Below are 44,858 nucleotides of genomic sequence, written 5' to 3' on the forward strand. Positions count from 1 at the left end.
GTAACCGCCCGATTGCTACCGCCTGCCAGCCATCGTCGTGATGGCCTAAGACACGTGTTTAACGACGTCGTTAGCGACGTGTCTTAGGTGGAGATTGCGATGCGCGTTGAGATTCTTGGGCAGGAACGGCGGCGTCGATGGCGCGATGATGAGAAGCTCGCGATTGTGATGTCGGTTGAGGTTGCCGGAACCACCATCACCGAAGTTGCTCATCAGCACGATATTACGCGACAGCAGATTTACGCTTGGCGTAGCGAGTTGAAAAAGAAGGGGCTGCTCTCGACGTCTGCGAATGCATTGTTCGTTCCCGTCGACATGAATGCCGTGCAGGCCGATGTCCCCGAAGACAAGAAGAACTGCTGCGGGACGATCGAACTGCGATTGAGCTGCGGCCGCACCCTTCGCTTTGGGAGCGCGGTGGACACTGGCGCCCTGACGAAGCTTATCCGGGCGGTGGAAGCAGCATGATCGGGCCTGGGACCGGCGTTCGGGTCTATCTTGCGTGCGGGATCACGGACATGCGCAAAGGAATAGAAGGCCTGGCTGCGCTTGCGCAGGATATCCTGCGCCAGAAGCCGACGAGCGGTGCGGTCTTTGCCTTTCGCGGCAAACGTGGCGATCGTTTGAAGCTGCTGTATTTTGATGGCCAGGGCTTCTGCCTGTATTACAAGATCTTGCAGAAAGGGCGGTTCCCATGGCCTTCTGCGGCCGACGGGGCAGCCCGGCTTACGTCTGCCCAACTGGCGATGTTGTGGGAAGGGATCGATTGGCGTCGTCCTGATTGGGGGGCACCACCGGCCCGTGTCGGGTGATTTTATCCCACTGAAACCACTGGTTTTTATGGCAATTTCTCCTAGCGTGTGGTAGTCAGGATCATGTCTCGCGCGACGACAAATCTTCCGGACGATCCAGCCTTTCTCAAGGCAATGATTGCCGCTTTGCTGGCGGAAAATGCGAAGATGTCGGCCACATTGCAAGCGCATGACCAGTTAATCCAAACACTGCGGCTGCGCATCGCCAAGCTGAAGAAACAGGTCTTCGGCAAGTCGTCTGAGAAGATTGAGCGTGAAATCGAGCAGTTGGAACTGGCGCTTGAGGATCTGTTGATCGCCGCCGCTGAGGCCATTACTGCCCCAATCGATGAAGTTGATGAGGCGGCGTCGACAGTGCCCCTGGCGGATCCGTCCGAAAAGACCATGCGCCGACGCCCCCGCGTGTCGGACACGGCGGTCCGCGAGCGCCGAGAACTCGATCCCGGCTCCTGCTGCCCGGATTGCGGAGGAGAGTTGCGTCTTGTCGGCGAGGACACCAGCGAAATCCTCGATATGATCGCCGCGCAGATGAAAGTCATCGAGGTTGCTCGGTTGAAGAAGTCCTGCCGCTGCTGCGAGAAGATGGTGCAGGTGGCAGCACCCAGCCGTCCGATCCCGGGCAGCATGGCCGGCGCTAGGCTCTTGGCGTACATTCTGGTCTCGAAGTTCGACGACCATTTGCCGCTATACCGTCTGAACGAGATTTTTGCCCGCATGGGTGCCGACATTCCCGACAGCACGATGGTCGATTGGTGTGGTCGTGCGATGCAGGTGCTTCAGCCTCTCATCGAGCGGATCGAAACGGCGATCATGGCAAGTGATCTCCTTCATGCTGACGACACGCCAATCCGGGTGCTGGATCGCTCGCTGCGAGACAAGGGATTGGGCAAAGGCGTGAAGAAGGGCAGGCTCTGGACGTATGTTCGCGATCAACGTCCCTGGTCTGGCGCTTCCCCGCCCGGTGCAGTCTACTATTTTGCTCCTGACTGGAAAGAAGAGCACGTTCATCTTCACCTCAGGCAATCAAGCGGCATCCTTCAGGCTGACGGCTACAAAGGATACGGCAAGCTGTACTCACCTGGAGAGAATGGAACGTCTCGCTTTAAAGAGGCGGCCTGCTGGGCCCATTGGCGACGAGACTTCCACGACATCTGGACATCAAACAAGTCAGAGATCGCACGGGAGGCTCTCGATCGTATTGGTGCTCTTTATGACATAGAGCGTGGCATCAACGGCCAGCCTCCTGATATCCGTCTTGCCGCGCGTCAGGTCCAGAGCAAGCCCAAGGTCGATGCATTCCGCCACTGGGCTGAAGCTCAACTAACCCGCATTCCAGGCAAAGGCGATCTGGCGACAGCTTTCCGATACGGTTTGAGCCGCTGGGCTTCGCTCTGCCTGTTCCTCGAAGACGGTCGCGTTGCGATCGACAACAATGCCGCTGAGCGGGCCCTGCGTCCGATAGGCGTTGGAAGACGCAACTGGCTCTTTGCGGGAGCCGACACGGGAGCGGAAACGTTGGCACGCGCCATGACGATCATCGAGACGGCCAAGATGAATGGTCTTGACCCGCAAGCCTATCTGGCTGACGTGCTCGATCGTATCCACGATCACAAGATCAATCGGTTAGACGAATTGCTTCCGTGGAACTGGTCGGAGATCACCACAATCGACGCAAAGGCAGCGTGATGGCGACAGTTACCCACGTCCGTACGATCAAATTTGTTGCCGAAATCCTCGAAGAGGACGTGGAGCTTCTTCAGGCCATCGTCTCCAACGATGATAATCTAAGCTACGGCAGCATCATCTCCGTCTACACCGGGGACGATGAATCCATGACCGCACTGACGGACGACGGTATGGAAGAGCTGGAGCAGATGCTCTCCCACGCTCGCCGCTCAACCGACGAGTGGAACGACTTCCTCGACAGCTTTGTCGACGACAAAGAACTCATCGCCCGCATCAAAGCGAAATCTCCGCGGTAACAATCGGCCGGTTACCTTCGATGCGCCGAATCCCACGAGGCTGCCGACGAAGGCCTGGATCTCGGGCCGACCAACGCCGACATGCGGCGCGTAGCGCTTGGCTTGGACATAGATGCGATCAAGACCGAGGCGGTCCTCGTCGATCACGCCGTCGATACCGCCATCACCGGTCTTACCAAGGCGACGGGCAGCATCCTCATGGCTACCGCCGTAGCCCATTCCAACCAGTAGATCGACGATGGCGCGCTCGAAGAAAGCAGGACTCTGCGCCAGGACGCGTTGCAGTAGGTCCGCTTTCAGGGCCTGATGCAGGACGGATTGTGCGGCATCGATCCGCTCCTCGGGTGTGGCGGAGGTCGTAGCATCGATGACCTCGCCGGAGCCTATTGCCGCCGTATCCGGGCTGCCGGAGCCGGAATTGCTGGAGGAATAAAATTCGACAAAAGCAGGATAGGCTTTCAAGGTATCCACGTCGATGGAACCAGGGTTAGTTGCAAGCAGCTTGCGCCCCATCTCGCTTGCCGCGAACCGACCTCGCGCTGGACTGTCGATCAAGCCGGCTTTGGCCATGTAGAATTTTGCCCAGTGAAGGCGGTTATTCAGCACACGCTGTCGCCCGCTGGGCAACATTTCTTCCCGCTCCTGAGCGGAAAGGCCTAACTGGTCGGCCAATTTGTCCGCCGCCTCCGGCACACGCGTTTCGCCCTCTGCGGCGAGCCTTAGGACCGGAAGCATGAGGGACTGGTAGTCGGGAATAGCCATGATTTCATCCAAGGTCAGAAGGTGGCGCGACGACCGCGTTTCGGCTTCAGCGCGACGACACGTTCCTCACGGATGCGCATTAGAAGCTTCTCCGCTGGCTCGTCATCCGGGTCCCGCGGCACCAGCTCACCCCGAAAGGCTTTGGCGAGAATAGCCGATTCCAGACGGTCGAGCAGTTTTCGGGCGCGGTCTGCCTCGGCTTCGAGACGGTCTGCGCGGGCGAAGTTGCGATCCATGTGGGTAACGACGTCTTTGACCTGATCGTCCAACGGGAGCCAGATTGGAACGTTCCGCACCGTCGAGCCGCTTATTTTTGGCATGTTGCCGGCCGTGCCTGTGGCGTGGTCTCGGAAGTATTGGCGTACGGCAGGAGAACGTAGCTGGTACCAAACCAGCTTGGTTATGTGCTGATCCGGTATTCTGACACGCATCATGAGGTCCGGGTAGATGAAGGTTTTACCTGGGCCAGTATAAATCGCCGCAGCTCCGACATGCTCAAGCGCATTTGCTCGCTGAATTAACAGGTCGCCAGGCTCCAGCCAAAGATTGGAATTACCAGGAACGATCTCATAGATTCGCTTGACAGCGGCAGCATCCGTTCTCAGATACCCACTTGTAGTCGCCGTCAATTTCAGCGTCAGCGTGCCGCTGGCATCCGATCCGCTTTTAGGTGACCAGCCATTCGTTGGCCCGGCTGATAAAAGCGTTTCCAAAGAAACCTTTTTCCAGCTTTTGGCACGGCTGCTTATTAATTCCTCAACGGTGCGCTCTCGAATCTTCTGAGTCAGTCCCGGCACCCGATCCAGCTCGGTGCGGGCACGGGCAATACGGGCGGTCAGCGCGTCCAGCTTTCCAACGATCCTGCATTGTTCGGCGATGGGTGGCAAATCAATTGGTACGCTCGCCAACATATCTTTTGAGATAACGCCTTGAGCAGTCCCGGTTGAAGCCTTCCGCAAGGTAGAAATTTCGGATTGGAGGCGCGCGAACAAAAATTCAGTTCTTGTAGCTTTCGACGGACGTATAGCTGCAACAGACCTGCCAATTGCGCAGTCAGCCCCTAAGTTGAGCTTACCCGCTGTAGCCCCGACCACACATATCAAAACATCTTCAGCCGCCGCGAACTTCATAGGCTGCGTTGTCCACTCTCTGATTATCGGTCGCTGCGGGCCAAATTCACCGGCCTTGACAAACGGGGTGCCTTCGCCAATGTGATTGCAAGCCCTTCCTGGAGGTGCGTGCCCCATAATGAAATCAGCGATTTCACCTAAAACCGTATTGACCCACCCGCTCGGCAAACTCATTCCGCCGCCTCTGGCATCTCGACGTCGACATCTGCCTCCAGCTCCACCATTAGCGCCGCAATCTCCTCCAATGCCGATTTCAGATGTCCCTCGATGGTGAGCGCAATATCCTCCGGTGTCTCCAGCCCGTCCTCCGCTTCCGTGCTGGTCTCCTTCAACCAGGTAATATTGAGATCATCGCCACGGCTGGCAACCTCCTCGCGTGTAAAACAGCGAAAGCGGCCAGCTTCGCCCTCATCCTTGCGCGGGGAGCCCCCGGTCGGGTCTTCACCAAAAGCTTGCGCAAAGGCTTCAAGGTCGGACGCCTTGAAAGAATTGGTCTTCCCATAGGAGCGCGCACCGGAGCGTGCATCGTAAATCCACACCGCCTTTGTCGCGTCTTCCATCGGCGCTTCCTCGGTAGCGCGGGTGAAGAACAGCACATTGGTCTTTACGCCTTGCGCATAAAAAATTCCGGTCGGCAGACGCAGGATAGTGTGCAGATTGCACCGGCTCATCAGCATTCGGCGCAGTTCCCTCCCACGACCATCATCGAACAGCACGTTGTCCGGCACAACGACCGCAGCGCGGCCACCGAGCCTTAGCGCGCGGATGCAGTGTTCGACGAAAGGCAGCTGATAGGACGAAACGCGATCAGTAATCGTCAGGTCATCGCGAGTCGGCGGCCCGCCTGCCGGGCCAAACGGTGGATTGGTGAGGATGAGGTGGGCGTTCTTGAACTTTGTCTCCGACCCCCGTGGGCTCAATGTATCGGCAAGATCGATATGGTCCGGGTCGATGGCGTGCAGATGCAGATTCATTAGCAACAGGCGAAAGGTATCAGGCACATTCTCCACGCCACGCAGCGCATCGCGCAGCTGAAAAGCCTGCTGCTTGGGCGACAGCGCAAAGTAATCGTCTGTCGCCGCCTTCATGAAACTATTTGCGGCGATAAGAAATCCACCCGTCCCTGCCGCCGGATCCTGAATAACCTCGCCCGGCTGCGGCTTCATGAGGTCCACCATGACGTCGATCAGCACGCGTGGCGTGAAATATTGCCCCGCTCCGCGTTTGGTCTCCTCAGCCATCTTCTGGAGCAAGCCTTCGTAGGCGTCGCCAAAACGGTCGCGCTCCTCGCTGAACCAGTGCAGCCCATCGATGGCATCGATCAGCTTGCGGAGGTTGGCAGGCTCACGAACGATGGTCGCAGCATTCTGGAAGATCGCTACTACGGAACGGTCGGCGATCTTGGTACCGTCGCCGAGATCGATCAGCGCCTGCCGATAGCGCTGCAACACCTCAGTTTCGCTGGCCGATTTCAGCGCTCCCCAGCGATATTGTTCCGGGATGCGGCTCTCGTCCTTCTGTTCGGAGGCCATCTTCAAGAACAGGAGATAGGTCAGCTCAGTCACATATTGCTGGTAGGTGACACCGTCCTTGCGCAGCAAAGCACACAGACGCCAGAGTTTGTTCACTAGATCGGCAGAGGGGTTCATGGCAACACTTTCGTCAGGCAACCTGGCCGCCATCCCAGATGGCGGCATTCAAATCCTTGAGCACATCTCCTAGACCGGATTCGAACTCCCGGTCCACCACATCGAATCCACCTGCCTGTGCGAAAAGCGGTTCAGAAAGAATTTCAGGGTCGCTAATCGGCTGCGCCTTCAAAGCGCGACCGATGCGTCCGAGCCATTGTTTTTGCTTCTGCGTCCAAACACGACTTGCCAAGATTTTTTGCACGCCGTTCTCAACCCGTGTCTCATAGGGAACAAGGGGATCACCGAGTGCCGCCTGACGCACGAAACCGATAATATGGGCGGCGATGTCAGCATTTCGGGCGCTGCCATAGGCACGCCGAAGGCTTGCCTCCGAAAAGCCCTCGGCATCCAGGCGGATAGCCAGCTCCTTCAGTTCCTTACGTGTCAGCTCGCGTGGGCGTTGAGTAGCAGCGACCATCGCGGGAATAGCATTCATGTTGTTACGGACGAAAGTCTCAAAGCTTTCGATGTAATCAGCAGGGCTTGCCTTGCCACCAAAGTCGTCCTCAACCGAGATTAGTTCATCCTCGTGCTCGGAAATATAAATGCCGTCCCGCCGTCCGACATTACGAGGCGTGTCGAGAATGGTCGTCAGGGACGGGTGTTGCTGGAAGAGAGCTGCCGTTTCGGCGGGCGGCGCGATCTTCAGACGTTCGATAAGCGGCTCCAGCGGACCGAGTACTGCCTCCAGCGTTTCTCGTTGCTCGTCTACCAAGCGTTTCAGGCGCTGACGCAGTTTCACGACGATTTGGTCGCGGACGAATGCACGGTCTTCCTCGGTCGTGGCACGACCCAGGTCCCCGATAAGCGTTGCGAAACTCAAAGTCGGATCGACCACGACCGGTCGCATGTCCGTCACTTCCTGAAGGTTCGCATAGATATCGACGGCGTCGAAAATGCGGAAATATTCCTTGCCGATCTCATCGCATTTGCGAGTCGCTCGGCCGATCATCTGATCGTAGAGAATGCGGCTGTTGACGCGGCGAACGAAGACGAGATTGGTGATCGCGGGCACATCGATACCGGTCGAAAGGAGATCGACGGTGACGACGTATTTCGGGCGCGGATCATTCTTAAACGCCTTGATACGATCTCCTGGTTTGTCAACTGAGCCCGTGATCTTTTCGACGAGGTCATGCGGTTGGGGACCATACTCTTCAATCAGCGCGGCGCGCAGCTCTTCCACGAGTATGTCGGCGTGGTCGTCGCGAGCCGCAAAAAGGAGGGTTTTGCCCGGTTGGTCCGGCGGGCACTCCGCCGCAACTGCAGCCGCGACTGCTCGGTTGAATGTGCGGGTGTAGACCTTCTTGTTGAATTCGGCGACTTCGAAATCGACCTGATCGTCGAGATCAAATAGATCGACCTGTCCGGTACGAGGATCAATGATGTTGACCTCTTCGCCCTTATCAAAGCTGATACCCGTCTGACTGAGAGCCGTCGTAATACGACGCGGCGGACGGTGGTCGATCAGGTAGCCATCGATCACAGCTTGGCGATAGCCGTACCTAAAGATCGGTGCACCGAAAATCTCGCGAGTGTGGAACGCAGGCGTGGCCGTCAGCGCGATCTTCGTGGAGTCGAAATAATCGAGCACGCGCCGATAGGCGGAGAGATAATCATCGAGATTGCGGAAGCCGAGATCATCCTCGCGAAGTTCTGCATCCAACGTATATCCCCGATGAGCTTCATCAACGATGATTAGATCATAGGTACCGGGTGTTGGACGTTCGGAGGTCGGATCATCAAAAATTCGACGGATCATCGCCTGCACAGTCGCCACCTGCACGCGATCCGTCGCCTCCGGAAACTTGCGCGCCATGTCGGCAACCGGGAAGACCTGATCAAATTTCAGGAACCCATTGGTATCCGTCGTACTCATTGCGTCGAGCGTTTGGCGTCCAAGCGCGTTGCGGTCAACAAGAAAGAGAATACGACGAAAACGCTTGGCCCGTAGAAGTTCATACATGAGCGCAATGGCAAGGCGCGTCTTGCCCGTTCCCGTCGCCATGGCAAGGAGGATGTGATCCTGGTGCCGTCCGATCGCTTCCTCAACAGCACGGATCGCCTCTTGCTGATAAGGACGGAGGCCTGTGACGCCAATCTCTCGATCCTCGAAGCCAGGCGTTTCATCACCAACCCTTTGCTCAAGACGTTCGATGAGATCGCGCGGCGAGAACCACTCCGCCAGCGCTCTTGGCGCTGATTTCGTTCGGGCATCCCAAAACCATGTGCCGGATTTGGTGGCGAGTTGTTTGACATACGGACGACCGTTAGTCACGAACATGAAGGGCACGCGAAACTGATCGAGGCCATCAATCCATGGGCCGCCATGAAGTAGTTCGTCTGACGAGAGCTTGATGCCGAGACTATAGCGTTTGGCTTGGCCCAGACGTCCAGGGACATCTCGGATTTGCCGTTTGGCCTCTATTACGCCCACACAACGGCGGTTGATGAACAGCGCGTAATCGACCGGGCCGCTCTCCGTCGGCCACTCGGCAATCGCGACTGCTTCAGCGTCACCCGGGCGCGTTCCGTTTCCATAGCGCAACAGCGCTGTATCGACCTTCCAACCAGCAGCTCGCAGCTGTTCGTCAATGAGAACGCGAGTGGTTGCCTCATCGATCTCGATCTGGTCCGCGCTTCTCGCAGCAGCTTCAGCCAGAAGATCCAACTGCTGAATAGACATCGCCGAGGCACGAGCCTGCAATTCGGCTAGTGTCCGTTCTGTTTCTCTTAAAGCCTCTTCAATTTCCAAAGCCTGAGCTTCCCAGAAAGCTCGGTCCCGCGCTTCAGCGGCCGCCCTTCCCTCCAGTTCAAGGCGTGCCTCCTCGGCTTCCTGGGCAGTCAATCGTGCCTTAGCTTCTGCGTCAGTGCTTGCGATGACCACTGCACGCAAACGCTCGATCTCTTGGAGCAAGCCAAGGCTAGCATCCGTAGGTGGAGATGGAGGCACAAAAGGGCCGGGCCGAAAAGACGGCGCATTTCCATAGGATTGATAGAACCAAGCACCGACAGCTCGCGCAACTTTCAAACCCGTGAGGGCATCACTTCTGGTGCCATGATCCTCATGAGCAGCCAGATTGCCTGCCCGCTTCAAATGGTAGAATAGGTCGGCAATCTCTTGGCGGAGTACGGATCGCGTACGTAAGATGCGCAATATCTCATCGAAAGACATCTTGTTATTGGTTAGCAAAGCTTGGCGAGCAGCCACTTCCTTTGCAATTAGTTCAGCAAACTGACGCAACTTGACAAGCGCGGTTGGCGGATCGTCATGAAAATAGCGCTCGGCCAACTGGCCCAGCTTGGCCAATTGCGGGTTAGATTCTGAAAGAAATGAAAAGTTTCCAGCGTCTTCCGTCATGGGGACAGCAATGCTTTTCCATTGAGCCAATTTCAATTTCTAATGGCAATCTATTGCAATCTTTGAGAGCCGATCAAGTGCAATTGCGCATCCCCAGCGGCCGCGAAGATCTGGCTGCGAGGACGGCCGACTATTCCGGTTACCATACGGTTACCGTTACGCTAGTTCACGCCGTTGGGCCACGGTATGCCGCAGTGCAATCTAACCGTTATTTATAAATGCTAGCGACCACCTCGAAAATGATGAAAACATCACCCTTGTGAATTAGTGTGAACTGCGTTACACCCACTCGCATTAAGGGAATTCTAAAATTTATTGCTTGCCAAGGTTGGGGTCGAGGGTTCGAATCCCTTCGCCCGCTCCAGTTTTCCTCAGAAATGAGTTTTCGATGGGCAGGCCGGCAACGGCCTTCATCTTTTTCCGCAGCAGGCTGCAGCCGAAGTGCCGCGTTGACGATGCTTATCGCGACACTCGACCATGACCGGCATTCCGCGAATCGGAGCGGTCAGTTACAGTCGGAATTCTCCGGGTCTCAAATCAGTCTCAATTGACGTTCAGTGCTCCACATCAACCTGATGGACGGAACGCGGTATTGCTCGCATGAGAAGAAAGACGCCCCTGCTGATTGCGATGCTGTCGTTTTTGCCCGTGCCGGCGCTCGCCCATCCGCATATCTTCATCGACGCAAAATTCGAAGTCGTGGCGGCGCCCGATGGCTCCATCAGCGAGCTGCGCAATGTCTGGAGCTTCGATGAGGTGTTTTCCTCGTCGGTTTTGATGGACTATGACAAGGCCGGCAGCCAGGCGCTGAATGCAAGCGAGCTTAAGGCTGTTGGCAAGACGGTCAGGGATTCGCTTGCACAGTATGGCTACTATACGAACGTCACCAGCAACGGCAAAGCGGTGCCGATGGCCAAGCCAGATGCCATCCAGGCCGATTACAAGAACGGCTCGCTGATCCTCACCTTCTCGCTGAAGCCTGAGCAGAAGACCTTCCTCAAGGGCACCACGACCTTCGGGATTTACGACAAGACGCTCTATACCGCGGTCGATTTCGCGACCGACAGCGACATGACCAGTTCGGGAACCGCCCTGGGCCGCTGCAAGCGCAAAGTGATCAGGCCTAACCCCAAGGAAGTCATGGCGGAAAACCAGGCAGCACTGACCAGCATGTTCTTCAGCGATCCAAAGGGCACGGACTATTCACTGCTGGTGGCAACGCGGCTGGAAGTTCAGTGCTAATCTAGCCCCACAGCCTGTCCGCGCTCTGACGCCTCCGTCACTCCGACGGCGAAGAATCGGCCCCTGCCGGGCTGTCAGTGCCTCGTGAGAGCGATATGAAGCGCCGGGCGAGGATCCAGCAGCCGAGCGCCCAGGTCGCTCCGGCGCACCAGCCGCCGAGCACATCGGTCGGATAATGTACGCCGAGATAGACGCGGCTCATGCCGATCAGCAGGGTCAGCAGAATACCGGTCGCGACGACAAAGATGCGTGTCGATCGATAGTGGCGCGTGCCGGAAATAAGTGTGGCCAGTGTCAGATAGGTAACTGCCGACACCATCGCATGGCCGCTTGGAAAACTCAGATCATTCACGTCGACCAGATGCGGCACGATATCCGGCCTCGGCCGCGCGACGCTGAGCTTCAGCAGCGAGCTCAGCGCCCATCCGCCGAGCACCGAGGCAAGCACGAAGATGGCGATCGCGCGCCGGCGGTCCAGCAGCAGGTAGATCGTCACCAACACCGTCATCATCGCAAGCACGGTGGTCCCACCGAGGCTTGTGATGTCCTTGACGGCATGGGTGAGCCACCCCGGCCCTATCGGAACGGACAGATCGCCCGGCTGGCGAAGCGCCAGCAATATGGCCTCGTCAAATCTCTTGGTGCTTCCTTCGAGAACCTCGCCCGTGAGGTAGACGAACAGGAAAACGCCACCCGAAAGAGCAGCAAACATGGAGAGCAGTAACGGCTCGTAACGGCTCAGCCGTGCCATAATGCCTGCGTTGCGAGATCCCTGATCCTTCATGCCTTCGCCTGTCTGCCTGGTCGCCGCTTCCGCGAGCGGAAAGGATCCGCCGTCGCTCGGAGTCCTGTCCGAAATGAGGACAATCGCTATCTAGTGATAAAAACAGCGCAATCCAACCGCAGCGAACGAACAATCGGCTTGTGCCGGATGCAAGGTTTCAGGTTCATGAAATGTTACGCCCTTATTCTCATCCGCACCCTTTGCGATCATTGACGGCAGCAGAGGTTCCATTCGTCGGGGACGGAGAACATTTCGATTGCCAGCAAGTGAACGCGCCATCGTCCTCCGCCGTCACCGAGATCCGGAAGAAGCGTCTCCGCGGCCCGTGAAGCGCGCCGGACGCGGCAGCCGATCTTCCGCAACCGGCGCAATGCGTTCGGGCCGTCAGCCAAGCGCGCAAGCCGCATTTAAAATTTTCGCTATTTTCGGAACCTTGGGCTGTGATAAGACTGCCGCGAGGGCGATCAGGGATCGGGTATTGTCATAGTGTTAAGTGTTGGGACATCATTCGCTGCCCGGTTGATGGCAATGGCCGGAACGGGTCTGCTGGTAACATCCGCGATCATTGCGTTTCCCGCGTCATCCATGGCGCAGGGTTCTGCAAAATCCTCCTCCGACGCCTCCAACACCTCCGACACCTGGGTCGTGACGCTCGGCGCCACCGTGGAGTATGGCCCGACTTACGAAGGATCGAAGCATTACAGCTTCGGCGTCTTGCCGTCCTTTGACCTCCATCGCCTTGGTGAAGCCCCGGAATACAGCGCCCCGGACGATAATTTCGACTATGGTCTCTTCAATATCGGCGGCCTCGAAATCGGGCCTGTGGTCGGTTTCAGGGACGATCGCCTGGACCTTGACAATTTGCGCCTGCAGAGCCAGCGCCGCGTGCACTGGAACCTTGATGCCGGCGGCTTCGCACAATATTGGCTGAAGGATAACCAGCTCCGGTTTCGCACGGAAGTACGTCAGTCCCTCTGGGGCGGCGACGGTCTTATCGCAGATCTCGCGCTTGATTGGTTCCAGCCGGTCGGGGACAAGTGGCTGCTGTCAGCCGGACCACGCCTGTCGCTGGCAAACACCACCTATATGCGCAGCAATTTCGGCATCTCGCCGAATAGCCCGGCGGTAAGAAGCGGCCGCGTCAGCGCCTTTGACGCCGACGGCGGCTTTAAATCCGTCGGCGTTACTGTGGCTGCGACCTATTCGATCTCGCCCGATTGGAGCGTACAGGTCTACGGGAAATATAACCGCCTGATAGGCGCCGCCTCCGATAGCCCGGTCACCTCGCGGTTCGGCTCACCCAACCAGAACATTATCGGCTTTACTCTCAACCGAACCTTCAACATTAATTTTTGAGCCGTTGCGCGCCTCGTGATCGGCGATGTAGTTCCGCGTGAGCGGAATGATATCGTTGCGCTTGCTCATCTGGATCTGGAAGACGACGAGATCCTCATAACGAAACGCCGCTTCCGCCGTCGACAGATAATATTCCCACATGCGGCAGAAGCGCTCGTCATAGAGCTGGGCAACCTGGTCCCAGCGCGCCATGAAGCGCTCGCGCCAGTTTTCGAGCGTCTTTGCATAATGCAGACGCAATACTTCGACGTCGGTGATCGTAAGCCCCGCCGCCTCGATTTCAGGAACGATTTCCGAAAGAGCCGGAATATAGCCGCCGGGGAAGATGTACTTGTCGAGCCACGGCGTCGTGAAGCCGGGCGTCGCAGAGCAACCGATGGTGTGAAGCACCATGATGCCGTCATCCTCGAGCAACTCGGCGCATTTGCGGAAGAAGGTGCGGTAGGATGCGAGGCCGACATGCTCGAACATGCCGACCGAGACGATCCTGTCGAACCGGCCGGTCAGGCTGCGATAATCCCTGAGCGCAAATTGCACCTCTGCCGGCGTTCCCCCGACCTTTTCGGCAACGCGCTTCGTGGCATATTCATGCTGCTCCTCGGAAAGCGTGACACCGAGGACGTAGCCGCCGGGCGCGTGCTCGGCCATGTGCAGCGCCAGCCCGCCCCAGCCGCAGCCGATGTCGAGAATGCTGTTGTCGGGCTCGATCAGAAGCTTGGCGGCAAGATGCCGTTTCTTGGCGAGCTGCGCGTCTTCCAACGATTGCTCGGCATGTTCGAAATAGGCGCAGGAATATTGCCGGTCCGGATCGAGGAAGAGTTCGTAGAGCCGGCCATCGAGATCATAATGGTGGGCGACATTGGCCTTCGAGCGGCCCGGCATGTTGCGGTGGCGGAAAATCCGCAGCTTGGTTCTTACATCGTCGATGATGCGCGCGATCAGCGGGTGGGTGCTGTTTTGCGCCTCCCGCAGCATCATCGCTACGAAATCATAAAGCGTGCCTTGCTCGACGATGAAGCGGCCGTCCATGTAGAGTTCGCCGAGCAGCCTGTCAGCATCGATCAGAAGCGCCCATTCGGCCCGGTTATCGGTGAAGCGGACATGAACGGGCTCGCCGGTGCCGTCGCCGAATGTCAGGACGCGGCCGCTTGCCGTCGTCACCGTCAGCGCCCCACGCGTGACGATGGACGACAGCGCGCGCTTCACACACCAGTCCACGAGGCTGGAGAAAGCAGCAGGAGATGCGCCCTTGGGGCGATTTTCAGCTTGTAAGTTAGGCATTATCTATCCTTGCCGGTACCCGTGCGCAGTTCTTTGCGCTGCCCCACGTCCAAATCGCGGCGATCCCCCGCCTCGGCCTTGGTCTCAGTCTCAACCTTGGCCGCAGTCTCGACTTTGGTTCCCGTCTCGACATTGGCGCCCGCGATAAGCCAGACACCTGTCAGGATCAGTCCGCTGCCGATTATCTGCAGGGCAACGACCCGCTCGTCGAAGATGAACCAGCCTGTCGCGATGATCAGCACATAGCTGATGCCCGAAAGCGGAAAGGCGCGGCTGAGATCGAGTTCGGCCAGCACGTTCATCCAGATGAAGAAGGTGACGATTTCGACGGCGATGGCAGCCAATATCCAATAGGAAGAGAGCGCCTGCCAGAGCCAGACTTCGGGGCTTTGGCTGTGCATTTGCTCGGCGCCGAGCTTGATGAAAAACTGGAATAGCGTGTTCAGCGCTGGCACGGCGAGCCAGGAAAGGCGCATCGGCATCACGCTTCCCCCTCGTCCGTCGAGAACAGCGGCGATACCAGCCTGAGCAGCCCCTGAAGTATGGGGTTGCGATGGCGGAAGAACATCGCATTGGCGGTCAGCTTGCTGCCGAGGCGTACCTTGTTTTCATAATATGCCTGGCCACTCTGGTAGCGGCGGATGCCGTGATCCAGGCAATAGCGCAGATTGGTGAACCAGCTAAGGAAGTAAAGGTTGTATGGTCGCCCTTTTTCGCCGTCCATGCAGAAGAATTTGTCGATAGCGACGCGGTCGTCATGCACGATCAGATTGGCGGCGAGCAACGTATCTTCGACGAAATAGAAGGCGCAGTAGGAACGCCCTTCCATGCGGGTAAGAACGCCCTGGAAATATTCAGGGGTCAGCTCCTCGAATTGCCAATCGCTGCGGTTGCGCGTGTCGTGATAGAGCGCCATCACCTGCGGCAGGAACTCGCCAAAATCGGTCCTGATCTCGACCCTGACCTGCTCGAAGGACTTCAACTTGCGGCGCATGTCCTTGCGGGTGCCGGAGGAGAGCTTGGCGAGATATTCGTCGATCGTCTTGAAATCGACGTCGAGCCAGGCTGTCGGCAGACCGCCGATCGAAGCATAACCACGAGCGGAAAGCGCAGTGCCGAACTCCGCCGAGGTCGGTTCGGGAATATCCTTGAGCCCGACCAGCGCGCAGCGCTGGGTCGCGGCATACTTTTCGAAGAAGGACAGAAGCTCTGTAAACAGCGCGCTGCGACGTTCCACCGGAACGTCAGGGTGGAAGCCGACCGCCCCGGTCTCGGTGCAGGGCGATCCGAGGCAGGCAAGGCGCAGCTTCAGGAAATTCGGGAAGAGCCGCTGCACGCGGCGTACGGACTGGCGCAGGAAGCCTTCTTCCAGCGTCGTGTCAAGCGCATAAAGGCACAGGAAGGCCGGCATGGCGGCGCTGACGCGCCCATCCTCGACGACGGTGACATAGCGCCATTCGAAACCTGCGATCCCCGCTTCCTCGATGGCAAGCAGGCAATCATAGTCTTCGGCCTGGCCTTGGAAACACGCGTTCCAGGCATCGCGGCCGATCGCACGGATGCTGGGATGAACTTCCGTCATCGGATTGCCAGCTGGTTTGGGCACGAGTTTAAGCAGCGGCTGCGACATGACGCGCCTCGAAGAAATCCGCGGTAAAATCGGCCACCTGACGGTGCTGCCGGTCGACATGGATCATATGATAACTGTCCTTGATCCATTTCAGCTCATGAGGACTGCCGATATGCTCTGAAATGTAGCGTGCGTGTTTCGGGCTGGCGAGATCGTCGTCCTCGGCATGCAGGATCAGCGTCGGCGTCTGCATCTTCGGCAGAACGCCCTTTAAAGCCTTGCCAAGCCGATGCATCTCGACCAGGCCCTTGCCTGGGAATTTTTCCAGAACGCCCTCGCTTGCCATGCCCTCGATCAGGCGACGCATCCGCTCGTCCTTGATCCCGAGCGAGTTCGTCTCGCTGAAATTCAGGCGATCGAGGAACGGAACGCGCGACAGCCAGCCGATCTGGGAAGAAAGCAGCGGATAATAGAAGGGAACGTCCCAGCCGTCATATTTGAAGCAAGGCGAATAGATGGCCGCAGCGCCGATGGTGCCAGGCTGCTGCTCGGCGGCCAGCATCGCCAGCTTGCCGCCAACGCAGATGCCGGCAGCGAAGACATCTTGGGTCCTTGTCGCCAGCAGAGCCGATGCCTCAACGACACTTTCGAGCCAATCCTGCCAGCGGGTGCGGCGCAACGTCTTTACGTCAACGCCATGACCAGCCAGCAGCGGCGCATAAATGCTATAGCCCCTGCGATTGAGATGACGGGCAACCAGCTTCATTTCAGCCGGTGCACCCGTCAACCCATGCACGAGAAGTATGCCTTTTCCATTTGAGCCCTCCATGAAGAAGCTCAATGCATCAGCTTTCATGAGAGAGCTCCGACTGCCTATTCTCCTTGGCCATGAAGCCAAGCGCGTGGCAGGTGCTGATGACATGCGTTCCGGCTTTTTCCTGCTCTTCCTTGATCTGATCGTGAAGAGCAGGCAGCTTCGTCCAGTGCGTGCGCGGGCGATAGTGATGCTCGGCGTGATAGCCGTTGCCGAACCAGAGCCAGTTGTAGAACGACTTGTGGCTGGAAACGCCCCAGGCGATCGGCTCGTCCGGATCGCCGTTCAGATGCTCGTAATAGCCGTTGAGCGACGACAGGCAATTGCCGAGATAATAGAAGGGCACGAAGAACAGCACGGCCTTCCAATCATAAAGAAGCGCTGCAGCTGCAAGGCCCAGGAAGAAGAAGAGTTCGAACCGGCCCCAGGCCGCATCGAAGGGACGGTTGCGCGCGATGGCCTTGTGGATATCGCCGAGACTGTCGCGGAAGAAGCTCAGGAACGTATAAGACCAAACGTTTTCCGGCTTGCCGTCGTGACCGTGGCGATAGATCGACAAAAGATCGACGGTATCGCCCTTTTCGTCCGGCCGGTCGCTGTTGCCGGAGTGATGGCGCATATGCACCCAGTGATAATAGGTCTGCGAAAAGCCGATCGCGACGGATTCCAGCAGGCTGAAGCCATAATTCATCCACCGCGGCTTGAAATAGGGCGTGTGAATGAAATTGTGCGAAATGCTGTTGATGTTCCAGGAGATCGATACGGCATATAGGCAGCCGAGGACGACCGAAAGCCACAGGGGGCGGCTTTCGAAGCCGACGATCAGATAGACGTCGAAAGCGAGATGCGCGACGGCAGCCAGGACCGGCGCCACATCCCATCTGGTGTGCGCAAATATTTTCATAATCCGGTAACTCCCACGCAAGCCACGCCGGCGGTGACGAAAAACACGCCCGTCGCGTGACGCAAGTTGATATGTTCTTTAAAAATGACGGCACCAGCGAACACGATGACGACGTAGCTCAGTGCCATGAGGGGAAAGGCGATGGTGAGAGGAACACTCTCCAGAACGGCAGTCCAGCCAAATAGCTCAACAGCCCAGAAGATGATACCCAGCCAGGTCACGGGCTTACCCATCGCGGCAACCAGCGTATGCGCGCTCGCAGATTGCTTGAAGCAAACTTCGCGAGCCGTTTCCGCCAGCACGCAGAAGAGTATGAGCCCAAGCATGGGAAGGGTCAGGCTGCCGGTCATTCCATATACTCCGCCAGAACCTCCAGCAGCGCGTGATTGGCCGCACTGTTGATGTTTCTGGTCTTTTCAGGCCCCTGCCGGACACGAGGCTGATCGATGAAAATCTCAGCTCGCTTCATGAATTGGGTCCGCAGGCCGCCAGCATAACTCGGAACAGAATAATCGCCTATGACATCAGCGCCTATGATGCGGTGACGGCTGCCGATTTCGCTGATCAGAGCCAAAAGATAGGGCAGCCGCATGCGGCCCTGATCCCAATTCGTCACGGCGTCGTCTGCGGCCAGCACGTCCTTGTCGATCGTCACATACACGGCTTCGGTGCGAATGCGGCTGAGCATCCGGTCGATGAAGTTCTCTTCGCCGATCTCCGAGATCGACTTCCAGTGCAAGGCTCCCCTTTCCTGCCGATAGCTGGCGCCATTGCCGTAATCGGCAAGAACGCGGCTCGGCGGGTGCTCGTAGGGGTAAAGCTCCAGCTTGCCTTCGCCGAGCCAGTGCAGGTTCGCACCCTTGCGCTCGGGACTGCGAAGATCATGGCTGCAGACACCGATCGTGATGACCTTCTGGATATTGGAGTTGGCAAGCGCGCTGTTGACCCAGGAGCCGCAATGCATGCCGCCGTCGAAGTTGACCCAGTCCGGATGGTTGTCGAAATGGATGAGAGTCGCGGGACCGGGTTGCCGCTCCAGCGCACCGTCGAGAAGCAGCGCTGTAATATGATGAAAGTCGCCGGACCCCATGAAGCAGAGTTGCGAGTCCTTGCCGGTTGCAGGCGTATTCTTGACGATTTCGCGGCCGAGATCGGCAAGGGCGCTCTGTTTGCCCCAAAGCCGGACCTCCCGCCCCGCGTCCTTGTCGAAATACTGGTGCGCGCCCGCAAATTCGCAGGCGCGCACGAAGTCCGGCTGCAACTCCAATGCGTCATCGAGATGAAGAAGCAGGAGTTGCACCGTCTTATCTCCGGGCAGCGCGCGTCAGAAGCTGATCGAGCAGTGCGAGCGCAAGGTCGATCTCTTCGCGGGTGATGAGCAGGTTCGGCGCGAAGGTGATGACGTTCTTGTGGTAGCCGCCGACGTCGAGCACGAGGCCGTAGGTCTTGGAACCAACCTGAAGGTCGCCCTTCATGCCTTCGTCGCACATCCAGTCCATCGTCGCCTTGCACGGCGTGTAGCTGTCTTCCTTGCAGATTTCCATGCGCAGCGCGAGGCCGAGACCATCGACTTCGCCGACGATGGCATGGCGCTTCTGCAGCTGCTTCAGCCCGTCGAGGAAATGCGCGCCTTTCTCCATGATCGCAGCGCCGAAATCTTCCTCTTCCAGCATCTTCATCGTTTCGAGCGCAACGGCAGTGCCCATCGGGTTGCTGGCGAAGGTCGAATGCGTGGAGCCGGGCGGGAAGATGGTCGGGTTGATCAGCTCCTCACGAGCCCAGACGCCGGAAAGCGGGTTCAGGCCGTTGGTGATCGCCTTGCCGAAGACCAGCGCATCCGGCGAAACGCCGAAATGCTCGATCGACCAGAGCTTGCCGGTACGGTAGACGCCCATCTGGATTTCGTCGACGACGAGCAGAATGCCGTGATCGTCCAGCACCTTCTTCAGTTCAACGAAGAAGTTCATCGGCGGAATAACGTAGCCGCCGGTGCCTTGGATCGGCTCGATGTAGAAGGCAGCATATTCGGACTTACCGGCCTTCGGATCCCAGACGCCGTTATATTCGCTCTCGAACAGGCGCGCGAACTTCTGGACGCAATAATGACCGTATTCTTCCTTCGACATGCCCTTCGGGCCACGGAAGTAATAGGGGAACTCGACGAACTGCGCGCGGTCGCCGAAGTGACCGTAGCGGCGGCGATAGCGATAGCTCGAGGTGATCGCCGAAGCGCCGAGCGTACGGCCATGATAGCCGCCTTCGAAGGCGAACATCAGGCTCTTGCCGCCGGTGTAGTTACGCACCAGCTTCAGCGAATCCTCGACAGCCTGCGAGCCGCCGACGTTGAAGTGAACGCGACCCTTGTAGCCGAATTTGCTCTCGGCATCCCGGGCGATCATCGCTGCAAGCTCGACCTTCTCTCGGTGCAGATATTGCGAGGCGACCTGCGGCAACACGTCGAGCTGGCGATGAGCGGCAGCGTTCAGACGCTCGTTGCGATAGCCGAAATTGACGGCGGAATACCACATCTGCAGATCGAGGAACGGCGTTCCCGTGCGATCATAGACAAAGGAGCCTTCGCATCCTTCGAAGAATTTCGGCTTGTCGGTATAGTGAACCGTATCGCCATGGGAGCAATAGGCTTCTTCAAGAGCGCGCAATTCTTCTTCGGAGCGGACGGACGTCTCAGTCCGGCCACTGAAGGCTTCGGCTACATTCGTTTTCATTCTATGCCTCTCGGTCTAGTTCACGCTGTCTTGAAATGCGGCAGCGCACGGGAGCGTCGCTCGACGCTCGGGAGAACGGCTTCCATCTTTGGAAGCAGATCAGAAAAGTCTTCGAAACCGACATAAGGAATGCCGTGTTCCTCGCAGTAATCGACAAGTTTGGCCTTCGCGAAAACGAGATCGACCTTGTCGGAAACGCAGAAATCACTTCGCCCGTCACCGATATAGACCTGCAGGTCATTGCTATCGACAACACGGCACTTGCACACGCCGGCACCGGAGACACAGCCGGTTGCCTGGAACGGCGGAAACAGCGAATAGGACTCGCGGCCCTGGGAAACGCTGCAGGTGAGCACGTTGGCCACGATCGGCAGGCTGTTTATACCATGACGCGCCAGAATGCGGCGGATGAAATAATCCACACCGTCGCTGACGACGGTTACGGGCAATTCACCGCTGCGGCAATAAGACAGGAAGCCCTCGAAACCCGGATCGATCGACACGGTGTCGAGAAACTGGTCGAGCTCCGCTCTGCTTGCCTCGATAAGAGCGATCTGCCGACGCATACATTCGCCGGAGCCGATCAGCCCCTGCTTCCAGAGCTGCTCAATATCTTCCCACTCGGAACCGGCGAAACGAGTCAACACCATATCCGTCGCGTCTTCGATGGAGATCGTTCCATCAAAATCGCAAAACACCTGCATAACATGCCCTTTCGCCTGATCCCCAGCTGCCTCTAACAACCTCGGATGAGCCGTGCATGAGGGGAAAATGAAGCGAAAATGAAAAACGCTGTGAAGTTGATTTTCAGCTCGCCAGCAATCTCAGGTCTACTTGAAGACCCTTGCTCCACCGTGGCGTCGAGAGTTTCACCGTAGCGGACAGACGGTCAGCTGTATCGGCGACAATGGCAAGGCCGAGTCCGGCGCCTTCGGTATGAAGCGTGTTGAGTCTGTAGAACCGCTGGAACACCGCTTCCCGCTCGTGCGGGGGTATCCCCGGCCCGCTGTCACTGATCGAAATCTGGCCGACACCCTCTTCGGACGAAATCGAAACCCTGATCTCCCCGCCGACGGGCGTATATTTGATGGCGTTGTCCAGAAGATTGTTGATCATCATGCGCATCAGCGATTCATCCGTCTGCACCTGAACTGTCTGGTCGCCTTCCAGTACGATATCGAGTTCACGATTGGTGATGATGTTTCCGAATTCGGCAAGCACCGACGCCACCAGATGGAAAAGCGTCACCGGCGTTGGATTGAGCGGGTGATGGCTCACCCTTGCCAGCTGCAGCAGCTGCTCAATCAGATGGGTGGCTTGGTTGTTGCTGGCGACGAGGTCGGCGATGATCGCCTGCCGTTCATGCTCATTGTCGCTGTTTCCGAGCAGCTGCAGCAGCAGTTTCACGCTGGCCTGCGGCGTGCGCAGCTGATGCGCGGCCAGATCCGAAAAACGCCGCTCCAGCGTTAGCGACCGCGCAAGCTTCTCCAGCAGCTGATTGATCGAACGGCCGAGCGGCAGGAGGTCACGCGGCAAGCTTTCGACGGGAATGGCCGAGAGATCGTCGGGCGAGCGGGTGCGGATCTGCCGCACCAACCCATGAATCGTGCGCAGGCCGCTATTGATGCCGAGCCAGATCAGAAAGCCGATGACCGGCACGAGTATCAGCAGCGGAAAGAACAGATTGAGCAGAATGTTGGAAACGAGCGTTTCGCGAAGCTCGATCTTTTCCCCAAGCTCTATCACGATGGTCGAGTTCGGGATCGGCAGCGAATAGATGCGCCAATCCTCCCCACCATAGGTCAGGGTCGTGAACCCCACCTTCTGCTGCGGTACATCGGAAAGGAAGGCCGTGCTGCTGTAGAAGCGGATACTGCCGTCGACCCAGGCGCGAAACATATGCGCATCGGCATAATCGTCGGCGTCTTCATTGAAGGCCAGCTGATTGTCCATGTTGAAGTCGATGTCGTCGATCTGCTTTGCGGCATGCCCGGGCGTCTTTTCCAGGGGGCGGCGCAGCAGGCTCCAGATGACATTGGCGTCGTCGATCAGCTGGGCATCGTAGATATTGTTGATCTCGCGCGTCGCACTGTTGAAGGCGAAGGCGCCGATCACGACGATCGTCACCACCACGACCGGCGCAATGCGGAGAAACAGCTTACGGGTGAGCGTGGAATTGTTCATCGCTCGATCATATACCCGACGCCGCGGATCGATTTGATGAAATCAGTGCCGAGCTTCTTTCTGAGATTGTAGATGGTCACTTCGATTGTGTTGCTCTCGACGGTATTTTCGGCGTCATAGAGCGCGTATTCGATATCGTTCTTCGTGACGTAGCGGCCGCTGCGCTCCATCAGGAGCTTCAGAAGATGGAACTCCTTGGCCGTCGTATGCACCTGCGCGCTGCCCTTGCGCGCGACCATGGCGGAGGGATCGACCTCCACCTCGCCGCAACGAATGACGCTTTCGGTGCGGCCATCCCGCCGGCGGATGAGCGCACGCAGACGTGCCAGCAATTCGTCGAGATCGAACGGCTTGACCAAATAATCGTCGGCGCCCTCATCGAGACCCTCGACCTTCTGGCGCACGGAATCAAGCGCCGTCAGCAACAGGATCGGTACAGAATTGCCACGCTGGCGGACGCGTCGCAAGACCTCCATGCCGCTGAGCCGCGGCAGATTGATATCGAGGATGACGGCCGCGAAATGCGAATGCTGGGCAGCTTCAAGGCCGGATTCGCCGTCGCGCATCCAGTCGACGCCATAGGCATGCTTCTCCAGGGCCTTTTTTAGTGACGATCCGAGGATATTGTCGTCTTCAACAAGCAAAACGCGCACGATCGACCCCATTCAGTCGAAAATTCTATAGTCGAGGCGGCCGCAATTGGAGCGGCCTTGTGGCAAAGCTATGACGGATCAATTCCGCATGGCAAGGGCGCCGTCTCCAGGATCGCGAAACATAGCGGGCCGAGACCCGCGTTCCGCAGCCCAAGACGGCTAGCGCAGCCGTCGCATGGACGCCTCCAACACGCCGAAGATCCGGGTGTCGGTGGATTGCGCAACATTGAAGCGCATGAAACTGCCGGCATTTTCAGCCACGCTGAAGACGTTGCCCGGCGCAAGGATGATGCCTTCGGCAAGGCAGGCGCGGGCGACATCGGCGGCATTTACACCCTCGGGCAGCCGGCACCAGAGAAACATGCCGGCTTGCGGCTTGAGCCAAGGAATGATGCCGATGGCTTCCAGCCGTGTTGCCACCTCGCTCATGGTCTTGGCAAGCCGAGCGCGCAGCGCCTCGACATGCTTGCGATAGCTGCCGTCCTTCAATGAGAGATAGACGAGTTCCGCCGACAATTGCCCGCAACTGAAGCTGCTGGCAACCTTCAGGTCGACGAGCCCGTCGATCCAGTCCCGCCTCGCCGCAATGAAACCGCAGCGCACCGAGGCCGAAAGCGTCTTCGAAAAGCTGCCGATATGGATCACCCGATCAAGCCCGTCATAGGCGGCAAGCCGCGGCGCCGGGACATCCTCGAAATCGGCGAAAATATCGTCTTCGATGATGATCAGACCGGAAGCGTCGGCTAACTTCAGCAGACGGTGCGCCGTCACCGGCGAAAGCGCTGCGCCCGTCGGGTTGTGGATGGCAGAATTGGTGATGTAGAGGCGCGGCCGATGCTGTTCCAGGGCCTGGCGGAACAGCTCGACATCCGGCCCGGTCGGCGTAAACGGCACGGTGACGACATTGGCCCGGTGCGCACGCAGCAGCGCATGGAAATTGAAATAGCACGGGTCGTCCACCAGCACGGTATCGCCGGGTTCGAGCAGGAAGCGGCAGAGCAGATCGATCGCCTGCGTGCCGGACTCCGTCAACAATATCTGGTCTGGCGGCACGGTGATGCCATGGTCGCCCAAACGCCTGGCGAGCAGCTGCCGTAGCGGCGGCAAGCCGAGCGGCGTTCCGTAATTGGCCAGTGCCCCCATATCCCCCCGCGCCAGCGTCCGCATCGCCCGACGCAGTGCCGCCTGCGGGAACCAGGACGGCGGAAGCCAGCCGCAGCCGGGCTTCAATACATCATCACCCACCTCGAGCGATTGCCTGGAAATCCACAGCGGATCGACATTGCGATCCGATTTCGCTCCGGCCTCGGACAGCGACAGTGGCGGCAACGGACCGCACACGTAAAATCCCGAGCCGGGCCGGGAGCGGATCACGCCCTCGGCGGCAAGCCGCTCATAGGCCTCGACCACAGTGGAGACAGATACCTGCATCGTCCTGGCAAAGCTGCGCACGGACGGCAGCCGCGCGCCCGGCATCAGGCTGCGGGTGGCGATGCGATCGGAGATTGCCGCCATCACCCCTTCGATACGCGTGCCGCCGACGGCACTCGTCACCGACAGATCATCCATCCGTACTGTACCTCTCACCATAACAGTTTGCAGAAATTGTACTGCACTGTCTCTGGCTTGGCCAGACAAACTCTCCGATACCGCGAAAGCCAGAAGGAGCATGCGCAATGGACAAGACGACGGCAGGATGGATCTACGGACTGACCGGGGTGGTGATTTTTAGCGGATCGCTGCCGGCAACGCGGGTGGCCGTCATGGATTTCGATCCGCTGTTCCTGACCGTCGCCCGCGCCGTGATCGCCGGCCTACTGGGCCTCAGCCTGCTGCTCGCCTTTCGCGAAAAGCGCCCAGCCCGCGGTGATATCGTTTCATTGGCGATCGTCGCGCTCGGCTGCGTCATCGGTTTTCCGTTGCTGACGGCGCTGGCGCTGAAACACGTCACCTCGGCCCATTCGATCGTCTTCATCGGCTTGCTGCCGCTTGCGACTGCGATCTTTGGCGTATTGCGCGGCGGCGAACGGCCTCACCCCGCCTTCTGGATATTCTCCGCCATCGGCAGCGCGCTCGTCAGCGGCTACGCGCTAGCGCAGGGCGTATCGGCCTCGCCGGTCGGCGATCTGCTGATGCTGGCAGCCGTTCTCATCTGCGGGCTTGGCTATGCTGAAGGAGCCGTGCTGTCGCGCCGTCTCGGTGGATGGCAGGTCATTTGCTGGGCGCTGGTTCTGTCCCTGCCTGTCACCATTGCGCTCTGCGTCGTCACCATGCCGCACACGATCGACGGCATCGGCGGGCCGGCCTGGATCGGCCTCACCTATGTTTCGCTTTTCAGCATGCTGATCGGCTTCGTCTTCTGGTATCGCGGGCTCGCGCAAGGCGGCATCGCAGCCGTCGGCCAATTGCAATTCCTGCAGCCCTTCTTCGGCTTTGCGCTTGCGGCTGCACTGCTCAAGGAAAGCGTCAGCTGGTCCATGCTCGTCGTAACAATCGCCGTCGTCGGCTGCGTCGCCGGCGCCAGGAAGTTCGCGCGTTGAGGCATCGAGCCGTTAAAAACCTTGCCGCTTGACCTTCTAAACTGATCGGTCTATAAGATACCAATCAGTCTATAAGGAGTACATCATGCCGAGCCCTCTTGTCCCGCCATTCACCCGCGAAACTGCGATCGCCAAAGTCCGCATGGCCGAAGATGGCTGGAACAGCCGCGATCCGGAGCGCGTTTCCAAGGTCTATACAGAAGACAGCCAATGGCGGAATCGCGCCGAATTCCCGCGCGGTCGCAAGGAAATCGTCGAGTTCCTGACCCGCAAATGGGCAAGGGAACTCGACTATCGGCTGATCAAAGAGCTTTGGGCATTTGACGGCAATCGCATCGCCGTGCGCTTTGCCTATGAATGGCGCGACGATAGCGGCCATTGGTTCCGCTCCTACGGCAACGAAAACTGGGAATTCGACGCCGACGGCCTGATGCAGCGCCGTTTCGCCTCCATCAACGACATGCCGATCAAGCAAGAAGACCGGAAATTCCACTGGCCGCTCGGCCGACGGCCTGACGATCACCCCGGCCTGTCGGAACTCGGCCTCTGAGATGGCGCGCACCGTCTTCGAAAAACCCGATGCCATCGCCCTTGTTGCCGAAGTCTTTCGCGAACTCGGCTACGAGGGAGCATCGATGAGCCATATCACTGCCCGCACGAAACTGTCCAAGGGCAGCCTCTATCACTTCTTTCCCGGCGGCAAGGAGGAGATGGCGGCGGAGATCATGGCCAATATCGACACCTGGTTCGTGATGGAGATGTTCAGGCCGCTCGAAGAGGGTGAACCCCGTGCCGCCATTGCCCGCATGTGGGAGACGACCGACAGCTATTTCCGTTCCGGCCGCCGCATCTGCCTGATCGGCGCCTTTGCGCTGGACGAAACGCGTGATCGTTTTTCTGCCGCCATCCAGGGTTATTTCTATCGCTGGATCGAGGCGCTCGCCGGCGCCTTGGTCAAAGCCGGCCTGCCCGGCGCGGAAGCAAAAACGCTCGCCGAGGAAGCCGTTGTCGGCATCCAGGGTGCGTTGACGCTTGCCAGGGCACTTGGAGACGACACGATTTTCGGCAGGACCCTGACGAGACTGAAAGAGAGGCTGGAATCCGCGCTCGCATAGCGCTGCCCGACCAGCGCGAATCAGCGCATCTCACATGGGCAAACCGATCCGGGATCGATGATTCGCCTTCCCTGAAGGAGGCAAAAGACCGCTGGAGACTACATTGCCGACAATGGGAATTGGCTGTGAACGGTGCATAAGGCCCTGATCTTAAACAATCCTCCATAAATATATGGCAATATTAACCATGTTTGATTTGCAACTATCCAAGCTCCTGTGTTCAGCAGGAAGCAGGGGCGGAGGAGACGGATAGACGATGCTGCAGCAGGTAAACGAGACCGACGACGCGCTGATCGATCGCTTGCAGCGGTCCGCGTTCGAATATTTCATGCTCCACACCAATCCGGAAAACGGACTGGTGGCGGATACTTCCATCAAGACGAGCCATTGCAGCATTGCCGCAGTTGGCTTCGCGCTATCGAGCTATCCGGTCGCCGTCGAACGCGGATGGATCAGCCGCGCCGATGCGGCCAAACGCGTCCTGACCGCGCTCGATTTCTTCGCCGATAGCCAGCAGGGCGAGGAGCGCGGCGCCACCGGCCATCGCGGCTTCTACTATCACTTCCTCTACATGGAGAGCGGCAACCGCGCCTGGAACAGCGAGCTTTCGACCATCGATACCGGTCTGCTGCTGATGGGCGTGCTGACGGCTGCCGCCTATTTCAACGGCTCCAGCCAGACCGAGCGCGATATCCGCAAGCAGGCGAAACTCCTCTACGAACGCTGCGATTGGCATTGGGCCCTGAACAAGGGGCCGACGATCAGCATGGGCTGGAAGCCGGCCAGCGGTTTCCTACGCTGGCGTTACCAGGGCTATGACGAGGCGGTCTTCCTCTATGTTCTGGCGCTCGGATCTCCCACGCATGCGATCCCGCCGGCAAGCTACGACGCCTTTGCCTCGACATACACCTGGATGATGTTCAAGGATGCGCCCTTTCTCTATGCCGGGCCGCTGTTCATCCACCTCTTCTCGCATGCCTGGATCGATTTCCGCGGCATCCGCGACAAGCATGTAGCCGATAAGGATATCGACTATTTCAGCAATACGCAGACGGCGATCGCCGTCCAGCGCGACTATACGGAACGCAATCCCAATCATTTCGTCGGTTACGGGAAGGATGTCTGGGGTCTCTCCGCCTGCGACGGCCCGAACCCGACGGGAACCAAGCATAGCCAGCGATACAGCCCGAAAGTCTTGGGCTATGCTGCCCGCGGCGCACCGCTCGGACCCGATGACGGCACGATCGCGCCCTGGGGGCCGCTCTCCTGCCTGCCCTTCGACCGCCAAGCCGCGCTCGACGGCACGAAGGCACTGCTTTCCAACTATCCCAACCTGCTGCTCGATGGCCGTTTCCCTGGCGGCTTCAATCCGAGCGTCAAGGGTTCAGGCCCCGAAGGCTGGGTGGATGACCGTTCGGTCGCCCTCGATCAGGGCCTGCTGGTCATGATGATCGAAAATGCCCGCACCGGCATGATCTGGAACCTGATGCGTCAGTCACCGATCCTTCGCAGCGGCCTGGAGCGCGCCGGCTTTACCGGCGGGTGGCTGGACGAAAAACCGGCAATCGCGTGATTTGTAGATTGCCGGTCAATTCTGGGTGTTCGTGCCTGGCCCCTCACCCTAACCCTCTCCCCGCAAGCGGGGCGAGGGGCCGCGTGTGAAAGAGCGGCAAAAACACGCTCACCCGACCATCACCTTCAACGCCTCAAAGCCCCTTGATCGCCTCGAGCACCTCGTCTTCGACTGCGATGCCTTCCGTCAGAGCAAGACGCCGCGAAGTCTGCCCGCGCCGGCCGGGCAGGCGAACGTTCGGATCCCGAGTAATCTCGCTCGCGAGCAGGGTAAGCCGCCGCGCCGTATCGACAGCACTCATCGCAGCCGGATTGATGGCGATGATCGTATGGCCGAGCGCCGGCGGTAGGCCCCTATCGTCGAAGAGCGACGAAGCCTCGAAGGCATAGTTGGCGCCGGTGAGGCCGGCCGCCAGAATTTCCACCATCAGCGCCAGCGCCGCACCCTTCGAATCGCCGGCGGGGACCATCGTGCCCTCAAGCGCTTCCTCGGCGCTGGTGGTCGGCTTCCCCTCGCGATCGAAGGCCCAATCGGCCGGGATGGGAGCCCCTTGCTGCCGCGCCGCCATCACCTTGCCGCGCGCCACTTTGGAAAGCGCCAGATCGATCACGATCGGATCGTCATTGGGAAGCGGCGCGGCAAAGGCAATCGGATTGGTGCCAAAGACCGGCGTCTTGCCGCCCCAGGGCGCCATCGCCGCCGGCGCGTTGGCGACCATCAGCGCCACCAATCCCTGATCCGCAAAGCGCTCCACCGTCAGCCCCATGACGCCCGCATGGTGCGAGCGGCTGATGGCGGCAAGCGCAATCCCTTGCTCGCGGGCAATAGCGGGAAGCTCCGCAACAGCAAGATCGAGCGCAGGATAGGCGTAACCATTGCCGGCATCGATGCGCAGCACGGCCGGAAAGGGCCGGCTCGTCTGCGGCTTGGCGAAACCATCGGTCTTGCCGACCTTGGCCTGTCCGGCATAGGCGGGAACGCGGCGCAAGCCGTGGCCACCCTGCCCGGCGGCCTCTGCCGCCACAAGAGCCACCGCCACCGAGCGGGCATTCTCAGCGCTGACCTTGCTTCGCTGCAGCGCCTCCTCGACCAGCGTTTCAGCTTCGGCGAGCGACAGGTGCATGAGGCTAGAGACCTTAAAAATGAGGAGGGTAAAGGCTTTCTACGCTTTCAACTTCCTCATCGCAATGCAGCAAATACCGGCTATTCCACGTCGAACTTGACGCCTTGCGCCAAGGGCAGGGTGCGGCCGTAATTGATGGTGTTGGTCGCCCGGCGCATATACGCCTTCCAGGCATCCGAACCGGATTCGCGGCCGCCGCCCGTTTCCTTCTCGCCGCCGAAAGCCCCGCCGATCTCGGCACCGGAGGGACCGAGATTGACGTTGGCGATGCCGCAATCCGAACCGCGTGCAGACACGAACATCTCGGCCTCGCGCATGTCGTTGGTGAAGATCGAAGACGACAGGCCCTGAGGCACGGCATTGTGCAGCGCCAGCGCACTGTCGAAATCGCCGTATTTCATCACATAGAGGATCGGCGCGAAGGTTTCCTGCTCGACAGGGCCGGTCTGCTCGGGCATTTCGACGAGAGCCGGGCGAACATAGAAGGCATCGGCGGTGCCGTTTTCGACGCGCTCGCCGCCGGTGACCTTGCCGCCGGCCGCCTTCGCTGCCGCAAGAGCCGATTGCATGCGGTCAAAGGCCTGCTTGTCGATCAGGGGACCGACAAGGGTTCCCGCTTCGAGAGGATTACCGATCGTCACCGAACCATAGGCCTTCTGCAGGCGCGGAACGAGTTGGTCGTAGACGCTTTCGTGGACGAAGAGGCGGCGCAGCGTCGTGCAGCGCTGGCCGGCAGTGCCCATCGCGGAAAACGCAACGCCGCGCAACGTAAGGTCGAGATCGGCCGTCGGGCAGACGATGGCCGCATTGTTGCCGCCAAGCTCGAGAATGGCGCGGGCGAAACGGCCGGCCAGGCGCGGGCCGACGGCACGACCCATGGCCGTCGATCCGGTCGCCGAAACCAGCGGCACCTGCGGATGATCGACCAGCAGCTCACCAAGATCGCGGCCGCCGATCAGCAATGTCGAAAGATTGGCCGGGGCTTCGCCACCTTCTGCGACATAACGCTTCAGCGCCTTTTCAAACAAGGCCTGCACGGCAAGCGCCGTCAGCGGCGTCTTTTCCGACGGCTTCCAGATGGTGGAATTGCCGCAGACCATGGCAAGCGCTGCGTTCCACGACCAGACGGCAACGGGGAAATTGAAGGCCGAGATGATGCCGATCGCACCCAGCGGATGCCAGCTTTCCATCATCCGGTGCTCCGAGCGCTCGGTAGCGATAGTCAGGCCATAGAGCTGGCGCGAGAGACCGACTGCGAAATCGCAGATGTCGATCATCTCCTGCACTTCGCCGAGGCCTTCGGAGGTGATCTTGCCGACTTCGATCGAGACGAGACGGCCAAGCGCCGCCTTGCCGGCGCGCAGCTCCTCGCCGAGCAGGCGGATCAGCTCCCCCCGCTTCGGCGCCGGCACGTTGCGCCAGGAAAGAAACGCTTCGTGCGCCCTCCCGATCGCGGCCTTCGCCTCGGCGGTCGAATGCTCCCTGAGCCAGCCGATCTCAGCGCCGGTCACGGGTGAGGTAACAGCGAGCGTTCCGCCCGTATAGCGATCGGCTGAAACGCCGAGTTCCGTCAATATCGCCCTGGTTTCAGCGGCAAGATCGAGTGTCGCGGTCATCTCGTTTCCTCTTCCTGTAACGGTGCTTTGATTATTCTTTTAGACCCTTGCGCCGACGAAATGTGCGGCCTGAGCGCCGGCCTCATACCACATTTCCTTCACCGTCCTGAAGCTTGGCTCGATGATATCGGTCAGCGGCAGCGGCAGATCGGCTTCGGGGATGTGTCCGAGGATATGGCCGGCAAGCACCTTGCCGAACACGGTTCCGGGCGCGATGCCGCGACCATTATAGCCGGAAAAACCGACGACATTGGGTGCGAACTTGTGGAAGCGCGGCAGCGCATTGTCGGTCATGCCGATCTTGCCGTACCATTCGCATTCGAAGGGAATGTCGCCGAGCTGCGGGAAGAGCTTCCTGAGCGACCGCCGGGCCCAGCTCTTGTGCACGGCAAGGCCAGTGTTGCGCAACGCCCCGACGCTGCCGAAAACGAGCCGGCCGGCTTGATCCATACGGAAGGATGACAGGACTTCCTTGGTATCCCAGGCGCCCTCGCGGCCGGGCAGCACGGATTTGCTGAGGTTGTCGCCAAGCGGCACGGTGGCAAAGTTGAAATAGGGCAGATGCACCTGCTCATTTCGCACCTGCTCCCAGGGGCCGGTGCTGTATGCGTCCGTCGCAACGACGATCCAATTGGCGCTGACCTTGCCGCTATCGGTCGATACCACCCATTTCGTGCCGCTCTTTTCCGTTGATATCACGCGGCTGCCGGTGTAAACGGCGACGCCTGCCTTGACCACGGCATGGGCGAGCCCGCGCGCATAGGCAAGCGGTTGCAGCGTACCGGCACGCATGTCGAGCAGAGCCCCGGCATAGGCGGAGCTGCCGACGCGCCGCTCCGTCTCCCCCGCATCGAGCACAGTGACCGGCGCGCCGCGCTTACTCCACTGCCGCGCCCGCTCCTCGATCTCCTTCAAGCCCTGCGGCCCGACGGCGCAGTGCAGCGTGCCGTTGCGCTCGAGTTCGCAGGCAATGCTGTGCTTGTCGATCAGCTCCATCACCAGCTTCGGCGCATTGCTGAGAAGCTCGAGAAGCCGCTCGCCGTGAACGGTGCCAAGCTCGCCCGGCAGATCGTCCGGCATCACCCACATGCCGGCATTGATCAAGCCGACATTGCGCCCGGCCCCGCCAAAGCCGATCTCATTGGCCTCCAGCAACACGACGCTGCTGCCTGCTTCGGCAAGGTGCAGCGCCGACGACAGCCCGGTATAGCCGCCGCCGACCACGACGACATCGGCAGCAACCTGACCGGTGAGCGGCTTCGTCGCCGGCGGTTGCGGCGCGGTCTTTTCCCAGAGACCGTGGGAACGGGGATCATTCAGCATGAAATCGGTCCAATCGACAGAGGCATTCGGGGGTAATCTAGCCTCACGCTTGCCATTGCGAAAGCGGGAAGAACGACATCCGGTGGACAGAGCATGATGCCGAAAAGTGTGATCAGTTTTCGGACCACATCATGCTCCACTTCTTTGGTTTCAGAGCGGATTCAGATTTTAGGTCGAACAGACCTAAAATCATCCGGCTCTGGAGAAAAACTTGCATGGCCATGGGGCTTTCGACCATTATAGAGGAACGCCGGCCACCGTCACGGCCGCCGACAGAATCAGGACAATCTCATGAAGCCCATTTTCGTTCAGCTCCAATGCGCCCCCGGCAAGACCTATGAGGTCGCCGACGCAATCTACCAGACGGAGCTGGTGTCGGAACTCTATTCCACCAGCGGCGAATACGACCTGCTGATGAAGGTCTACATCGCCGAAGAGCAGGATATCGGCAAGTTCATCAACGACCATATCGCCAATATCCCCGGCATCATCCGCTCGCTGACGACGCTGACCTTCCGAGCGTTCTGAGCGATCCGGACTTAGGGTCGGGGCATCGCCGTCTAAGGACATTCGAATACAGCCCCTCACCCCAGCCCTCTCCCCGTTCTGACGGGGAGAGGGAGCCTATTACCTTTTGTGCAGGGTGGGAATGCGCTGCAAACGCCGGAGCAGTCCCCTCTCCCCGTCAGAACGGGGAGAGGGCTAGGGTGAGGGGCCAGGCACAATGGACCGGAATCAACACCCTCACCTGAGAAGCTCAACACTCCCCAGAGCAACGCCCCGCCATTAACCCTCTTGCCCGAAACCGCTTGGCTTTCCACCAGCGATTAAGCCCTTTTTAACCGCCCGGATGATCTGCTTTGCCGACTGATCAACAAGCGGCGCGCTGCGGCGCCGGATTGCCGATGCTTGGCGCGGCATAGGGGTCGAGGGTGGATCGATGACATCGGCAGTTGCGGATATTCAGGCAAACAAGCAGGCCGCGCCGCTGATCGTGCATGTCGTGCGCCAGTTTCTGCCCAATAAGGGCGGCCTGGAAGACGTCGTTGCCAATCTCTGCCGGCAGCTGATCGCCCACGGCTATCGCGTGCGCGTCGTCACCTGCAACAGCCTGTTTTCCGATCCTGGCCGAGAACTCCCGGCGAGCGAAACGATCGACGGCATCGAGATCGTGCGCATTCCCTGGTCCGGCTCCAGCCGCTATCCGCTGGCGCCGCAGGCCTTCCGCCACATCTCCGACGCCGACCTTGTGCATGTCCACGCCGTCGATTTCTTCTTCGATGCGCTGGCCTGGGGCAAGCTGATGCATGGGCGCCCCATGGTCGCCACCACGCATGGCGGCTTCTTCCACACGCCGAAATACGCCACCATCAAGAAGATCTGGTTCAATACGGCAACAAGGCTTTCGGCACTCGGCTACAACTCAGTGATCTGCTGCAGCCAGTCCGACGCAAAGCTCTTTTCCAAAATCGCCAAAAACCGCGTCCGCCTCATCGAGAACGGCGCCGACGTCGGCAAATTCGCCAATTGCGCTGCCCTGGAAGCACGCCGGCGCATCGTCACCATCGGCCGCTTCTCCGTCAACAAGCGGCTCGACCGCATGCTCGATGTCATGAAAGTGCTGGCCGCCCGCCACGCCGACTGGCACCTCGATATCATCGGCGCAGTCTCGGATCTCGACCAGCCGATGCTCGAAAAAGAAATCGCCGCGCGCGGCCTCGAACAGAACGTTTCCCTGCATGTGTCGATCGACGACTGCTCGATCCGCAACGTCATCGCCCGCGCATCACTCTTTGCCTCGGCCTCCGAATATGAAGGCTTCGGCCTGGTGGCGATCGAGGCGATGAGCGCCGGTCTGCTGCCGGTGCTGAATACCAACGAAGCCTACAAGGCCATGGCGGAAACCCATCCGGCCCTAATACTCTCGGATTTCTCCAATCCGGAAACGGCTGCCGATAGCCTGACCGCAGCCTTCGAACGCCTTCAGGCCGATGATCTGACTCTGCGGCAGGAATTGCTGCGTGATGCCCGCGCCTATGCTTGGGACGAGGTGGCGCAGCGCTACATGGATGTCTATGCCGAAACCCTGGCTCCGAAGGGCAAGTCGCCTCAGATCCTGCGCCAGCGCGGCCAGGCCGCATAACCCTCCAGGATCCCCATGAGCCAGGCGCGCTTGTAGCGCGCTGCATCGAGGTTGAGGCGGACCAGCGCCAAGAGCCAGCCTGTAATGGGCCGGAGCAGTCGATACGCCACATAGGGCAGCGGAAAGGCCTGCTTGCGAATGAGCGCACCGAAGCCGCGCCCATATTTGCGCGCCCGCTCCACCTGGCGCGGACCATAGTCTGTGGTGACGCGATCGTGATGAACGATCAGGTTCGGGAAAAACCTCACCCGCTTGCCGATGGCAAGCGCGCGCAGCAGAAAATCCGCCTCCTCGCCGCTCTGAAAGGGCGACTCCGAGCCGACGCCGAGGTTTTCATCGAAGCCGCCGATCTCGGCAAGCGCGGCGCGGCGCACGAAGATGCCGTTCGAATTGCCGCATTTAAGGTAGTTCCAACGCGTCAATGAAAGCTGCGTCTCGCCGGTCGGGCTGACCGAGGTCACGCCCTCGGCATCAAGCGTGCGGCCTGTAACGATCGCAAGCTCGGGGTGCTTGATGAACAGCATATCGGCGGTGGCGAGCGTATCGGGTCCGTACCAGCAATCATCGTCCGGAAAGCAGACATAATCGCCTTCGGCGACCGCCATGCCATTGTTGCGTGCCCGCGAAAGCCCTTTCGCGGACCGGATATGCCGGATGACGAAGTGAGAGGAGAAGCGGTCGATGAGCGTGCGCAAGCGATCGTCCGCGTTCTGGTCGACGAGAATAACCTCGAAATTCCGTTGACGCTGTTCGGTCAGCGACCGGAACAGGCGCTCGAGCTGGTCGAAGCGATCGACCGTGCAAACGATGAGGCTGAACAATGAAGCTCTCCGGACAAGTCCCATACAGCCAACATCAGGCCGCAACACCAGAGCGGATGAATATTAGCCGAAGTAAAAAGTGAACTTCGAGCAGCATTAAACCCTAAATATTAAGGCATATGAAATAGAGCTGACGCTATCTCCACGAAGAGCCGACATCCACATTGAGTTTCGGCGAATTGAGGGACGGTCATCTTCATGACGAAGAGCATCATGGCAAATTCGGTGTTGAACGCGGTAGCGGGTCTGAGCCTGCTCGCGACCGGCTTTGCATGTTCGATCATTGCCGCGCGCCTGCTTGGCCCGGAAGCCAATGGCATCATCGCCTTCTCGCTGTGGCTGACGACGACGGGAGCGCTTGTTGCCGAGCTCGGCGCCGGTGTTACCTTGCTGCGCCTGCTGCCGCAATTGAAGGGCCGGGGCTATTCGACGGAGGAGCGACTGGGTTTTGCCGCCTATCTCCTGCAGCCGACGATCCTTGCGACGCTGGTCCTCTTCATCGGCTATACGGTGTATTATTGGGATACGGAGCGGCTGCATTGGGCCGGCGAAGCATCCGCCGTCGTTGCCATCACCGGCATTTTCTTCGTTCTTCAGTCGCTCGGCGCCTATAGCAAGAATTATCTGATCGGCGAGCAGCAGCTCGGTGTGTTCCTGCGCATCACCCTGATGAGCTCGGGGCTGCAGCTGGTCACCGTACTCATTGGCGCAATCTTTTATGGCGTCAGCGGCGCGCTTGCCGGCTATGCGATCGGCCAATTGCCGATGTTCTTCGCGACCCTCAAGATCGCCATCGCGCGCAAGAATAGCTGCGGCGTCGGTCTCGCCTCCCTCGTCAGCTCCTCGTTCATTCTTTCGATCGAGTTCATCAACAGCTCGATCTTCCTCAACCGAATCGAACTCTTGTTCCTGCAGCACTACTGGGGCGTCGAAGCGGTCGGCTTCTATGCCGTCGGCCTCTCGCTCGCCAATCTGGCGCTGCAGCTGCCGGTGCAGCTGAGCGGCAGCCTCCTGCCTTATTATTCCGAGCAGATGCATGCGCGGGCATCCGACAAGCTGCCGGTGCACGTCTTCGCCGGCGTAGCGCGCAGCATAGCCTACATCACTCTGCCGATGAGCTTCGGCCTTGCCGCCATCGCGCCTGAGCTGGTGGTGGCGATCTTCGGCAAGCCCTTCGCGCCGAGCGGCGGCATGGTGGCGTTGCTGTCGCTGACCGCAGCGCCCTACGTCGTCATGCAGATTTGCACGCAATATCTCTATTCGCTCGATCGCGTGCGCGAACGTACGGTCATCGGCATCATCGCCAGCGCTATCATGGTCGTCGGCTGCCTGGTTGCAGTGCCTTTCTATGGTGGCGAAGGCGCCGCCCTGGTTCGCTTTCTGACCTTCACCGCCATGTGTCTGCTGATGGTAAGGCGCATGGAATTCGAGGGCTCGACGCGCGACATGCTCATCAACCTCGCCAAGGTGACGATGGCAGCCATTCTTTGCGCCGCCGCCGCCTACAGCTTCGTTCAAGCCCTACCGGGTATTGCAGGCCTTGTGGGCGCAATCATCGCTGGTGCATTCGCCTATGGCATCGCTCTCAGGCTGCTGAAAGCCGTGCCGGCCGAGGACATCGATGTCCTGCAGAAAGTTGCGGCGCGATTGCCTGCCCGCGCGCATCCGATTGCTGTTCACGCTCTGGCGTTACTGGCGCCACGCCGAATGTGAGGAGAATACGATGGCTGGTTGGGGAGCCGCCGGAGATCAAAGCGAAACGAAAGATATAAGATCGGCCGCGACGCCGGTAACCTTCGCCGGCACGGTCGGGCTGTTCATGGCCGCTGCCAAGCCATCGATGGGAACCGCAGTCCTGTTTCTCAGCCCCTGGGGCTTCGAGGAAATGTGCGTTCGCAAGTTCTGGCGGATACTGGCGGAAGATCTTGCCGATCTCGGCATAGCCAGCCTGCGTTTCGACTATGCGGGCACCGGCGACGCACTCGATCCTGCCGATGAAGGCGAAGGCTTGACGCTTTGGGAGGAAACGGCGCTTGCCGCTGCCGCCGAGCTGAAGTCGCTCTCCGGCTGCGATCGCCTGATCCTCATCAACCAGGGCCTCGGCAGCGCCATCGCCGCCCGGCTGGCGGAACGCCTTACCGGCATTGACGGCATCGCCTTTCTTGCACCCGTCGTCTCCGGGCGTGCCCATTTGCGCGAGCTGACCGTCTGGTCGAAGATGATCGACGAGAGCATGGGACTGGCGGAGGCGCAAAGGCAGACGGAAGGGGTCACCGTTGCCAGCCTGCGCATGCCCGACACCGTTGCCGACGCCGTCAAGAAACTCAATCTGATGAGCCTCGCCGGGCTTGCCGCACCGAACTGCCTTGTGCTGACAAGGCCCAACCGCCCGGGCGATACGGACTTTGCCCGCCATCTCGATACATTGGCTCCCAATGTCGTCCAGGCAACGTATGAAGGCTATGACGAACTGGTATCCAACCCCACTATCGCCGTCATGCCGACAGCGACGGGCCGCACGATCGTGGGGTGGACAAGGTCGATCGCCGGCCCATCCCGCCCGGCGGCATCGATCAGTTCAGAGACGGCGAGTGCTGCACCTCTCGCCGGCGACGGCTTTCGCGAGACGCCGCTGCGTTTCGGCAAAGGCCTGCGTCTCTTCGGCATTCTCTGCGAGCCCGAGGGCAAACGGACAGGCGCGACGGCACTGCTGCTGACCACGGCCTATGACAGGAATGCCGGCTGGGGCCGGATGTCGGTCACCATGGCGCGAGCGCTTGCCCGCGACGGCATTGCCTCACTGCGTTTCGACACCGCCAATGTCGGCGACAGCCCGCCGCTTCCCGGCGCACCGGAGCAGGTGCTCTATTCCAGCAAACAATATCGCGACGTCGCCGAGGCTCTCGATCTGCTGGAGGCACGCAAGCTTCTGCCAGCCTTTACCGTCGGCCGCTGCAGCGGCGGCTATCTGGCTTTCCAGGCAGCCGTGCACGACATCAGATGCAAGGGCCTCGTGACGGCGAACCCCTACAGCTTCTCCTGGGACGAAAGCCGATCGGTCGACGAAGCCCTGCGCTTCGCGCCGCGATCGCTTGAAACCTACGGACGGAAATTCCTGCAGGTGGAAACGCTGAAGCGGCTGCTTGGCGGCCAGATCGATGCGAAAAGCGCTTTGCGCAACCTGGCCACCGTCTTGGGCCGGCGCGCAGTGCGATCGGGCCGCCGGCTGCTCGGCTTCTTTCCCTTCCTCGCCGGTGCTCAAGGGCCCGTCGTCAACGGCTTCCGCACGCTTTCCAAACGCCGGGTCGACATGTCGCTGATCTACAGTGCCCACGACATCGGCCTCGATCATCTCCGCGAACAATTCGGTCAAGACGCCTGCGGCCTGAAGCAGTTCCCCGACATACGCCTCACCATCATTCCCGAAGCAGATCACAATCTGACCCCGCCCAGCGCGCGCAGCATATATCTCAGCGAGGTGAAAAAGATGGGATTGAGGCTCGGCAAGGCATGATTCTCGACCCCGATAATCGCTGGAAATACTCGCCATATCCGGCACTTGCTGTATAGTTGCTCCATGAGGCTCCTGATCGTCGAAGACAACCGCGAACTGGCGTCCTGGCTCGGCAAAGCGCTGCGTCAGGCACAATATGTCGTCGACATCGCCTATGACGGCGAGGACGCGGAGCACATGCTGAAAGTGGCAGCCTATGCCCTCGTCATCCTCGATCTGTCGCTGCCGAAAATGGACGGATTGACGCTGCTGAAGCGCCTGCGCCAGAGCGGCAACAAGGTGCCTGTCATCATCCTGACGGCCAATGCCAGCCTCGACGGCCGGGTTGCCGGCCTCGACAGCGGCGCCGACGATTATCTCGCCAAGCCTTTCGAGATTGCCGAGCTCGAGGCCCGCATACGCGCCGCTGTCCGCCGCGGCCACGATCGCGCCGCTCCCGAGATCGCCGTGGGTGACTTGGTGTTCGATGGCGGGACGCGGCAATTCTATCTCGCCGGCGAAATATTGTCGCTGACGCCGCGCGAGCATGCCGTGCTCGAACACCTCGTCATGAAGGCCGGAACGACGGTGACTAAGACCACGCTGTCGGAAAGCGTCTTCGGCTTCGACGATCTCGCCGATACCAGCGCCATCGAAATCTACGTCCACCGCGTCCGCAAGAAGCTCGAAGGCAGCACCGTGCAGATCGCGACGCTGCGCGGCCTGGGTTACCTCCTCCGCCATGCGCAATGAGGATGCTCCCCCGCCGAAAGGACGTCTGAGGCGAGCCATGAGCGCGGTGACGAGCAGCCTGCGGGCGCAATTGTTCGCCTGGGTCGTGCTGACACTGATCGGAGCGATCTGCGTCAACCTCTATCTCAGCTTCCGGACCGCCGACGCGACGGCCAATCTCGTCACCGACCGCACCCTGCTCGCTTCGGCGCGTGTGATCGCGGAGGCCGTGCGTGTCGATGCCAGCGGCAGCGTGCAGATCGATATCCCGCCTGCCGCATTGGAAATGTTCGACACAGGCTATGGCGACCGCGTCTTCTACAAGGTCGTAACTGCATGGGGAAACCTCGTGGCCGGTTTCCCGGATCTGCCTCGGCCGAAGCGCGACATGATCGGCGAAGACAGGACGTTTCGGACCGACGGCGTCCGCATGCTGATGTTGAGCCATCCTGTGGTCGGCCTCGATCAGGACGGTACGATTTCCGTCGCCGTTGCCGTCACCCACAACAGCCAGTATGCCATGCGCCGCAGGCTGTGGCTGTCGGACTTCACAAAACAGCTCGCGCTTGTGCTGCTTGCCGGCCTGGTGACGATCATCGGCCTGCAGCGCGGCCTCACTCCCGTGCTGCGGCTGCGTGACGCCGTTCGCGAGCGCGGTCGCCAGCGCCTGGATCCGCTGGACCCCCATATGGTGCAGAACGAGCTTCGGCCGCTCGTTCACGCCCTCAACGATCACATGGAGCGCGTGCAGAACCAGATGGCGGCGCAACGCCGCTTCGTCTCGAATGCCGCCCATCAGCTGCGCACGCCGCTCGCCCTTATCTCGACACAGGCAAGCGTTGCCGCACGCGAGACGGATGATCGCAGCCGAGACGAAGCGCTGGCCGCATTGCGCTCCAGCACGCGGCATGTGACCCGGCTTGCCAGCCAGCTCCTGACGCTTTCGCGCGCCGAACCCGGCAGCCGGCGGCCGCGGAACGACACGATCGATCTCGCTGAAACGGCCCGACGGGTGCTGGAAACGCTTGCCGAGGAAGCCTTGCGCCGCAACATCGATCTTGGGCTCGAGACAGACGAAACGCCGGTGCGCATCGAAGGCGATGGCACCATGCTGCGCGAGATGCTGGTCAATCTCATCGACAATGCGCTGCGCTACACGCCGACGGGCGGTCGGGTCACGGTCGGCATCAGCCGGGAAGGCGCTACGGCTCTGCTATGGGTCGAGGATAATGGACCGGGCATTCCCGAAGCCGAGCGCGCCCAGGTGTTCGAGCGCTTCTACCGCATCATGGGCACGGACCCGGAAGGCAGCGGCCTGGGGCTTGCAATCGTCCGCGAAGTGGTCGACGGCGCCGGCGGCTCGGTCACGCTTGGCGACGCGGCCGGCGGCGGGCTGCTCGTTAGCGTGCGGCTTCCTGCCATTTGAAGGTGTAGGCGGCGGTAATCACGGGATAGTCCTTCTCCCCGCGGGCGGGGAGAGGGTTAGGGTGAGGGGCTTTTCGCAGAAGGCCGTAAAAGCACCTCTACAGCTCTTCCCATGCGAAACCGATCATAACTCTCCCGCAAGTCGATAGCCCGCGGCCCCTCACCCCAGCCCTCTCCCCGCCTGCGGGGAGAGGGGGCCTCCGTGCAGACCAACAAAAAAAGGCCGGGCAAGATGCCCGGCCCTGGCCTTGGGAGGTGCCAGTAATTGGCGGCTTAGTGCGTGTCGAGGCTCTGCTGCGGACGCCAGCGGGTAATGCGGTTCTCGATGAGCGTCATCACATATTCGGCGCCGAGCGTGACGACCATCACGAGGATGATCGCGGCATAGAGGCCGGCCGCATCATAGGTGCCCTTGGCGATCGAGATCAGGTAGCCGATACCGGCCAGCGATCCCACGAACTCGCCGACGATGGCGCCGATGATGGCGAAGGAGAAGGAGATGTGCAGGCTTGCAAAAATCCAGCTCATCGCCGAGGGCAGGATGACGTTGCGGGTGACCTGCCAGTTCGAAGCGCCGAGAATGCGGGCATTGGCGATCATGTTGCGGTCGGCTTCGCGAACGCCCTGGAAGGCATTGGCGAACACGACGAAGAACACCATGATGAAGGCGAGCGCCACCTTGGACGGCAGACCGAGACCCATGATCATCACGAAGATCGGCGCAAGAACGACACGCGGGATCGAGTTGATCGCCTTGATGTAGATCGACAGGATGTCGGAAGCCAGCTTGTTGCGGCCGAGGGCGACACCGACGAGAACGCCGGTCACCGAGCCGATGACGAAGCCGATCAGCGCTTCTTCCATGGTCACGCCGAGATGATACCAGAGCGGGCCGCTCTCGGTGCCCTCGGTGATCCAGTCGCGGAGGCGCAGCGCAATGCCATAGGGGCTGGAATAGAAGAACGGATCGATCCAGTGCAGATCGGAGGAGAGCTGCCAGAGGCCGAGGATGCCAAGCAGAATGCCGATCTGCCAAGCCACGACGACGTATTTGCGGCGTGTCATCGCCTTCAGTGCTGCGGCTTCGATTTCCGCGTCCGAGGTGCCGGCGCGGAAGATCGGAGCATTGCCTGCTTCGAGAGCTGTGTTTGCCATGATCAATCCTCCCTTATGCCGCTTCTGCGGCACGGCGATAGCTGGTTTCGACCTCTTCACGCAGGTCGTCCCAGATCGTCTTGCAATAATCGATGAAGTTCTGCTCGTAGCGGATTTCCGAGACGACGCGTGGGCGCGGCAGGTCGATCGTATAGACCGATTTCACCGTGGCCGGACCGGCTGTGAGAACATAAACCTTGTCGGCAAGGGCGACTGCTTCTTCGAGATCGTGCGTCACGAAGACGACGGAAGCCTGACGTTCAGCCCAGAGCTTCAGAAGCTCTTCATGCATGACCGTGCGGGTCTGCACGTCGAGCGCCGAGAACGGCTCGTCCATCAGCAGGATTTCCGGCTCGTTGATGAAGGTCTGCGCCAGCGAAGCGCGCTTGCGCATACCGCCGGAGAGCTGATGCGGATAGTGATGCAGGAACTTCGAAAGCCCGACGCGAGCGAGCCAGTCCTTGGCGGTCTTTTCGGCCTCGGCCTTCGACTTGCCGCGGAACAGCGGGCCGGCCATGACGTTTTCGATGACATTCTTCCAGGGGAAGAGCGCATCCGTCTGGAAGGCGAAGCCGACGCGCGGGTCGATGCCGTTGACCGGGCCGCCCATCAGGCGGACCTCGCCGGCGCTCGGCTTGGCAAGGCCGGTGACGAGATTGAGCGTCGTCGACTTGCCGCAGCCCGTCGGTCCCACAACGGCGACGAATTCGCCGCGCTCGACGGTCATGTTGAAATCGCGAAGTGCGGTCAGCGACTTACCGGTCGGCGATACGAAGCGGCGGCTGACATTGATGAGCTCTATCGCCGGGGTGCGGCGTTCATCCTGTTGCATATTGCTGATCCTGACGCGTGCCTTCGGGCGTGCACGCAAAGCCCGGTGAACTGCCGCCTCCGGAACCGGCCGGAAGCAGCGGCATGACTGCTTACTTGACGTTCTTCACGAATTCCGTCGTATAGGTCTTCGACAGGTCGATCGTCTTGCCCTTCACGTTCTTGGAGAACTGCGAGAGCACGGCGAGAACGGTCTTCGGACCATCTTCCGGCATCACGCCATCGGCCGTGAACATTTCCTTGCCGGCGTCGAGAGCCTTGATGTAGCCGTCCTTGTCGCCGACGTAGAAGTCCTTGGGCATCTTGTCGGCAATTTCAGCGGCAGAATGGGTATGAATGAAGCGCAGCGTCTTGACGAAGGCGTTCGCAAGCTTCTGAACCTCTTCCTTATGGGCATCGACCCATGCGGCATCCATATAGAGCGAAGCCGCCGGATAGGTACCGCCGAGCGCTTTCTCGGTGCCCTTGAGCGTACGCAGATCGACCAGAACCTTGGCCTCGCCCGTCTTCAGTAGGCGCGAGATGGTCGGTTCGGTGGTCATGCCCACCTGGATGGCATCCTGCTGCATGGCGGCAATGAAAGTCTGGCCTGCTCCGACCGGAACGGGCGTTACATCAGCCGGCGAGAGGCCAGCCTTGGAAGCCATGTAAAGCGTCAGGAAGTTGGTGGAGGAGCCGAGGCCGGTGACGCCGGCACGCTTGCCCTTCAGATCGGCGAAGGACTTGATGTCCGGATACTTGGCCGAAACCAGCTCTACTTCGCCCGGTGCCTGGCTGAACTGCACGACGGACTTGATGAACTTGCCCTTGGCCTGTAGGTCGACACAGTGATCGTAGAAGCCGACGACACCCTGAACGGCGCCTGCCAGCAGCTGGTTTTCGGCGTCGACGCCGGCGGATTCGTTGAGAAGCTCGACCTCGAGGCCTTCATCCTTGAAGTAACCGAGGGATTCGGCGAGCTTGGCCGGCAGATAGATCTGCTTTTCGTAGCCGCCCACCATGATGGAGATCTTGTCAGCGGCGTTGGCTGCCGTGGCAGCGAAGGAAGCAGCTGATATGACGAGGGAAAGGGCTACGGTATGAAAAAACGTGCGCGATGGACGCATCAATGTCTCCTCCTATTTAGATCGTTGCGCCATGCGACGCTGCAGAAAAGGCGCTTCCTCCACGAAGCTCAGCGAACCTAACGTAGGTTACCTTTCAGTCAGCTTTCAGCACGCAACCCCTCCAAGGCGACATTGCAATTTTATTACGTGGACGCCGGCGGCACAGATATATGGCCGCCGGCGCTTGTCTTCTGTTTCCGGATCAGACGTGAAACCCACCCCCGGTTAAGACCGGGAACGATGCTCCGCGCTATTTGGCGTTCTTGACGAATTCGGTCGTATAGGTCCTCGCCAGGTCGATCGGCTTGCCCTGGACGTTCTTGGAAAATTCGGAAAGCACGGCCAGAACGGTTTTCGGACCATCTTCCGGCATCACGCCATCGGGCGTGAACATCGCCTTGCCGTTTTCGAGCGCCTTCACATAGCCTTCCTTGTCACCGACATAGAAGTCCTTCGGCATCTTGTCGGCAATCTCGGCGGCCGAGTGGGTGTTGATGAAATGCAGCGTCTTGACGAAAGCATTCGCAAGCTTCTGCGTTTCCTCCTTGTGATCCTTGACCCACGCTTCCTGCATGTAAAGAGACGCGGCAGGATAGGTTCCGCCCAGCGC

Annotated in this window: 40 protein-coding genes and 1 pseudogene; 16 read left to right on the top strand and 25 right to left on the bottom strand. The window is 59.8% G+C overall.

The genetic code is table 11. The annotated features are described in order from the left end of the window. The first annotated feature begins 87 nt into the window (after nt 1-87). The 4 genes from tnpA (at nt 88) to GA0061102_RS28430 (ending at nt 2,794) form a co-directional block, all read left to right on the top strand. Complete coding sequence (gene tnpA / locus GA0061102_RS28415) at nt 88-468, top strand: IS66-like element accessory protein TnpA (RefSeq protein ID WP_245298060.1); 381 nt, start codon at nt 88-90, stop codon at nt 466-468. Beyond that, nucleotides 465-812 carry an IS66 family insertion sequence element accessory protein TnpB gene (gene tnpB, locus GA0061102_RS28420; protein WP_092852025.1) on the top strand — a complete coding sequence of 116 codons (348 nt, stop codon included), beginning with the start codon at nt 465-467 and terminating at the stop codon, nt 810-812. The genes tnpA and tnpB overlap by 4 nt, the downstream gene beginning before the upstream one ends. Before the next feature lie 63 nt (nt 813-875). Further along, complete coding sequence (gene tnpC / locus GA0061102_RS28425; RefSeq protein ID WP_092852023.1) at nt 876-2,498, top strand: IS66 family transposase; 1,623 nt, start codon at nt 876-878, stop codon at nt 2,496-2,498. Then, nucleotides 2,498-2,794, top strand: coding sequence for a hypothetical protein (locus tag GA0061102_RS28430; RefSeq protein WP_092852021.1), 297 nt, complete (start codon nt 2,498-2,500; stop codon nt 2,792-2,794). The genes tnpC and GA0061102_RS28430 overlap by 1 nt, the downstream gene beginning before the upstream one ends. On the opposite strand, the gene GA0061102_RS28435 is transcribed toward GA0061102_RS28430, so the two are convergent. Genes GA0061102_RS28435 through hsdR form a run of 4 tightly spaced genes read right to left on the bottom strand, consistent with a single transcriptional unit; the run spans nt 2,708 to nt 9,738 of the window. Then, a complete protein-coding gene (locus tag GA0061102_RS28435) occupies nt 2,708-3,556 on the bottom strand; it encodes a restriction endonuclease (RefSeq protein WP_092855529.1) in 849 nt (282 codons plus the stop codon). The two genes, GA0061102_RS28430 and GA0061102_RS28435, sit on opposite strands and share 87 nt — an antisense overlap. Before the next feature lie 14 nt (nt 3,557-3,570). Continuing rightward, complete coding sequence (locus GA0061102_RS28440) at nt 3,571-4,860, bottom strand: restriction endonuclease subunit S (protein ID WP_092855467.1); 1,290 nt, start codon at nt 4,858-4,860, stop codon at nt 3,571-3,573. After that, complete coding sequence (locus tag GA0061102_RS28445; RefSeq protein ID WP_092855531.1) at nt 4,857-6,335, bottom strand: class I SAM-dependent DNA methyltransferase; 1,479 nt, start codon at nt 6,333-6,335, stop codon at nt 4,857-4,859. The genes GA0061102_RS28440 and GA0061102_RS28445 overlap by 4 nt, the downstream gene beginning before the upstream one ends. Nucleotides 6,336-6,348: 13 nt before the next feature. Then, nucleotides 6,349-9,738, bottom strand: a complete 3,390-nt coding sequence (hsdR, locus tag GA0061102_RS28450; protein ID WP_092855469.1) for a type I restriction-modification system endonuclease — start codon at nt 9,736-9,738, stop codon at nt 6,349-6,351. A gap of 600 nt (nt 9,739-10,338) precedes the next feature. Between hsdR and GA0061102_RS28455 the strand changes: the two genes are divergently transcribed. Then, the gene (locus tag GA0061102_RS28455; protein WP_092855471.1) at nt 10,339-10,980 is read left to right on the top strand and encodes a DUF1007 family protein; all 642 of its coding nucleotides are present in this window, start codon (nt 10,339-10,341) and stop codon (nt 10,978-10,980) included. A 37-nt stretch (nt 10,981-11,017) separates the two neighbouring features. Here the strand turns inward: GA0061102_RS28455 and GA0061102_RS28460 are convergent, their stop codons facing one another. Further along, the gene (locus GA0061102_RS28460; protein ID WP_092855473.1) at nt 11,018-11,764 is read right to left on the bottom strand and encodes a phosphatase PAP2 family protein; all 747 of its coding nucleotides are present in this window, start codon (nt 11,762-11,764) and stop codon (nt 11,018-11,020) included. A gap of 528 nt (nt 11,765-12,292) precedes the next feature. Here GA0061102_RS28460 and GA0061102_RS28470 point away from each other — a divergent pair. After that, nucleotides 12,293-13,120 carry a MipA/OmpV family protein gene (locus GA0061102_RS28470; protein ID WP_245298165.1) on the top strand — a complete coding sequence of 276 codons (828 nt, stop codon included), beginning with the start codon at nt 12,293-12,295 and terminating at the stop codon, nt 13,118-13,120. On the opposite strand, the gene GA0061102_RS28475 is transcribed toward GA0061102_RS28470, so the two are convergent. The 12 genes from GA0061102_RS28475 to GA0061102_RS28530 form a co-directional block, all read right to left on the bottom strand. Beyond that, entirely contained in the window at nt 13,061-14,401 is a 1,341-nt protein-coding gene (locus GA0061102_RS28475; RefSeq protein WP_092855476.1) for an SAM-dependent methyltransferase, read from the bottom strand. The genes GA0061102_RS28470 and GA0061102_RS28475 overlap by 60 nt on opposite strands. Further along, complete coding sequence (locus tag GA0061102_RS28480; RefSeq protein ID WP_092855478.1) at nt 14,401-14,883, bottom strand: EamA family transporter; 483 nt, start codon at nt 14,881-14,883, stop codon at nt 14,401-14,403. The genes GA0061102_RS28475 and GA0061102_RS28480 overlap by 1 nt, the downstream gene beginning before the upstream one ends. Further along, nucleotides 14,883-16,031, bottom strand: a complete 1,149-nt coding sequence (locus GA0061102_RS28485) for a GNAT family N-acetyltransferase (protein ID WP_092855480.1) — start codon at nt 16,029-16,031, stop codon at nt 14,883-14,885. Before GA0061102_RS28485 ends, GA0061102_RS28480 begins: the two co-directional genes overlap by 1 nt. Continuing rightward, on the bottom strand, nt 16,012-16,827 hold the full coding sequence (locus GA0061102_RS28490; protein ID WP_092855482.1) for an alpha/beta hydrolase: 816 nt from the start codon (nt 16,825-16,827) through the stop codon (nt 16,012-16,014). The genes GA0061102_RS28485 and GA0061102_RS28490 overlap by 20 nt, the downstream gene beginning before the upstream one ends. After that, nucleotides 16,817-17,689, bottom strand: a complete 873-nt coding sequence (locus GA0061102_RS28495; RefSeq protein WP_092855484.1) for a fatty acid desaturase family protein — start codon at nt 17,687-17,689, stop codon at nt 16,817-16,819. Before GA0061102_RS28495 ends, GA0061102_RS28490 begins: the two co-directional genes overlap by 11 nt. Continuing rightward, nucleotides 17,686-18,039 (bottom strand): DMT family transporter, encoded by a 354-nt coding sequence (locus tag GA0061102_RS28500; protein ID WP_004125789.1) that lies wholly within the window; start codon nt 18,037-18,039, stop codon nt 17,686-17,688. Before GA0061102_RS28500 ends, GA0061102_RS28495 begins: the two co-directional genes overlap by 4 nt. After that, nucleotides 18,036-18,989, bottom strand: coding sequence for an arginase family protein (locus GA0061102_RS28505; protein WP_092855486.1), 954 nt, complete (start codon nt 18,987-18,989; stop codon nt 18,036-18,038). Before GA0061102_RS28505 ends, GA0061102_RS28500 begins: the two co-directional genes overlap by 4 nt. A 4-nt stretch (nt 18,990-18,993) precedes the next feature. Continuing rightward, nucleotides 18,994-20,415, bottom strand: a complete 1,422-nt coding sequence (locus tag GA0061102_RS28510; RefSeq protein WP_092855488.1) for an aspartate aminotransferase family protein — start codon at nt 20,413-20,415, stop codon at nt 18,994-18,996. A gap of 20 nt (nt 20,416-20,435) precedes the next feature. Next, complete coding sequence (locus GA0061102_RS28515) at nt 20,436-21,119, bottom strand: MtnX-like HAD-IB family phosphatase (protein ID WP_092855490.1); 684 nt, start codon at nt 21,117-21,119, stop codon at nt 20,436-20,438. Between the two features lie 103 nt (nt 21,120-21,222). Further along, on the bottom strand, nt 21,223-22,599 hold the full coding sequence (locus GA0061102_RS28520; RefSeq protein WP_092855492.1) for a sensor histidine kinase: 1,377 nt from the start codon (nt 22,597-22,599) through the stop codon (nt 21,223-21,225). Continuing rightward, nucleotides 22,596-23,252: a response regulator transcription factor gene (locus GA0061102_RS28525; protein WP_092855535.1), complete on the bottom strand. Its 657-nt coding sequence runs from the start codon at nt 23,250-23,252 to the stop codon at nt 22,596-22,598. The genes GA0061102_RS28520 and GA0061102_RS28525 overlap by 4 nt, the downstream gene beginning before the upstream one ends. A 159-nt stretch (nt 23,253-23,411) precedes the next feature. Then, on the bottom strand, nt 23,412-24,821 hold the full coding sequence (locus GA0061102_RS28530; protein ID WP_092855494.1) for an aminotransferase-like domain-containing protein: 1,410 nt from the start codon (nt 24,819-24,821) through the stop codon (nt 23,412-23,414). Nucleotides 24,822-24,928: 107 nt separating this feature from the next. Between GA0061102_RS28530 and GA0061102_RS28535 the strand changes: the two genes are divergently transcribed. From GA0061102_RS28535 to GA0061102_RS28550, 4 genes are all read left to right on the top strand, one after another. Then, the gene (locus GA0061102_RS28535; RefSeq protein WP_092855496.1) at nt 24,929-25,792 is read left to right on the top strand and encodes a DMT family transporter; all 864 of its coding nucleotides are present in this window, start codon (nt 24,929-24,931) and stop codon (nt 25,790-25,792) included. Nucleotides 25,793-25,877: 85 nt separating this feature from the next. Continuing rightward, nucleotides 25,878-26,342: a nuclear transport factor 2 family protein gene (locus GA0061102_RS28540; RefSeq protein ID WP_092855498.1), complete on the top strand. Its 465-nt coding sequence runs from the start codon at nt 25,878-25,880 to the stop codon at nt 26,340-26,342. Nucleotide 26,343: 1 nt separating this feature from the next. After that, entirely contained in the window at nt 26,344-26,907 is a 564-nt protein-coding gene (locus GA0061102_RS28545) for a TetR/AcrR family transcriptional regulator (RefSeq protein WP_092855500.1), read from the top strand. Nucleotides 26,908-27,163: 256 nt separating this feature from the next. Then, the gene (locus GA0061102_RS28550) at nt 27,164-28,480 is read left to right on the top strand and encodes a glucoamylase family protein (protein ID WP_092855502.1); all 1,317 of its coding nucleotides are present in this window, start codon (nt 27,164-27,166) and stop codon (nt 28,478-28,480) included. Between the two features lie 133 nt (nt 28,481-28,613). On the opposite strand, the gene GA0061102_RS28555 is transcribed toward GA0061102_RS28550, so the two are convergent. The 3 genes from GA0061102_RS28555 to GA0061102_RS28565 all read right to left on the bottom strand — a co-directional run bounded on the left by GA0061102_RS28555 (nt 28,614) and on the right by GA0061102_RS28565 (nt 32,542). Then, nucleotides 28,614-29,603, bottom strand: a complete 990-nt coding sequence (locus tag GA0061102_RS28555) for an Ldh family oxidoreductase (protein ID WP_092855504.1) — start codon at nt 29,601-29,603, stop codon at nt 28,614-28,616. A gap of 80 nt (nt 29,604-29,683) precedes the next feature. After that, nucleotides 29,684-31,219 (bottom strand): L-piperidine-6-carboxylate dehydrogenase, encoded by a 1,536-nt coding sequence (amaB, locus tag GA0061102_RS28560; protein WP_092855506.1) that lies wholly within the window; start codon nt 31,217-31,219, stop codon nt 29,684-29,686. Between the two features lie 39 nt (nt 31,220-31,258). Continuing rightward, a complete protein-coding gene (locus tag GA0061102_RS28565; RefSeq protein ID WP_092855508.1) occupies nt 31,259-32,542 on the bottom strand; it encodes an NAD(P)/FAD-dependent oxidoreductase in 1,284 nt (427 codons plus the stop codon). A gap of 291 nt (nt 32,543-32,833) precedes the next feature. Here GA0061102_RS28565 and GA0061102_RS28575 point away from each other — a divergent pair, with 291 nt between their 5' ends. Both GA0061102_RS28575 and GA0061102_RS28580 read left to right on the top strand, forming a co-directional pair. Further along, entirely contained in the window at nt 32,834-33,070 is a 237-nt protein-coding gene (locus GA0061102_RS28575; protein WP_004125824.1) for an Lrp/AsnC ligand binding domain-containing protein, read from the top strand. 412 nt (nt 33,071-33,482) lie between these two features. After that, nucleotides 33,483-34,685, top strand: coding sequence for a glycosyltransferase family 4 protein (locus GA0061102_RS28580; protein ID WP_092855512.1), 1,203 nt, complete (start codon nt 33,483-33,485; stop codon nt 34,683-34,685). On the opposite strand, the gene GA0061102_RS28585 is transcribed toward GA0061102_RS28580, so the two are convergent. Beyond that, nucleotides 34,652-35,506 carry a glycosyltransferase family 2 protein gene (locus GA0061102_RS28585; RefSeq protein WP_092855514.1) on the bottom strand — a complete coding sequence of 285 codons (855 nt, stop codon included), beginning with the start codon at nt 35,504-35,506 and terminating at the stop codon, nt 34,652-34,654. The genes GA0061102_RS28580 and GA0061102_RS28585 overlap by 34 nt on opposite strands. A gap of 198 nt (nt 35,507-35,704) precedes the next feature. Here GA0061102_RS28585 and GA0061102_RS28590 point away from each other — a divergent pair, with 198 nt between their 5' ends. The 4 genes from GA0061102_RS28590 (at nt 35,705) to GA0061102_RS28605 (ending at nt 41,157) form a co-directional block, all read left to right on the top strand. Beyond that, nucleotides 35,705-37,219, top strand: coding sequence for a lipopolysaccharide biosynthesis protein (locus tag GA0061102_RS28590; RefSeq protein WP_092855516.1), 1,515 nt, complete (start codon nt 35,705-35,707; stop codon nt 37,217-37,219). 10 nt (nt 37,220-37,229) lie between these two features. Further along, on the top strand, nt 37,230-39,020 hold the full coding sequence (locus GA0061102_RS28595) for an alpha/beta fold hydrolase (protein WP_092855518.1): 1,791 nt from the start codon (nt 37,230-37,232) through the stop codon (nt 39,018-39,020). A 63-nt stretch (nt 39,021-39,083) separates the two neighbouring features. Then, nucleotides 39,084-39,752, top strand: coding sequence for a response regulator (locus tag GA0061102_RS28600; RefSeq protein ID WP_092855520.1), 669 nt, complete (start codon nt 39,084-39,086; stop codon nt 39,750-39,752). Nucleotides 39,753-39,789: 37 nt separating this feature from the next. Next, the gene (locus tag GA0061102_RS28605; protein WP_425348572.1) at nt 39,790-41,157 is read left to right on the top strand and encodes a sensor histidine kinase; all 1,368 of its coding nucleotides are present in this window, start codon (nt 39,790-39,792) and stop codon (nt 41,155-41,157) included. A gap of 272 nt (nt 41,158-41,429) precedes the next feature. Here the strand turns inward: GA0061102_RS28605 and GA0061102_RS28610 are convergent, their stop codons facing one another. The 4 genes and pseudogenes from GA0061102_RS28610 to GA0061102_RS28625 form a co-directional block, all read right to left on the bottom strand. Further along, nucleotides 41,430-42,311, bottom strand: a complete 882-nt coding sequence (locus GA0061102_RS28610) for an ABC transporter permease (RefSeq protein WP_092855523.1) — start codon at nt 42,309-42,311, stop codon at nt 41,430-41,432. A gap of 13 nt (nt 42,312-42,324) precedes the next feature. After that, a complete protein-coding gene (locus GA0061102_RS28615; protein WP_092855525.1) occupies nt 42,325-43,143 on the bottom strand; it encodes an ABC transporter ATP-binding protein in 819 nt (272 codons plus the stop codon). A 91-nt stretch (nt 43,144-43,234) separates the two neighbouring features. Next, nucleotides 43,235-44,248 carry an ABC transporter substrate-binding protein gene (locus GA0061102_RS28620; protein WP_092855527.1) on the bottom strand — a complete coding sequence of 338 codons (1,014 nt, stop codon included), beginning with the start codon at nt 44,246-44,248 and terminating at the stop codon, nt 43,235-43,237. Nucleotides 44,249-44,498: 250 nt separating this feature from the next. Further along, a pseudogene (locus GA0061102_RS28625) lies at nt 44,499-44,858 on the bottom strand (ABC transporter substrate-binding protein); the annotation flags it as partial.

This window comes from Martinezella miluonensis, assembly GCF_900094545.1.
Lineage (GTDB): Bacteria > Pseudomonadota > Alphaproteobacteria > Rhizobiales > Rhizobiaceae > Rhizobium > Rhizobium miluonense.

Bases quoted from the DNA above. Each gene is read 5' to 3' on its own strand.
- GA0061102_RS28565 (WP_092855508.1), bottom strand. From the start codon at position 32,542: ATGCTGAATGATCCCCGTTCCCACGGTCTCTGGGAAAAGACCGCGCCG.
- GA0061102_RS28620 (WP_092855527.1), bottom strand. From the start codon at position 44,248: ATGCGTCCATCGCGCACGTTTTTTCATACCGTAGCCCTTTCCCTCGTC.
- hsdR (WP_092855469.1), bottom strand. From the start codon at position 9,738: ATGACGGAAGACGCTGGAAACTTTTCATTTCTTTCAGAATCTAACCCG.
- GA0061102_RS28475 (WP_092855476.1), bottom strand. From the start codon at position 14,401: ATGCCTAACTTACAAGCTGAAAATCGCCCCAAGGGCGCATCTCCTGCT.
- GA0061102_RS28435 (WP_092855529.1), bottom strand. From the start codon at position 3,556: ATGGCTATTCCCGACTACCAGTCCCTCATGCTTCCGGTCCTAAGGCTC.
- GA0061102_RS28530 (WP_092855494.1), bottom strand. From the start codon at position 24,821: ATGGATGATCTGTCGGTGACGAGTGCCGTCGGCGGCACGCGTATCGAA.
- GA0061102_RS28555 (WP_092855504.1), bottom strand. From the start codon at position 29,603: ATGCACCTGTCGCTCGCCGAAGCTGAAACGCTGGTCGAGGAGGCGCTG.
- GA0061102_RS28550 (WP_092855502.1), top strand. From the start codon at position 27,164: ATGCTGCAGCAGGTAAACGAGACCGACGACGCGCTGATCGATCGCTTG.
- GA0061102_RS28600 (WP_092855520.1), top strand. From the start codon at position 39,084: ATGAGGCTCCTGATCGTCGAAGACAACCGCGAACTGGCGTCCTGGCTC.
- GA0061102_RS28595 (WP_092855518.1), top strand. From the start codon at position 37,230: ATGGCTGGTTGGGGAGCCGCCGGAGATCAAAGCGAAACGAAAGATATA.
- GA0061102_RS28485 (WP_092855480.1), bottom strand. From the start codon at position 16,031: ATGTCGCAGCCGCTGCTTAAACTCGTGCCCAAACCAGCTGGCAATCCG.
- GA0061102_RS28575 (WP_004125824.1), top strand. From the start codon at position 32,834: ATGAAGCCCATTTTCGTTCAGCTCCAATGCGCCCCCGGCAAGACCTAT.
- GA0061102_RS28535 (WP_092855496.1), top strand. From the start codon at position 24,929: ATGGACAAGACGACGGCAGGATGGATCTACGGACTGACCGGGGTGGTG.
- GA0061102_RS28470 (WP_245298165.1), top strand. From the start codon at position 12,293: ATGGCCGGAACGGGTCTGCTGGTAACATCCGCGATCATTGCGTTTCCC.
- GA0061102_RS28455 (WP_092855471.1), top strand. From the start codon at position 10,339: ATGAGAAGAAAGACGCCCCTGCTGATTGCGATGCTGTCGTTTTTGCCC.
- GA0061102_RS28605 (WP_425348572.1), top strand. From the start codon at position 39,790: ATGAGCGCGGTGACGAGCAGCCTGCGGGCGCAATTGTTCGCCTGGGTC.
- GA0061102_RS28445 (WP_092855531.1), bottom strand. From the start codon at position 6,335: ATGAACCCCTCTGCCGATCTAGTGAACAAACTCTGGCGTCTGTGTGCT.
- tnpC (WP_092852023.1), top strand. From the start codon at position 876: ATGTCTCGCGCGACGACAAATCTTCCGGACGATCCAGCCTTTCTCAAG.
- GA0061102_RS28510 (WP_092855488.1), bottom strand. From the start codon at position 20,415: ATGAAAACGAATGTAGCCGAAGCCTTCAGTGGCCGGACTGAGACGTCC.
- GA0061102_RS28430 (WP_092852021.1), top strand. From the start codon at position 2,498: ATGGCGACAGTTACCCACGTCCGTACGATCAAATTTGTTGCCGAAATC.
- GA0061102_RS28490 (WP_092855482.1), bottom strand. From the start codon at position 16,827: ATGAAAGCTGATGCATTGAGCTTCTTCATGGAGGGCTCAAATGGAAAA.
- amaB (WP_092855506.1), bottom strand. From the start codon at position 31,219: ATGACCGCGACACTCGATCTTGCCGCTGAAACCAGGGCGATATTGACG.
- GA0061102_RS28540 (WP_092855498.1), top strand. From the start codon at position 25,878: ATGCCGAGCCCTCTTGTCCCGCCATTCACCCGCGAAACTGCGATCGCC.
- GA0061102_RS28440 (WP_092855467.1), bottom strand. From the start codon at position 4,860: ATGAGTTTGCCGAGCGGGTGGGTCAATACGGTTTTAGGTGAAATCGCT.
- GA0061102_RS28590 (WP_092855516.1), top strand. From the start codon at position 35,705: ATGACGAAGAGCATCATGGCAAATTCGGTGTTGAACGCGGTAGCGGGT.
- GA0061102_RS28480 (WP_092855478.1), bottom strand. From the start codon at position 14,883: ATGCCGATGCGCCTTTCCTGGCTCGCCGTGCCAGCGCTGAACACGCTA.
- GA0061102_RS28545 (WP_092855500.1), top strand. From the start codon at position 26,344: ATGGCGCGCACCGTCTTCGAAAAACCCGATGCCATCGCCCTTGTTGCC.
- GA0061102_RS28515 (WP_092855490.1), bottom strand. From the start codon at position 21,119: ATGCAGGTGTTTTGCGATTTTGATGGAACGATCTCCATCGAAGACGCG.
- GA0061102_RS28610 (WP_092855523.1), bottom strand. From the start codon at position 42,311: ATGGCAAACACAGCTCTCGAAGCAGGCAATGCTCCGATCTTCCGCGCC.
- GA0061102_RS28580 (WP_092855512.1), top strand. From the start codon at position 33,483: ATGACATCGGCAGTTGCGGATATTCAGGCAAACAAGCAGGCCGCGCCG.
- GA0061102_RS28460 (WP_092855473.1), bottom strand. From the start codon at position 11,764: ATGAAGGATCAGGGATCTCGCAACGCAGGCATTATGGCACGGCTGAGC.
- tnpB (WP_092852025.1), top strand. From the start codon at position 465: ATGATCGGGCCTGGGACCGGCGTTCGGGTCTATCTTGCGTGCGGGATC.
- GA0061102_RS28500 (WP_004125789.1), bottom strand. From the start codon at position 18,039: ATGACCGGCAGCCTGACCCTTCCCATGCTTGGGCTCATACTCTTCTGC.
- GA0061102_RS28615 (WP_092855525.1), bottom strand. From the start codon at position 43,143: ATGCAACAGGATGAACGCCGCACCCCGGCGATAGAGCTCATCAATGTC.
- GA0061102_RS28495 (WP_092855484.1), bottom strand. From the start codon at position 17,689: ATGAAAATATTTGCGCACACCAGATGGGATGTGGCGCCGGTCCTGGCT.
- GA0061102_RS28520 (WP_092855492.1), bottom strand. From the start codon at position 22,599: ATGAACAATTCCACGCTCACCCGTAAGCTGTTTCTCCGCATTGCGCCG.